Origin of the sequence: Bradyrhizobium sp. UNPF46 (genome assembly GCF_006658625.1) — a bacterium.
Taxonomy (GTDB): domain Bacteria; phylum Pseudomonadota; class Alphaproteobacteria; order Rhizobiales; family Xanthobacteraceae; genus Bradyrhizobium; species Bradyrhizobium nitroreducens.
On sequence record NZ_LFJB01000021.1, the window covers coordinates 113370 to 169738 of the forward strand.

The window sequence follows — 56369 nt, forward strand, 5'->3', positions numbered from 1 at the left end:
GCATCCGCGAGAACGGCAGCCAGCGGCTCGTTGAGGTCGACGCCTGCGAGCGTATCGGTAAGCTCGACGATCAGATACCACGGCGTCGTCAGCTCGAAGGGAATGGTGACGTGCGGCACGGTCGCGGCGATCGCCTCGATCTGCGACCGCGACATGATCTCGAGGCTGCCGAGCCGGTCGCCGATCGCGCCGCGCAGGCGCTGCATGATCTCGAGCGCCTGCTCGACGCCCTGCAATTTCAATAGCGCCAGGGCCGAACTGCGGGGCGGCGCGAACAGTTTCAGCACGGCCGCGGTGACGATGCCGAGCGTGCCCTCCGCGCCGATGAAAAGCTGCTTGAGCGCGTAGCCGGTATTGTCCTTGCGCAGCGCGCGCAGGGCGTTGAAGACGCGCCCGTCGGGCAGCACGACCTCGAGACCGAGCACGAGGTCGCGCGTCGGACCGTAGCGCAACACCGCGGTTCCGCCCGCATTGGTCGAGATATTGCCGCCGATCTGACAGGAGCCCTCGGCGCCCAGACTCAAGGGAAAGTAGCGATCGACGTCCCGGGCCGCGTTCTGTACCTCCGCGAGGATACAGCCGGCCTCCACCGTGATCGTATTGGCGAGGGGGCTGACGTCGCGCACAGCGCGCATCCGATCGAGCCGGATCACCACATTGCCCGCGTGATCGTCCGGCGTCGCCGCCCCGCACATGCCGGTGTTGCCACCCTGCGGCACGATCGTGAGGCGCCTTGCGGCGCAGAACTTCACGACGGCGGCGACCTCGGCTGTCGAGCCCGGCTTCACCACCGCGACCGCGCGGCCGTGATAGCGCCCGCGCCAGTCCACCACGTAGGGCTCCTGGTCGGGCCCGGACGCGATGACGTGCTTGTCGCCGACGATTGCGGCGAGCCCGGCCAGCGCATCCAGGAAAGAGTCGGACATCGGTTCGCCTCGCCTTTCGGGCCCGGCCTAGGCGGAGGCGGCGAACGCCGCGGCATTCGCGAGCAGCACTTTCAGCTGGTCCGGCTGCAAGGACTCCAGCGGCGGCCGCAGACGCTGCCATCCGGCATGCCCAGTGCGATCGGCCGTGAGTGCCTTCAGCGAGGCCATCTGCGGGAACTGCGAGACCAGCTCGCGCGCCTGCACGATGCGCGCCTGCGCCGCCTTCAGCACCGGATCGTCATCGCTGTCGCCGAAATGCTTGAAGACATAGGCCAGACTGCGCGCGACGACGTTGGAGGTCGCGGTGATGCAGCCAGCGCCGCCCTTGCGCAGCAGCGGCAGCATCAACGGATCGGCGCCGCCGAGCACGGCGAACCCGGGGAAGCGCTCCACCATCGCCGTCATGTTGGCGAAGTCGCCGGACGAATCCTTGATTCCGGTGAACGTCGCCGGATAAGCCTTGCGCAATCGTTCGATCAGGGCATGCGAGATCGGCTGCGCCGACATTTGCGGATAGTGATAGAGAACGACTTTCAGGCGCGCATCGCCGATACGCTGCATCACTTCGCTGTAGGAGGCGAAGATGCCGTCATCCGTGACGTTCTTGTAGTAGAACGGCGGCAGCATCACCACGGTCTCGACGCCGAACGAGAGCGCGTGGCGCGTCAGCGCGACGGTCTCGGTGAGTGCGGCAACACCGGTGCCCGGCAGAAGCCGCTGCGGCGAGATGCCTGCGGCCACGACAGCTTCGAGCAGAGCGGTGCGCTCCGCGACGGAAAAGGAGTTGGCCTCCCCCGTGGTGCCCAGCATCGCGATGCCGTCGCAGCCTTCGTCCAGGAGATAGCGGCAATGCTCCACGAAACGCGCGTGATCGGGGGCAAGCACGGCATCGAGCGGCGTCAGCGCGGCGGAGAACACGCCATGAGGGTGGAGTGATGATGTCGACAAAACTTCCTCCGATCGCCAGAACGATATTGTTCGGATTGCGAACATTTGTTATTTGCTGTCGTTGTCGTAAAATCAGCCGCTCCCCGCGTCAAGGGCGATGGCTGTCATGGCGGGGCATTCGAGCATGGCCAAGGTCCAAAAGGCCGCGAAGCGTAAACCTGAATCCGGGCCAAAGAATCCCAAGAACTACGTTGCTTCCGTCGGGAAGGCCTTTGCCGTGCTCCAGAGTTTCAGCAGCGAGGCCTTCGAGCTGAGCCTGAGCGAGATTGCCGCACGGGCCGATCTCGATCGCGGAACGGCGTTCCGCCTGATCCAGACCCTGGTCGAGCTCGGCTATCTCCAGGCGGTGCCGCAGAGCCGGCGGTTCCGCCTCGGGGTTGCCTGTCTCGACCTCGGCTACACCGTGCTGACGCGCGGATCGCTGCGGCCGATGGTCGAGCCGTTGCTGCGCGACCTCGTGCCCGAGGTCGGCGATGCGGCCTCGCTCGGCATCCTCGACGGCGGCGACGTGGTCTATCTCGCGCGCGTCGGCGCCGGCCTCGACCGCCACAAGATGGACCGGAGGCCGGGGACGCGTATTCCCGCCTACAGCGCCGCGCTCGGCCACGTCATGCTGGCGCAGCTGGCGCGGGACGAGCAGATCGCGCGACTGGAATCGCGCCCGCGCGTAAAACTGTCGGAGCGGACGCTGACCGATCTCGACGCCCTGCTCGCCCGGCTCGACCTCGTGAAGAAGAAGGGCTACGCCGTCTCCGACGGAGAGAACGCCTATGGCCTGCGCACGCTGGCAACACCGATCTTCGACGCGCAGGGCGTGGCGATCGGAGGATTGAGCCTCACCATCGATGCGGTGCGCATGGACATGGCCGCCTTCCGCGACCAGGCGCTGCCACGGCTGATGCAGGTGACGGGCCAGGTGCAGGATCTCGCGATCAAGTCGGGATTGACGAGCTGAACGCGGGTCGGCGCGACTAGACCACGATGTGATCGAAGTCGACGGCGATCCGGGTGTTCGGAAATATCCTCGCCGCCTCCCCCAGGATCTCGGCGTCCTCGTAACGTCCGGACATATGGGTCAGCACGAGCTGGCGGACCCCGTTCGCGGCGGCAAAGGAAGCGGCCTCAGCCGCAGTGAGATGGCCGTAATTCCGCGCGGTCGGCGCGTCGCGATCGAGGAAGGTTGCCTCGATCACCAGCAAATCGGCGTCAGCGACGTAATTCGACAGGCCCTCGGTGGTCTCAAGGTCACCGATCACCACGAGCTTCTTGCCGCCGCCCGGCGGCCCCAGCACGTCCTCCGGATCGATCGTTCGATCGCCTTCGATCACGATGGCTCGGCCCGCGGCCAACTCGCCGCGTAGGGGACCGTCGGGAACGCCCAGCGCCGCGAGCCGATCCGGTTGAAGGTGACGGCGTGAGGGGCTTTGGAACACGAATCCAAAACTATCGGTGTCGCGGTGGCGGACCGGGAAGCAATCGACGACGAAGTCGCCGGCATCGATGAAGCGTCCTGCGGCCAAGGCGACGAACTCCACCGAAAGCGGCGCCCTGCCCGCACCCCACAAGCCTGCGAGCATCTGGACGACGGTCTCGAGCGTGGCCGGGCCGCCATGAACGGTCATCACCTCGGCGCCCTGCCGCAAGCGCAGCGTCGAAAACAGGCCGGGGATGCCGAGAACGTGATCGAGATGCGCATGCGTCAGCAGGATGCGGTCGAGCCGCCGGAAGCCGGCGCCGCTTCGCAGCAGCTGGCGCTGCGTGCCCTCGCCGCAATCGACCAGCATGCGCTGGCCCGCGGCCTCCACCAGGAGGGCTGGATGGTTGCGTTCTGCCGAAGGAACGCTTGCCGAGGTCCCGAGAAATGTCAGGGCGAACATGGTCGTCGTTTGTCCAGAGATGGAGCGCTCCTCCGCCCTGACGTCTCTGAGACCCTTACAGCTTCACAACGACCTTGCCGAAGTGGGAGCCGGTCCGGAGATGGGCGAACGCGTGGGGGACCTCGTCGAAGCCGTACACCCGATCGACGATCGGGTGTATTGCCTTGTCGGTCAAGAAGCGATTCATGGCGGTGAAATGCTCGCGAGATCCGACGGTGACACCGACGATGTCGGCGTTCTCCCACTGAAGACGCGCGAGGTCCGGCTTCGGGCCAAACCCCGTCAAGACACCGATCTGGACGATCTTGCCGCCCGAAGCGATCGATCTAAGCGATCGGTCATAGGTGCCGGGTCCGCCGAGTTCGAGGATATGACTTGCGCCTTCGCCTTCCGTCGCCTTCATCAGCGCGGCATCCCAGTCGGGCGTGTCGCGGTAGTTGATGAGGATCGAACCGCCCAGCGCCTTGGCGCGGGCGAGCTTCTCATCCGAGGATGATATCACGATCGCGCGCGCCCCCAGCGCCACGGCGAACTGAAGGCCGAACAGCGCGACACCGCCTGTTCCCTGGACCAGCAGCGTGTCACCTTTGCCCATCCCGCCGCGTGCGATGAGGCCGTGCCAGGCTGTGACGCCGGCACAGGGCAAGGTCGCCGCTTCGACCGCGGACAAGTGCGCCGGCACAGAGACAAGCGCGGATGCCGGCAGCACGACATACTCCGCGAGCATTCCGTCCATGGTGTTGCCACCGAGGGCAGACGGAATATAGCTGGCTTTGAATGGCCCCGCGACCCAATCGCGAAAGAATGACGCGACGACGCGGTCTCCGGGCTGCCATTGCGTGACGCCCGAACCGATGGCGTCGACGACGCCCGCGCCGTCCGACAACGGCACGCGACCATTCAGCCCGCCTTGGCCAACACGGTCGAGGATCATGAGGTCGCGATAATTCAGGCTTGCCGCTTCGACCCGGATACGGACCTCGCCGCCCGCGGGTTCAGGCCTACTGACGTCAGCCAGCACAAGGCCACCGGCACCGGCATCGCCGTTCAAATGGTAAGCTTTCATCGTTGCTCCTCCGCGATGGTGTTCACATGGACGAGCACGACCTGTAAGGTCTGACAGTACTGTCAGGGTCAAGAGGATTCTTCAGTGAAAATTGGTGAGCTCTCCCGCAGGACGGGAGTCAGTGTCCGGATGCTGCGTTACTACGAAGCCGAAGGACTGCTTGCGCCGCAGCGGACAGACTCCGGCTATCGCGATTATGGCCCGGCGGAAGAAGAGACCGTTCGGCGGATCAAAATGCTTGGCGCGGCGGGGATGACGCTCGAAACGATCCAGCAATTGCTGCCGTGCGTGCGGAACAACGATCCGGAATTCACGCCGTGCAACAACCTGCGCAGAATCCTCGCGCAGCAGGTCAGCCTCATCGATGAACGCATCGAGACGCTCAGCCAAAGCCGGACGATTCTGGCAGGCTTCCTGTCGAGTGTGAGCTGAGCGCCAACCGCCTGCTTGGCCTCACCGCCCCCAATGCCACGCGAGCAGCAGCGCGTACAGGCCCATCGAGGCGGCATAGAGCACCGCAAGGAGTGCGTAGCCTGCGACCTGGCGACTGATCACCTTCGGCGTGACCCACCAGTCGAGCGCCTTGAAGGCGGCAGGCACCAGCCACCAGCCGAGCAGCTGGGTGCTGACGAGATTGCCGATGAACAGCGACAGCCAGACGGGCACGCCGTGGCTGTCGATCAGCGGCCTGCTGATGAAAGTGCCCCAGAGATAGACCACGGGATAGAGCACCAGAAGGACGATGAGGTTGCTCTTCCAGATGAACTCCGGACCTTGTTCCGGTGCCTGCGTCTTGCCCGCCGGGAACCAGAAATTGAATCCGTAGCTCGCCCGCTTCACATTCATACCGGCGTTGAAGCGCTCGCCTTCCTCGAGCAGCGCCTGCCGCACGGGCGAGTCAAGCCACGCATTGAGGTTGGCATCGGAGTCGAACGACAGGATGATGATCCATTCGTCGTGCAGGCCCGCAATCGGCCGCTCGATCTTGTGGCGTAAAAATCCCTTGAACTCGGCCTCCGCGGCCTGGATGCGCTGCTGCCATCTCAGGAACGCATCCTCGAGCCCCTCGGGGACCTTGAAGGAGATCACGGCGGAGACCGCGCTGTCGCGCTGGACGCCGCTGTCGGGCAGGATATGGACGTCCTCCGAACCGACGAAATGGCGCTGCACCTCGCCGATCAGCCGCGCCCGCACCTCGCTCTGAAGCCAGGCGCGCGCCGCGGCCGGACTGGCGAAGCGCAGGATCGTCACCCAATCGACATGGGCCGGCGGCTGCGGTGGCACCACCTCCTGCCCCAGGAATCCGGGCCATGCCTTCAGCACCTCGCCGACCTCGCCGTTCCAGCGCGCGAACGCGGCGAAGCCGTCATCCGCGATGCGGCGCTGGATGACGAGGGCGACCGGCTGGCCGGCTGTGTCTAGCGATGCACTCATGAGCCGCCCGTCCGCTCAGCTCTTCTTGTAGAGACGCTTGCCCATCACCCAGGTCTCGTCGACGCAGCGGTCGTCGCCGACCATCATGACGGCGAACAGCATGCTCGCGGCCTCGTCCATCGTGCGCGGACCAGCGCCGTCGGCGATCAGCGACTGGTGCCACGCTTGCGCGATCTGCCCGCCGTTCGGGTCGAGCGCGACGAAATCGGCCTCCTTGCCCGGATCGAAATTGCCGAGCTTGTCGTCGATATAGAGGCCTTCGGCGCCGCCGAGCGTGATCGACCAGAAGCCGCGATAGGGCGAGAGCTTGTTGCGCTCGGCTTCGGCGAGATCCTTGCGGGTGGGATCGATGCTGCCGTCGAGCAGCGTGTTGTTGCACATGCCGACCTTGTAGGCGTCGTCGAGCACGGAGATCATCGAGAAGCGGTTGCCGCCGCCGACGTCGGTGCCGAACGACATCTTGACGCGATGCTCGGGATCGGTGGCGCGGCCGAGGCGGAACAGGCCGCTGCCGAGGAACAGGTTCGAGCACGGGCAGAACACCACCGCCGCGCCCTTCTTGGACATGCGGCGGAACTCGTTGTTCGAGAGATAGACGCCGTGACCGCCGGAGAATTTCGGCCCCACAAGGTCGAACTTCTCGTAGACGCCGAGATAGTCCTGGCAGTCCGGATGCTCGACCAGCACGCCGCTGCATTCGGCCGGGTTTTCGGAGATGTGGGTGTTGACCCAGCAGTCCGGATGCTCGTGCTTGAGGCGCTGGCACGCCTTCAGCAGCTCCGGCGAGGCGCCGAAAGCGAAGCGCGGCGTGATGGCGTAGAGGTTGCGTCCCTTGTTGTGGTACTCGGCGATCAGCCGCTTGCTGTCACGATAGAAATTCTCGGGCGTATCGATGAAATCGGCCGGCGCGTTGCGGTCGATGCCGGTGAGGCCTGCGATGACGCGCATGTTGCGGTGGGCGGCTTCCTCGAACAGCTCTTCGGTCGAGACCGGCGACGAGCTGGTGAAGGCCTGGCAGGTGGTGGTGCCGGAGGCGAGCAACGCGTCGAGAAAACGCTTCACGCCCTCGCGCGCGTAGTTGCGATCCCGGTATTTGAGCTCTTCCGGATAGACCCATTTCTGCAGCCACGGCAGGAGCTGCTCGCCATAGGCACCCAACACGCGGGTCTGCGGCAGGTGGATATGGCCGTCGATGAAGCCCGGGACGATGATACGGTCCTTGATCTCGGTGATGGCGACGCCCGGATGTGCAGCAGCGATCTTCTCATACGGACCGAAGGCCTTGATGACGCCGTCCGTGACGACCATGAGGCCGTCCTGGTGGAAGCGCGCAGCCGCCTGCTCGTTGCCGATATGCTTCCAGGGATCGTCGACGAAATCGAAGAACGTGCCGCGAATACCAACAGTGGTCATGATCCAATTCCTTCCCTAGGTCTGTGTGGCGTGCCGCGCCGAGGGCAGCGAGATCGCAAGCAGCGCGCCCGCGATGGCGCAGAGGCCGAGATAGAGCCATCCGATCGGCGCCTGCGTGGCCTCGGGCAGCACCGCCGCGATCGCCATGGCACCGCTGACCGCGAGATAGCAGAGCGCGCTGATGAGGCCGCCGATCAGGCCGTGGTCGCGCTCGAACAGGCCGAGCGCCATGCCGTACATCATCGGGCACAGCACGCCGCAGCCGCCGAGCACCAGCGCGCCGCCGATCGTGATCGACGCGAGATCGAGACCGAAGATCATGCCGGTTGCAGCCAGAACCGCTGCGCCTGCGAGGAACAGCGCGAAGGCGCCGAAGCCCAGCATGCGGGCCGGCATGAAGCGCGCGAAGTGCGCGCAGCCAAGCTCGCCGGCGAGATTGACGCCGCCAAGGCCGAGCGCGACGAGGCCGTAGATCGCCGCGGAATAACCGAGACCGGTCTGGTAGAAGAACGGCGCGACGACGCCGAACGCCAGCTGTGCGCTTGCTGCCGCGGCAAACACCAGCACGAAGGCGAGGAAGCCCGGGCGGACCAGCGCCCCGCGCAAGATGCCGGCCGTGCGGCGCGGATCGAACGGCGCGCGGCGCTCGGCCGGCAGCGTCTCGGGCAGGAGAAATACGATGATCGTGGCAATGATGGCCGCGGCGATGGCAATGACGACAAAGACCCCGCGCCAGGACGTCAACTCGACGATGAAGCCGCCGGCCGCGGGCGCAAGCACTGGCGCGAGCCCCCAGGCGGCTCCAAGCAGTCCGGAGATCGCCGTGAGCTCACGACCGCGAAAGCAGTCGGCCGCAACGGCATAGGCGACGACGAGGCAGGTGCAGCCGCCGATGCCTTGCAGGAAGCGCAAGCCGAGCAGCAGCGAAGCGCTGGTGGCGAGCGCACAGGCGATGCTCATCGCGATCAGCACGGACAGACCTGCGAGCAGGACGTTGCGGCGGCCGAGCGTGTCGGAGGCGATACCAACAGGCACCAGCGCCAGACTCATGCCGAGCATATAGGCGGTGACCGTGTTCTGCATCGAGGCCGCATCGGTGGAGAGATCCACCACCATCTGCGGCAGGCCGGGCGTGTAGGCGTCGAGCGGAATCTGACTGAACGGGACGACGCACAACAGGATCGGCACGATCCCACCCCTCGCGCGACCGGCGTCCGAAGCAAGTGCAGTCATGACTTTTACGCCCCTCGATTTCCGCGGGCCCCGTCTTTTCGTGCGCGCAATGAGAGGCGCCGATGCGAGTTGCGGATATTGACGCGCGGAACGTGCCAGAACTGTGTGTAGAAACTCTTAGGGGCGAGCGTATCGATCCGTTTCCGGCCGCTGATGCTCAAGCTGCCACCCCTCAAACAAAAAATGCGAAAACAACCCCATGCAAAGTACAAATCATTGAAGAATTTCCCTGCGTGCGGCCGAGCCTGATGCCACGTTTGACACGTCGGGCAAAACAGCGGCACGATTGCACGATCGCCATATCGAGTTGCCTTCGTCCGGATCCATTAACCGATCGGAAGGCACGACTGTCTCGGATCGCGAGATGGAGGTCCCATGCAAAGACCTGCGGACGCTGCTGACTTGGACTACGGCTCGATCAGCGCCCTTCTCGGCGCCCTGCACGCGCGCAAGATGTCGGCGTCGGAGTTGCTCGAACGTACCATCGCACGCATCGAGGCGCTGGATGGCAAGATCAACGCCATCATCGTTCGCGATTTCGATCGCGCCAGAGACGCCGCGCGAGCCGCCGATGCTGCGCTCGGCCGCGGCGAGCGGCTGCCGTTGCTTGGCATCCCCGTCACCATGAAAGAGCCGTTCAACGTCGCCGGCCTGCCGACGACCTGGGGCTTTCCACATTTCAGGGATTTTCGGCCAGCGGAAGACGCGCTCGTCGTCTCGCGGCTGAAAGCGGCGGGCGCCATCATCATCGGCAAGACCAATATCCCGATCGGCCTCAGGGATTTCCAGAGCTACAACGAGATCTATGGCACGACCAGGAATCCATGGGATCTCGACCGGTCGCCCGGCGGCTCCTCGGGCGGATCGGGCGCGGCGCTCGCCGCAGGCTTCGGCCCGCTCTCGATCGGCTCGGATATCGGCGGCTCGATCCGGGTACCCGCGCATTTCTGCGGCGTGTTCGGACACAAGCCGAGCCTCGGCCTGGTGCCCCTGCGGGGATACAGCCTGCCGCCGACGCCGCCTGTTCCCGGCCAGGGCGATCTCGCCGTCCTTGGGCCGATGGCGCGCACCGCCTCGGATCTGGCCCTGTCGCTCGACGTCATCGCCGGCCCCGACGATCTGCGCGACGGGGTCGGCTATCGGCTCGCACTACCCGCCCCTCGCCATGCCGCTCTCGAGGACTTCAGGATCCTCGTGATCGATACGCATCCGCTGATGCCGACAGGTGACGCCGTGCGCTCTGCCATCGGACGATTGGCCGACCGGCTTGGCAGATCCGGCGTCCATGTCGCGCGTGCCAGCGCCTCGCTGCCTGATCTTGCGGACTCCGCGCGGCTCTACATGAGGCTGCTCAACGGCGCGCGAAGCCCGCGCCTGACACCCGCCGCGCTCGCCGAGGCGCAAGGCCTTGCCGCGGCTCTCTCGTCCGAAGACCGCAGCCTGCAGGCCGAACGCGCCCGCGGCTGGGGCATGCTCCATCGTGAATGGCTCGCAGCCGACGCGGCCCGGCTGCAGCTGCAGCAACGCTGGCAGCAGTTCTTCCGCGAGTTCGACGCGGTGATCTATCCCGTCGCCACCGTGCCGGCCTTTCCGCACGACCATTCCGAGCCGTTCGAGGCGCGGCAGCTCGACATCGACGGCAAGCTCTACAATTACTCCGATGCGTGCTTCATCTGGGCCGACCCCGCCTCGACCTGCGGACTGCCGGCGACCGCCGTTCCGATCGAGCGCACACCCACAGGCCTGCCGATCGGCGTCCAGATCATCGGCCCCTATCTGGAGGATCGCACGACTATGACGCTGGCCGGGTTGATCGAACGCGAGTTCGGCGGCTTCGTCCCGCCGCCGTCGCTGTGAGAAAAAGGACGGCGACGCTGAAAGCTGCCGGGATAAACGTGCCGCCGTGCTTCTCGGAACGGTATCAAGCGCGAGAAATGCGAGCGCTAGCACGGATCCTGGACGTTAGTTACGTTATACTTCTTGGCCGCCAGTACCTGATAACACCACCCTTCCATCAGCGCAGGATGGCTCACATTGTAGAGAGTGCAGTCGAGAATATCCTTGGGGTCGTAGAACTTGAAGACCTGCAGTAGTCCTCCCGTCGGCCCATTGGTGTAGCGACTCTTGAATGTACCCAACGTTTTCCCCACATACGCCCACTGCTTGCCCGACTTAATAACGTTGATGATATAGGTTATTCCGTCGTTCTTGCCGCCGGCGTCGAGAATCTTCTGCCAAGCGTCGGTGGCGCTTGTACCCTCCTTGAATCTCTCGTCCATGATACACATGATCGAGCCGGTGATGTTCGCACTGCCATCCATGCCAAGCTCGTATTTGTGGGACTCTCCTTTGGCGAGACCAAGCACATTTATGCTCATCGATCGTCCTCCCGTTATTTAGCCGGAACTGCTTCTCGGCTCTTCAGAAAAATCATCGAACCAAGGGCGCTTCGCTTCAGTCGCCCTCGATGCAGCTAGACGAACTGCTGCAGGCTTCCGACCGTGGTCATCCCGTAGACCCGCAACGAAGGTCCGCCACGGCCGTCGCGTGGCCAGATCATCCACTCGCCGCGAAAACGCTGGCCGCGCGGCGCCTGTGCGCGTGCATCATTGGTCCAGGTTCCGGCAAACCGATCGAGGTTCGTCGACGTCAGGATGACGAAGTATTGCTCGCCGGGCACCAAGACATACGCGCCCGGGAGGGGAATATCGTGGGATGCGAATGGCGTCGTCCCGGGAAGGGACTTCGAGACGACAACTTTCGGCTCCGGAATCCGCACGACTTGAGAGGGCTCCGGCACGTTCGGTCCGGTGGCAAGCTGCACCACCATATCCTGCCCCTTCATCGGAATGATCACACCACGAAGATGGTAAGGAGTGGTCACCTTGAAGGGGATCACGAAGACGGCATGGTCATATCCGCCCGCCGGCTCGGTTCCGATGACGACATCGCTGACGTATTGCGGCGCGCCGTCGTCGACGTTTTGAAACACGTAAATCCGGCGCGATGCAGCGTCGGCATGCCGAGCCAGATAGAGGACGGCATCCTGCAGCGTTCCGGAGCGAAGGTTTCCGTCGTCATCAAGCACCTCGACGGCCGTCGAAAGCCGTGCGGCGATCTGATACGTGCTATCGAGGTCGCTCGCCGTGTCGTCGAGCGCAACGGCCAACTCATCGTAGAATGCAGACACTTTGGCCGATGTCGCCACCAGCGCGGAGTCGCCTTTCTGGGCTTCTTCGAGCCAGACCTGGTGCTGCTTTAGTTCACTTTCGGCCCCCACGAGCTCCCTGAGCCTGGCCTGAAGTGCAGCGGTGTCCGCCGCCAACTTTGCCATATCGCGTTGCAGCCCAGGCAGCTTCGATTGCTCGTCCCTCAAGTTCTGAATGACGCCATTCAGCTCGCCCTGCTTTCCCTCGATGAGATCCTTGATGTTCTGCACCGCCAAATAGACGTTGTAGCCTGGCACCCAAAACCACTTGCTCATCTTGTCCTGGTTGTCTTCCAACTCGTCTTGAAGCTCCCTGATCCGGGACATCAATTCGGTCATTTTCTTCTGGTAGTTTGCCATGTCGACCTGAGCCTGCTCGAGCTTGGCTACGTCGCCGGCAAGGGCAGCCTGCGTGCTATCGATCTGGGACCTCGCGACAGCCTCCGCATCAATGGTCGAGGCGATCGCTTCGGTGACCGCGTGAAGCCGGGCCTGCGCCAGATCCTCTTCGGTCTTGACGACTTCGTGCAGGCCCTTTGCCGCCTCGCTCAGACTGGCGACGTCGGGCTTCAGGGTCGCCAGCAAGGCGAGTGCCTGGTCGTCCTGTCCGGCGTGCGAAAGTGCGACCGCGCGGGCCAAGCCGTCGACCACGTTCTTTGCGCGTTTGGCATAGACATCCGTATCGCCCATGATTGACGTCCCTCCTCTGGATGGCCTCCGACCTCGACGAGAGGAGAGACGATCGATTGCTGGAAAAGCCTTCGGTCGATGATCCGCAGCCCGGCTCGCAGGTTGCGATTTGGATAAGAGGTCGACGTGCCGATCAAATCGTCGAGCCAAGGAGAGCCAATTCGGCTTTCACTTTGTCCGATCGAGCCGTGGAGGCGAGCTTGTCGTTGGCCAATTCCAACTGGACCTTGGCCTTCAGCGGCTCGAGCAGTGCACGCGCTTCGCTGATGCTCGGCGACAGATTGATGTTCGCGATGGAGGCGTCGCGAGCTTTGATCGACCCCTCCTTATATTCGCGACCGAGGTCGGTCAGCGCCGCCCAACGCGCGAGATAGGCGATCGCAGACGGCATGAACATGTCGCTCAGGTAGTATTCGATCCTCGCCTTTGGATCGTCTCCGCTTGCCAACTCGTCGCTGATCTTGGTGTTGATGTCGGAATCGGCCAGACGATCGCACGCCTTCTTCACGTTTTCCCAGAACTGCCTGGTCACGACCAGGGTCGTGGTGATATTGGCAAAGGCCCAAACTGCGATTTGCAACGCCACCTGAGCTGATTCATGGATCTTCTGCTCAGTGTCTGAAGAGGCGAGTTTCGAGCTCAACTCCGCAAGGTGGGAAACGATTTCACGCTTGGACGCCTCCTGCGCCAATTTCTGGTCGAGCAGTCTCATCTTCTCCTGGCGAACCGACTCGCCCGCCTTTGCGGCATCCTCGGACATTTGCCTGGTGGTTTTTCCCGCATCGTCGAGACCTGCGGCAACGCCGGCGGCCGTCGACCCGTCGCTCTTCTTGGCGCCTGTGCCTTTGTCTGCGGCGGTATCGTTGGCGGCTCCGGTGTCGAGGCCACCACCACTGGCCTGCTCGGTGGATGCAGATGTTTCGCCGGACGTTTGCTCCGTGGTCTCCTGGCCCGAGCTGGATTGGCCGGGATCTTCCCGGTTCGGCTGGCGCGACAAGTTTGCGGCCACCGTTCCGAGCGGGTTCTTGGCCGCCGTGTAAGCGCCGAACGCCGATCCGAGGCCCGAGGTCACGCTGCTGACAATGCCCGTGATGAAGGCGCGCTCCTCTTCCTTCTCTTCGCGCGATTTGGCGTCTTCATACAGCGCATTGAGCGTGGCGATGCTGCCGGCCAGTTGTTCGTTCATCGACGTTTGCTTGGACTGTTCAGCCGCCATCTGCGCGCGCTCTGCGCGAATCTTGGCCAGAGCGTCTTGCTCCAACGCAGTGAGTTCGAGGGTGTCGTGCTGATCCTTTTGCACGTCGGTCCCGAGCGCTGCGCTCCGGTCGGCCAGGCCCTGCGCCGTTTGCGCCATGGCCGCGGCTTCCTTGCCCGATCTGGTGAGCCGGTCCATCGCACGCTTTTCCTGCCCCTTGACCAGCCAATGAAATGCTTCGGCGACGTCGTTGCCGATGCGACGCCCCGCAGTTTCGAAACTCGTCATCGCAGTGACACAGTCGGCACAAAGATCAAGAAAGACCTTGCGGCGATCGGAGATCGTCGCCTGCACGTGGGTTCCCGCGACGCCGCAGTAAGCCAGATAAAGAAGCTCCGAAACGCGCGACAGATTGGCGATCATTTCATGAAGGTCGAGATCGGTGAGGATCTCCTGCTTTGCCGCCGAGACCAGCGTCGAGCCCGCGTCGGGAAATTTGTCGATCTGGTATGTTTCGGAAGTCTGATCCGGGGTGGTAATTGTCATCGTCGCGCTGGCGGCGTCCAAAGTGACAGCCGCCTTGCTCGTCGTCGCCACGACTGAAGGCATGATCGACCCGCTGCTGGTTTGATGAATAGGAAAATTGCGAAAAGCTGCTTGGTGCCAATTTCGCCACCTTAGCGATCCACAAACGCAGATTGTGTGATATAGATTGCACAATCAAAACTAAATTCGCTTCAAATCATCAGCATGAAGATCGAGCGGGCTCGTCGTATGGCCCCCTCATCTCTCCTCAATGTTCGGGTCATGAGCGGAAGCCCAGGCGATCGCCGTGGGCGTGCGGACGGTTCGTCAACTGCAAATGCTACTCCGCTTCCCTCGCGTCGCGTCGACCCAGGGACGCACCGGAACTCCGGCATGGGCGCAAGGCCATGATCTCATTGCCGTCTGGGAACAGCAGCCGGTCGCCCTACTCCCGCGCCGACTGCGCCTCGACCGCCTGCACGGCGACATCAGCCACCTGCCGCAGCGCTTCGCGGTCCGCGCCGGAGGATGCCATCACGCCCATGCCGACCGACACCGCCGAGACATAGCGCGCGAGTGCGGCGGGATCTGAGGACGGCTTCAGATCACCTTCCGCCTTGGCGCGAACAAAACGGTCGCGAAGCTGGTCTTCGTTCTGGGCGCGGCGGGCGGCGAGCTCGAAGGGGACGTTCTCCGAACCGGTGCCGCAGGCGATGCCGCCCTGCACCAGCAGGCAGCCGGGCGGATTGGCGGGATCGGTCTGCTTGTCGGCGATGCCCATCAGCATCCGCTCGGCAACCTCGCGAGCGGTTGGGGCCGCGACCACCTCGTCCATCCAGGCGCCGCGCAATTTGGTGTAGCGGTCGAGCGCGGCCTTCAGCAGGCCTTCCTTGTTACCGAAGCAGGCATAGAGACTCGGGGGGTTGATGCCCATGGCCTCGGTCAGCTGGGCGATCGTGGCGCCCTCATAGCCATGGCGCCAAAACACTTCCATCGCCTGGTCCAACGCCGTTTCGGCGTCGAACTCGCGGGGGCGTCCCATGCGCATGTGCCTGTCTCCTCGGATTCGGCGAGCATCATCAACCTAACGCCGCCCCCTATCTATTTGTTCTAACTTTCTTTTTCTTGTGTCTTCCAATTGTCGCGGTATCGACGTACATTTTTCTTTGCGATTGGTACATAAGTATCTTGCGCTGCGGTATCCAGCTCCACATCTGTAGTGAACACTACATATATGGAGCGCGCAAATGCCCCCCTCCCAAGAAACATCTGCTGCCGGCCGTTTCCGCCGCCTTCTCGGCGGCGTCGCCATTGTCGGCGCCCTTGCCGCCGCCGGCTCGGTCGCGACCGGCCGCTACTTCCACGCCGCCCAGGCGACGGCGACGGCCGCCGCGGCTGAACAGGCCGTCCCCGTCACCGTCGCGCTGATCGAACCGAAGCAGACCGCGCTGTGGGACGATTTCTCCGGCCGGCTCGAGGCCATCCATCGCGTTGAGCTCCGGCCGCGCGTCGCCGGTGCGATCCTGGCGACCAAGTTCACCGAAGGCGCTCTGGTAAAGGCCGGGGACGTCCTGTTCAAGATCGACCCGGCGCCTTACGCGGCGGAGGTCGACAAGGCCAAGGCCCAGCTCGAGGCGGCGAAAGCGCGCGTCGTCTTCACCCAAAGCGAGGTCGAGCGCGGCGCGCAGCTCGTCGGCAACGCCGTCGTGACCCGTCGCGATTTCGATCAGCGCGAGAATGCCAATCGCGAAGCGATCGCCAACGTGAAGGCCGCCGAAGCGACGCTCCAGACCGCCCAGCTCAATCTCGACTATACCGAGGTGCGAGCCCCCGTGGACGGCCGCGTCGGCAAGATCGAGGTAACCGTCGGCAATCTCGTCGCCGCCGGCACCGCCTCCCCGGTGCTGACCTCGCTGGTCTCGGTCAATCCGATCTACGCCTCCTTCGATGCGGACGAAGAAGTCGTGCTGCATGCGCTGAACGCGATCGCGGACGCCTCGGGCCAGCGCGGCAATCTCGACCAGATCCCGGTGGAGATGACGACCTCCGGCGGCCTCTCGGCAAAAGGCCACATCCAGCTGATCGACAACCAGGTCAACGGCCAGAGCGGCACCATCCGCGTCCGCGCGGTGTTCCGGAACGAGGACGGGCGCCTGATCCCGGGCCAGTTCGCCCGCGTGCGCATGGGCCAGCCGAAGCAGCAGACCCTCGTGATGATCGACGAGCGCGCGATCGGCACCGACCAGGACAAGAAGTTCGTGATGGCGGTGGGCGATGACAGCCGCGCCGTCTATCGGCCGGTCACGCTCGGCGGCGCCGTGGACGGGTTGCGCATCGTCACCGCGGGTCTGAAGCCCGGCGACCGCATCGTCGTGAACGGTCTGCAGCGCGTGCGACCGGGCGCCCTGCTCAAGACCGAGGTGGCGGCGATGGGCGCGCGAGGACCGCAGCAGGCTTCCAACCACAGCGATCAGGACGTGGTGCAACGCTAGCGTCATTCCGGGGCGCGACGAAGTCGCGAACTACGGTGCGCATTGCGCACCTGAGAATCTCGAAATTACTGAACTCCGAGCATCTCACCTCTGGATTCCGGGCTCCGCGCGATGCGCGCGCCCCGGAATGACGGGTGGGGCTGTCGGAGAAACCACAGAATATTGCCCAGGGGCAAGACTATGAATCTTTCAAAATTCTTCATCGACCGTCCGATCTTCGCCGGCGTCCTCTCCGTCCTGATCTTCCTCGCCGGGCTGATCTCGCTGTTTGCGATGCCGATCTCGGAATACCCGGACGTGGTGCCGCCCTCCGTCGTGGTGCGTGCGACCTATCCCGGCGCGAACCCCAAGGTGATCGCGGAGACGGTGGCGACGCCGATCGAGGAGCAGATCAACGGCGTCGAGAACATGCTCTACATGTCGAGCCAGGCGACCACCGACGGCGCGATGACGCTGACGGTGACGTTCCGCCTCGGCACCGACCCTGACAAGGCCACGCAGCTGGTGCAGAACCGCGTGCAGCAGGCCGAGCCGCGGCTGCCGGCCGTGGTGCGCCAGCTCGGCATCATCACCAAGAAGTCCTCGCCGGACCTCACCATGGTCGTGCATCTGCTGTCGCCGAACGGCCGCTACGACATGACGTATTTGCGCAACTACGCGGTGCTCAACGTCAAGGACCGCCTGGCGCGGATCGACGGCGTCGGCGACGTCCAGCTCTACGGCGCCGGCGACTATTCAATGCGGGTCTGGGTCGATCCGCAGAAGACCGCCGAGCACGGCCTGACCGCGAGCGATATCGTCAGGGCGATCCAGGCGCAGAACGTCGAGGCCGCCGCCGGCGTGGTCGGCTCCTCCCCCAACGTCAAGGGCATCGATCTCCAGCTCTCGGTCAACGCCGAAGGCCGGCTCGCGAACGAGGATCAGTTCGGCGATATCGTGGTCAAGACCGGCACGCGCGGCGAAGTCGTGCGCCTGCGCGATCTCGCGCGCATCGAGCTCGGCGCCTCCGAATACGGCCTGCGCTCGCTGCTCGACAACAAGCAGGCGGTGGCGATCCCGATCTTCCAGGCGCCCGGCTCCAACGCGCTGCAGATCTCCGACAACGTCCGCGCAACCATGGCCGAGATCAAGAAGAACATGCCTGAGGGCGTGTCCTACCAGATCGTCTACGACCCCACCCAGTTCGTGCGCTCGTCGATCGAGGCTGTGATTCATACGCTGCTGGAGGCGATCGCGCTGGTGGTGCTGGTCGTGATCCTGTTCCTGCAGACCTGGCGCGCCTCGATCATCCCCCTGCTCGCGGTGCCAGTGTCGATCGTCGGCACGTTCGCGGTGATGCACGCGTTCGGCTTCTCCATCAACGCGCTCAGCCTGTTCGGCCTTGTGCTCGCGATCGGCATCGTCGTCGACGATGCCATCGTCGTGGTCGAGAACGTCGAGCGCAACATCGAGGCCGGGCTGTCGCCGCGCGATGCCACCTATCAGGCGATGCGCGAGGTGTCGGGGCCGATCATCGCGATCGCCATGGTGCTGATCGCGGTGTTCGTGCCGCTCGCCTTCATCTCCGGCCTCACCGGGCAGTTCTACAAGCAGTTCGCATTGACGATCGCGATCTCGACCGTGATCTCCGCGGTCAACTCGCTGACGCTGTCGCCGGCGCTGTCGGCGCTGCTGCTCAAGGGACACGACGAGCCGAAGGACCGGCTGACGCTGATCATGGAGAAGGGCCTCGGCTGGTTCTTCCGCGGCTTCAACAGGGCCTTCACCCGCTCCTCGGAGAACTACAGCGGCACCGTCACCAAGGTGATCTCCGGCAAGGCTGCCGTGATGGGGCTCTACGTGGTGCTGGTCGGGCTCACCGCCCTGCTGTTCCAGCAGGTGCCAGGTGGATTCGTACCGGGCCAGGACAAGCAGTACCTGGTCGGCTTCTCGCGGCTGCCCGATGGCGCAACGCTCGACCGCACCGAAGAGGTGATCCGCAAGATGAGCGACATCGCGCTGACCCAGCCCGGTGTCGAGAGCTCGGTGGCCTTCCCGGGCCTGTCGATCTCCGGCTTCACCAACTCGTCCAATGCCGGCATCGTGTTCTCGACGCTGAAGCCGTTCGACGAGCGCAAGGGCGCGGAGTTGAGCGGGAACGCCATCGCGGCCGAGCTGAACAAGAAGTATGCCGGCATCCAGGAAGCCTTCATCGCCATGTTCCCGCCGCCGCCGGTCAACGGCCTCGGCACCATCGGCGGCTTCAAGCTGCAGATCGAGGACCGCGCCGGTCTCGGCTATGACGCGCTGAACGAGGCGACGAACGCGTTCATGGCGGCGATGCAGAAGGCGCCGGAGATCGCCGGCGTGTTCTCGAGCTTCCAGGTCAACGTGCCCCAGCTGTTCGCCGACATCGACCGCACCAAGGCGCTTCAGCTCGGCGTGCCCGTGACGGAGGTGTTCAACACGCTCCAGATCTACCTCGGCTCCTACTACGTCAACGACTTCAACAAGTTCGGCCGCACCTATTCGGTCCGGGTCCAGGCCGATGCGCCGTTCCGCGCCCGTGCCGACGACATCAGGCAATTGAAGGTGCGCTCGTCCTCGGGCGACATGGTGCCGTTGTCGGCGCTGCTCAAGATCCGCCAGAGCGCAGGCCCGGAGCGCGCGATCCGCTACAACGGATTCCTGTCGTCCGACATCAACGCGGCGGCGGCGCCCGGCTTCTCGTCGGGCCAGGCGCAGGAGGCCGCGACGCGAATCGCGGCCGAAGTGCTGCCGCCCGGCTTTGCCTTCGAATGGACCGACCTGACCTATCAGGAGTTCATCGCCGGCAATTCCGGCATCTGGGTGTTCCCGCTGGCGATCCTGCTGGTGTTCCTGGTGCTGGCGGCGCTCTATGAGAGCCTGACCTTGCCGCTCTCGATCATCATGATCGTGCCGATGGGCCTCTTGGCTGCGATGTTCGGCGTCTGGATATCCAAGGGCGACAACAACGTCTTCACCCAGATCGGCCTGATCGTTCTCGTCGGACTCTCGGCAAAGAACGCGATCCTGATCGTCGAGTTCGCGCGCGAGCTCGAATTCGCCGGGCGCACGCCGATCCGGGCCGCGATCGAGGCGAGCCGCCTGCGGCTACGCCCGATTTTGATGACCTCGATGGCGTTCATCATGGGCGTGCTGCCGCTGGTGCTTTCGACCGGAGCCGGCTCGGAGATGCGGCGCGCCATGGGCGTCGCCGTGTTCTCAGGCATGATCGGCGTCACCGTGTTCGGCCTGTTCCTGACGCCGGTGTTCTACGTGCTGCTGCGAACCATCACCGGCAACAAGCCGCTGGTGCATCACGGCAGCGACATCAGCGCGGCTCCGGTCCGGAGTGCCGGGCACTAGAGTTGGAGCATGATCTTGTCGGAAAAGCGCTTCACGCTTTTCCGGATCATGCTCTAGATCAGGGAAATCCCCGATACCAGCAACAGAACGAGCACGGTCTTGCGAAAGACCGTCTCGTTGACGCGGTGAAAGGCGATCACGCCCAGCGCGGAGCCGGCGAACAGCGCCGGCAGGCTGACTGCGAGGTCGACGAACACCTTTGACGACAGATCCTGATGCCCGACCAGCAGCACGATCGCGAAGAGCTGCATCACCGCGATGAAGGGCTGCACCAGGCCGCGCTGCTCGCTCTTGGGCATGCCGCGCATGTCGCACCAGATGGTCGGAACGGCGCCCGGCATCGCCGTCAAGCCGCCGACGAGCCCTCCTCCGAACCCGATCAGCGCGACCCAGTGACGGCCGACGGCTTCGCCGGCGGTCACCAGTGTCGGCCGCAGCAGCATGTAGGCGGCATACAGCGCGACGACGATGCCGAAGCCGCGCCGCAGCAGATGCGTGTCCGTCGACTGCAGCAGCGAGATCGCGATGGGGACGCCGATCAATCCGCCGACGATCAGCATCAGGCTGCCTTCCCAGCGGATGTTGCGCCGGAGCGCCCACAGATTGGTCGCCTGCACGCCGATGCTGCAGGCCATCATCAGCGGCACGGCTTCGAGCGGCTGGAACACGCGCAGCAGGATCGCGCCTGCGACGGCCGAAAACGCGAAGCCCGAAAGCCCCGAGACGAAGGCGCCGGCAAACACGGCAACGCTAAGCAGAATCAGAGTCGCGACATCAGGCACGGACCGTCCTCCGGTCAATCGTAGGGAATCTGCGGAACGTCGGCGGCAGCAAGGCCCTCGGGGCAGACCGCTGCCTCGTGCGGGAACGATGCGTGCATCGCGTGGGCGTGGGATCGTTCCAGAATTGCCAGGCCGACCAGTTGAAGAGCGACGAGCGCCGCGGTCAGCGCGATTGCAACGATGTTGAAATTACGCGCGTTCGAAGGCCGGGTGGCCGGCGGCTGTTTCGCGCACATCAGATCCGTGGGCATTTCTCGAAATATCCTCTTCCCTGCTGACCGAGACGATCTCGTTCAAAGGCAATGTTTCGTCCGGCCGGGCCAGCAAATGGTGATAGCGCCGCAATGCGCGCTGCGCCTCGATTCTGCGCTGCTCGTGAAACACGGCGCCGACGCGAGCGACGATGTCGCGGAACTTGTCGACCATGACAAATGACGTCCTTCGCATGACGACCTCCTCTCAACCCGTGCGAGAGATTGGTGGGCTTCACTCCAACCCGCTGTGAGTTGCTTCACAGAGGAACTGATCGGTCGAACAAGAAATCGTGTGACTGGTCACTAGATCAGAACGCAAAAAAACGCGTCATTCGATCGAATGACGCGCGGTCACTTCATCATGATGTGTTCGGCTTGAACCTATCGCGCGCTGCGGCGATGCGGCTCGCCCTCGATGCGCATCAATGCAGCAGCGGATTGGAAAATCCCGCGGCGAGCTTGACCAGATCGGCCTGACGGGAAACGCCGGTCTTGGCGAAGACGCGATGCAGATGCGTCTTCACCGTCGTCTCCGCGATCCCCAATGCCGCCGCGGTCTCCGGCACGCCGCCGACCTCGACGATCGACTGCAGGACCCGCAATTCCGCCGGCGTCAGCTCGAACGCGCGGTCGATCAGGCCGGCGCATGAGCGACTGTCGAGTTCCGCCTTCCAGACGAGCAAGGCACCGACCGCCGATGTGCGCTCCGTCGCGCCGTCGCGCAGCAGCGACGGCAATGCAATCACGTGGGCGACGTAGTGCGATCCGTCATGCGCCGTCAGCGGAATCTTCCGCCCCATCGCCGCCGCCACGGCCACCTCTGCCGGATCACGGAAGATGTTGCGCAAGGCGAGATTCGCCTCCGAGGATCTCGTCACGAGCCGGCCAGCCATGGAACGCAGGACGTCGTCAGCCGCGAGGATCGTCTCCGCGGCCGGATTGCTGTGAACGATGCGGCAGGTCGAATCGAGCAGGATGACGCCGGCATTCAGCTGATCCACGACGTCGGCCAGCGCGGTCGCGCGCTGCTGCTTCCGCTCGATCGCGCGGTTGATCAGCAGCGCCCGGCTCGCGTGCGGAACGAGGGATTGCATGCGCGCGCGTTGCTCGCGGTCGAGCATCTCCCTGCCCGGGATGACGGTCATCAACATCGGGCACGGCGACTTCGACTGCTCCAGCACGACGTTGGCAACGTCGACGCAGCCCTGAGGACGGAGCCATTCCTGGTAAAAGCGGCCGCGGCGGTACTCGTCGAAATTCACGAGGTCCGGAATGTTGCGCACCTCGCCGTACCGCGGAAGCCGGGCGAGCGGATCGTAGCGCGAGTAAGTCTCGGAATAGAGCTGGATGTAGTGCGGATCGACCCCGCAGTAATAGTGGGTTGCGCCCGACTTGCTGACCGTATCCTTCGAGATCAGGCCACAGGCCTGGCTGCCGATGAACGAATTGAGCATGACCACGACATCGCTCCACAACTCAGGGTGGAGCCCTGCATCGTAGATGCTCTCGATCAGCTCGGAATGCTTGGGAACTCGGGACATCCGAAGAGCCATGGTCAGACGCGCAAGCTGCGGAAATGTTCTTCGCCCGGCGGCTAAAATGAGTCTGTCACGGCGACAAAAGGTTCAAATCCAGCACCGATTGACCGATCAATTGACGAACGGATTGGCAAATCCCGCCGCGAGCTTGACGAGATCGACTTGGCGGGAAACGCCGGTCTTGGCGAAGACGCGATGCAGATGCGTCTTCGCCGTAGTTTCCGCGACGCCCAGCGCTGCTGCCGTCTCCGGAATGCCGCCGACCTCGACGATCGACAGCAGCACGCGGAGCTCCGCCGGCGTCAGCTCGAAGGTCCGCGCGATCAATTCGCCATATGATTGTCCGCCGAGCGATACCTTGCGCACAAGCAGCGCGCCGGCGGCATCGACGACGCGCTCGCCGGCGTTGCGCAGCACGGACGATAGCGGCAGCATATGCGCGACGTAGCGCTCCCCCGTACGCGCCAGCAGCGGCATGGCATCGCTGCTTGCACCGGGCGGCGCACCGTCGCGGCCGGCAAACGCGTCGCGTAACGTCCGATTGGCGTCTGCGCTGCTGGTCACGAACTGACCGGCGACGGTCCGGACCACGTCATCCGCCGCGAGCAGGACACGACCGGCCGAATTCGCATGGACCAGCCGGCAAAAGGCATCGAGCAGGAAGATTCCGGCCGTCAAATTGTCGAGCACATCGGCCAGTGCGGTCTCCAGCGTCAATTGAGCAGTCATGGCGCGGTTGATCAGCAGCGCGCGGCTGGCGTGCGGGACGAGGAGCGAGAGCCGATGCTTCATGCCGGGATCAACCATGCGGCGGCCCGACAGCACGGTCATCATCACCGGACAGCTTGGATTCGACATCTCGAGCACGACGTTGGCCGCATCGCTGCAGCCCTGCGGCTGCATCCATTCCTGGTAGAAGCGCCCCTTGCGATATTCTTCGAATTCGACGAGTTCGGGAACGGTCACAACCTTTCCGTGTGGCGGCAGAACCGTGAGCGGATCGAACTTCGAATGCGTGTCGGCATAGAGCTGGATGAAATGCGGGTCCGCCCCGCAATAATAATGGGTCACGCCGGATTTGCTGATCGAATCCTTCGAGAACACGCCGCAAGCCTTGCCGCCGACGAAATCGCGAATACCGGCGACAGCATCATTCCAGCGCCACGGATCGATCCCGGCATCATAGATGGACTCGACGAGGTCGGGCAGATTCTGTGGTCCAGGCATGACTCGAAATGGCACTGAATGATCAATGCGAGCCAGACTAGCACAGCCGCAGCATGCGACATCCTCCGATCGGAGGAGGCGCCGGCCGGGCGGATGGACCCGGCCGGCGCGCGCCGTGTTCGAGCCGCCAGGGCTGATGCCGGCTCAGAACGCGACGCGGACCCCGCCCTTGGCAGAGCCGGTGCGGCTCTGGTCGGACATCATCGCGCCCTCGACCGCACCGAACACGGACACGTTGGGCCCGGTGCGATAGTCGAAGCCGAGGCCGGCCACGGCACCGACGGTGCTGCGGCTGCCCGGCGTCACGAAGGACAGGTTCTGGCCAAGCAGCACCGTGTTGATGGTGGTGTCGCCGGCGCGCTGCAGCGCAATCACGCCGCCATGGATGTTGGCCTTGAGCTCGCCGCCGGCGAGGCTCGTGACGCGAGACAGGTCGACTTCGCCTCGCTCCTCGAAATCCTGCAGCGTGCGGCCGCCGACCGACAGTCCCTGCGCCGAGCCGCTCTCGCTGTAGCCGTCGAAGCGGCCGGCGACATAGCGCAGCCGCGCCGTCGGCGTCAGCACATAGCCATTGCCGATGTTGAGCCTGGAGCCATAGGCCACTTCCGGGCTGAGGTACCAGCCGCTGTAGCTTGCGGTCGCGGTCTCCATGCCACCGGCCGCGGCATTGTTCAGCACCAGGCGGCGCGACCTGTTGTCGGCGTTGCCGCCCTGGATCGTGACATCGAAGAACTGCGAGGCCCATTCGAAGCGGCTGTAGGCGCCGGCGAACACGTAATTGGTATCGACCGACTGTGAATTGAGGTCGACCGAGAGGCCGCCCTGCCCGCCGCCGAGGAAGGCGCCGACCAGCCAGTCCGGCCGCACCTTGCGGTCGACGCCGATCGCCCCGCCCCAGGCCGTCGAGGTCGCCCGAAGCGTGGAGGTCGTCTCGTCCTGGATGCGCTGGCCGCCAAAGCTGTTGGCCCAGACCGTGATCGGCGCCGGATCGGTCCAGACGCTGCGCGGTGCCTTGGTGAAGGGACCGGCCTGCGCCGTCTCAGGCGCGTAGGCCATCGCCATCATGTTGCTGCCGGCGGGGCCTGCGCCGCCGCTCAGGCGGCCCTGCACCAGCGAGGAGACGCCGCCGGTGAAATCCATCAACGTGCGGTCGGTCTGCGCCAGCGCGGTGGGGTCGAGGGTTGCCAGCGTGGCGCCGGCAAAGACCTTCGGGCCAGCGAAGCCCCCGCCTCCGACGTTGGTGTTGATGATGCCATTGAAGTTGACGAAGGTCGGAAGCTGAATGCTCGTCAGCGACGACACCCGGCTGCTCAGCGGAACGAAATTGACGTTGACGACGTCATTGCCGAAGCCGAAATCGACCACGCCATTGATCTTCGAGCCCGGCAGCAGCGTCAGCGTGTCCGCCCTGGTGGAAAGCTTGATCGCGACCCCGCCGGCCCCGGTGATCGTGCCGGAGTTCGTGATGTTTGATCCATCGCTCGACTCGATGCCGATCCTGCCGATAATCGTTCCGGAATTGTTGACAGTCGCCCGGGTCGTCAAGATGCCGGTGCCATTGATGGTCGAGCCCTGAAGCAGACCTGTATTCGTCACATTGGCGATGTTGGCGTTGACGGCGGCACTCCGGCCGACGATCGACCCGGAATTGTTGACGTTGCCGAAGATCGCGTTGATGCCGCGATCCGCTGTGACGGCTCCGGAATTGTCGAGGTTCACCGTGATGCCGCTCATGCCGAAGCCGAGCGTCGTTACGATCTGTCCGGTATTGGTCACGTTGACCGTCGTGGCGAAGATGACGGTCGAGCCGCTGGTGATCGTGCCGCTATTCAGGACGTTCGCCGCACCGTTCCTGGCATTGATGCTGGACTGGGTCCCGCCGATCGTACCACTGTTGCGGACGGTTGCATCTCCAGTGTCCGCAATGATGGCCACGCCCGTACTGCCGTCGGCGCTGATCGTCCCGGCATTGTCGATGACGGCAGACGTACCGGCGAACACCGCATTGTCGTGGGCGGTCACGGCACCACCGGCGAGGTTCGTCAGATTGATATCTCTGGCCCTTATCCCGGCCTCCTGGCCGGCAATCGTGCCGGAATTGTTCACCGTCGCCAGACGGTCGGAGAAAATCGCGGCGCCCGTTATTCGGGTCTGCGTGATCAGGCCTGTCCCGAGGTTGGTGATGGTTGCATTGCCGCTGGTGTCGATTGCCCTGTCCTCGCCTCTGACCGTGCCGGCATTGCTGAGAACGATTGACGTCGGCGTAATGGCGTTGAAGCCCGTAATCGTCGCCCCTTCCAGGTTGGTGATTGTCATGTCGCCGCCGGTAATACCCGCCGCATTCGTTCCGCTAATCGTGCCTGCGTTGGTGAAAACGCTGTTGAAGCCAACCTTGAAGCCAAAGTCGTCTCCGCGGACGGTCACACCCGCGCGGATGTCATAGGAGTTATTGTCATCGTCGCTCGTACCGTAGCCGATACCGCTGCCCTGCTGGGTGTCCGTGTCACTGGCACACACCACCGTCGCATTGCTGACTGGCGCCGTCGGGGTACAGGCGGCCATGACGGGTTCGCTCGTCAACACCGGGACGACCACCGCGGCTGGCACCAAGAGCCGTAGCGATCGCCACAACGAACGCCAATGGGCCACGCCGTCCACGCCCAACCCGATCATTCCCAGTCCCTCGTCAAAGCTATGCCTCGTCCACCTCCTCCGATCGAAGAACGGCGGTTCGCGCGAATTTGGATTCGCAGAGCGTCAGGCTACAGACGAGCACCGCCGCCGACTTGGACTGATGCGACCGGATTTTGTCTCACAACGAACCGAAGCGGCTTCGTGCAGCACTGGTGCGCAGTTGCGACACCTTCCCCAAAGGAGCTACGCCCGGTCCCAGCCGACCTTCTCTGAATTCTCCGCCCAGACCGGCGCGCGGTAGATCTCGTTCCCGCCAGCGTCCCTGACGCGGATAAAGGCGTCGCGATCACGCAGATCGTCGCGCCATACGAACAGGTGCCTTGCCATCTCGTCGGCGACGACGAAGGTCGCGCTGGTCTGCTCGAACACCATGCCGCCGGGATCGATCTTCACGATATTGCCGACCAGGAGGTCGAAAAAGAAACGACGCATTCAATACTCCGGCTACGGATGCCGCACGCAATGCTTGGGTCATGGTTTCGCAATCAGGGATCACGTCGGATCCCCGTCTGCTGATCGAAATCGGCAGATGGCTGGAATTCAGTCGCGCGTGGTCACGCCACCTCGCCGCTCCTGATGTCGCTCGGCGTCGCGTTATAGGTTCGCCGGAAGCAACGATTGAAATACGAGAGATCGCCGAAGCCGACGTCGTAGGCGATCGAGCTCACCGTTCGTTCGGCGTATCCGGGCTCCCTCAGCATGCGATGCGCGCGCTTGACGCGCTGCTCGATCAGGAAGGACGAGAAGGTCTTTCCGTCGGCCTCGAACAGGCGCTGGAGATATCGCGGCGTCACGCCGAGCTCCTGGGCAACCGAGGCCACCGACAGATCCTGCCGCCAGCAATTGTTGGCAATCGAGACTTTCGCTTTCTGGAGCCGAGCCGCCTTGACGCCGCGCCGTCCGGCCAACTCCCGCACCTCGCCGGTCGCACCAAGGACGAGCGCCAGCAGATCGTGCAGATGCCCGACCCCGAGCTGCCGGAGCTCAGGCGTCGCAAACGCCTTCTCCCGCACCAGCGTCACCGCGTAGTCGACCAGCAGCCTGAGCCCGGTGGAACTTTCCGGCATGACGCGCATCACGGCATCATCGACGTCCACGATCATCGGCGCCAGCACCCGTCTCGGTACGCGTAGCGAGAAGCAGCTGCCCAGCAGCAATCGCTCGAACGTCGTGACGTCCTCCGCGCTCGTCAGCACCGCCTCGCCTGCATGGAGCCTCAGATCGTGTCCCCGCTCGGATATCCCGAGAACGCCGGACCTGTTCACGATCAGAGCGAGACTGTCATCGCCATCGGCCACCAGCTGCTTGGTGCGAATGACCCGCGCTCCGCACAGCCCTCCGATCAACAGCTGGGCTTCCGGCAGGACATGAGACGTGAAGCTCGCCGCAGCCGGCTTTCCTTCCCTTGCCTCGACTTCTGCCTTCAGCACCCCGCGACGATAGAAATCGCGAAGCATCGGGATGCGCTCGCCTTCTGGAATTTCATTCGTTGAAACACTGAGAACGGAAAAATCAACCATGCTGCTCACTGCAATCTCTCCAACCGACGAGCAGGCCGGCCGTACGTTGTCGTTTCCTCATACGCGTTCGATGCCGTCGCGGCATGTTCGTGCGGCGTACGCTGCTCATTATTTCCGGAACGCGATATACGAAAGTCTCAAATGGCTCGCGTCCTGCGTTCGGAGGACCTAGGAGTCGGACACATCACAATGGATTGAGAGCGCAGTGCGTAACAGCGAGGCAGGACAAGACGTACTACGTGGCCCTGTCATCACCGCTCGTCCGCCGCGCGAAGGGCACGGCAAAGCCGGCGGCGATCTTCACCAGATCGGCCTGCCTGCCGGCGCCCGTCTTCTCGAACAAGCGACCGAGATGCGTTTTCACGGTGGTTTCGGCGATGCCTAGCTTTGCTGCGATATCGGGAACTCCCCCGATCTCGATGATCGCCATCAGCACGCGCAATTCGGACGGCGTCAGCCTGAAGGCCGCTGCGATCGCGTCGGCTGCGAGCAACGGCAGCATGGAAGCTCTTTGAACGAAGAGCATCGTGGCTGCGATATCCCGTGGCAGACTGCGATCCCGCTTCAGCGGAAAGGCATGAAGCAGATAATGCTGTCCATCAGCCGCCGTCGCAAGCTCGATCTGACGTCGTGCGCCTCCATCGATTTCGCACAGGCTGCGGAATATTTTGTCGGTCTGGGTGTTGCGAGCCACGATCCGGTCGCCGACCATCGCGAGCAGATTGGCATCGGCGAACAGCTGGCGGCACGCCGCGTTGGCATGGACGACCCGGCCGTCTGCGTCGAGCAGGCAGATCGCCGTGTTCAATCCATCGAGAACGTCGGCGAGATCGTCTACCGTATGGGAACGAGCCCGAATCTGCCGGCCCATGATCTGCGATCGCTGGATGTGCGGAGCCAGCAGCCGCATGCGCTCCCGCATCGCGTCGTCGACGGTTCCACGTGAACGATGGCGCAGCACCTGCAGGACCGTGGTGCGGGCGGCTGTCTTCTCCAGCGCGACGGTCGCGAGGTCTATCGCCCCCTGCGGTTCCATCCATTCGCGATAGAAGGTCGTCTCCAGAAAATCCGCATGAGGCATGATGTCGGTCACGCCGATCGTCTGCTCGGGCGCGAGATTGAGATGACGATCGAGCAGCGGATCGAATTCCACATAGCGGTCGCGATAGAGCTGACGGAAGCGGGCATCGGCTCCGAAATGCTGATGAATCTCGATCGAGAGCCGCGCCGAATCCCTGGAGACGATCATCGCGGCACAACCGCCGACGAAATGCGCAACCTGCTCCAGCGCGCCGCTGCGCAACGCGGGGTCGATCGCCGCATCGTAAATCTCGCCGATGAGGGACGAGAACCGATCTGCCTGCTGGGTCGTCATCGGGCGGACGACGCCATCTGCGTGTGGCTCGCGCGAGACGAAGGGCCCGCAGTCGGGGAACCGGCGGAGAAGGCGGGCCGGTCAATCGCCGCCTTCGACAATGAAAAAAAGTTGCAGCCAGATGCTGGAATATCGAACATCGTCCTTGCGTAACGTCAACCGCAGGAGGCGGCTTGGACGGTTTCGCCAAAGACTAGGATAAATGCGAACAGCGCGCCGACTGTGTGCGAAGAGTCACGCGCCTGCTCGCTGCGATCGACTTCATGGCCGCCGTCTTGTCGCCTTCACGGGCGGCGTCGGCAACTTATTTCCGGTTCTCTTCGCAGAACTTCAACGCCGCCAGCGCTTCGCCGGCGCGCGGGATCTGCATCTCGATACTATCGTCGTCATCGTCCTCGAAATCGAGCGTGAGGCGCTTTGCCTTCGACAGGCGGTCCATCAGCGACTGGTCGTACTCGAAGATCCCGCGCACGGTGGTCTTGTCCATGACCTCCCACTTCGCCTTCTTCATGATGTCCGCATCATCGGTGCCGACATCGGCCCGGAGGATCTCGCCGACCTTCTCCCATTCCCAGCCGTCGTAGATCATCACGATGACGATCGCCTTCTCGGAATAGGTGATGACGATGACGTAGTCGCGGTTCTCGTCGTCCTTGTCCTTGTAGCCGCGGCTCGCATTGCAATGCGTATCCTGCGTCCGCTTTTCGATGGTCCAGTCGCCGACCTTGGATTGTTGCGCAAGCGCCGGCCCGGTGCCCATGGCACCCGCAGCCAGCCAAACGGCGAGAAGGAATCGCTTCATGTCGGCCTCCAGCACGTTCCCCGCACAGAGATGACCACCTCTTCGGGACAGCCGCAAGGGCCTCGGACCCGGCAGGCGAACGACGCGCCTAACCTCGGCGCGGCACGATCGCGATCGGGGTGAAGGTGTAGACCTCCTCGCCGTCCTGGTTGACCATGGTCCACTTCACCAGCGCGATGCCCTGCGGCTTCGACTTGGAGGGCGTCAGGCTCATGACCTCCCCGACCAGATGCAGGCGGTCATTGGGCCGCACCGGCATCATCCAGCGCAGCCCGTCGACGCCCGCACCGATCAGCGGATGCGGTCCGAAGGGGCGGGTCTGGATCGCAAGGTTCATGGCGATCGCGGCGGTGTGCCATCCCGAGGCTGCGAGCCCCTTGAACAAGGTCGCCTTGGCCGCCTCATGGTCGAGATGCATCGGCTGCGGATCGAACTCGGCTGCGAAGCGCTTGATGTCGGCTTCGGTCACCACCATTTCGGGCGATTTGAACCGCATTCCGATGCTGAGATCGTCGAACCACTCGACCCGCGCCATGATTTTGCCTCGCAATGTGATGGATCACCTCGCCGCACGGCGCGGCCGAAGACGTTAACCAAAAGCGGGATGTAGCGGCTCTGCAGCGCACAAGCCAGCCCGGGGTTCCATGCGAAACCCCTTTCCTGATGCGACGAAACACGCCTGAAACAGATGGCCGTCTAAGTGGTTGTCAAAATAAATACAGGGACGGCTACCATGCAATTCCTCCTCGACCTGATCTACGAATATTCCTGCTGTCAAAACCTCGTCGCCCAACCGCCACAGGAGGACGAGCTATGATCGAGCTGATCTCCGCCCTGCTCGCCCTCTGCAGCGTCGGCGTTTTCGCGGCGCATGCGCTGGATGCCTACCGCACCACGCACTATTGAGGGTATCGTCGCTGGGGGCAGCTAGAACGGCCGCCGGTAGAAATGCTCCGAATGCGTTGCCGGTGGAAACCGGTTGGCAAGCGCCAATGCCCCCTTCTCGTCCGTCTCGAGCGCGATCTTCTGCGCCAGCATCACGTCGCCCGGAACCAGAAAACCCGACGGGACGAAGCACCACCCCATCGTCGCAATGCCGGCCTCGTCGATCTCGTGGACATTGGCGGCCGTACCGTAGTGGATGCGGTAGGTCTTGCCGGTGTCACACCCGACGACGTCGAAATAGCGGTATTGCTCGAATTGGGCGCGCTGCGCCGGCGATAGCCATTCGGCCAGAAGCCGGCGGCCACGGGCATCAGGCGTGTTCTCGCCGAAGAACCGCCGATAGAGTTCACGCAGCGCATGCAGACGCGCACGCGCCGGCGCGCGGAGCCAAACTGCCGCGATCATGAGCAGCTCAGATCAGCCGCCGACCAGGCGCGGGTAGAACAGCGTTTCCTGCGCGGTCGGGTCGAACGATCTGATGCGGGTGATCTCGCCGGGTCCGTTTCGAAGGGCGGCGGTGAAGCCCGCGCCGGTCAGCTCCCGAAAGCGCCGTTCGGCTCGCGCCAGCGCCTCGGCATTGCCAGGATCAAACTCGTGGCGCGTATCGCCAGTCTGGTCCATCACGATCTGGGTTGCCATGTTGAGTCTCCTCATGCCCAGCCCTGAATCTGATCAAAGCAAACCTCGTGCCGTCGGTTCCCAATGGCAACAACTTTCTCGCGCCGGCGCATCACGCCTTGCTGAACTGATCAGCGCGAGACGGCCGCCCCTCCGCCCTCATCGATCTGCCGGCCCATCAGCGCGATTGCCTTCTGATAGACGCCCGCAGCATTCCAGGCCTCGATGGCGGCGAAATTCGGCTCGCCCGGCTGGTATCCGGCTCCCGCGCGCCAGCCATGGGCCTTGAGGAAATTCGCCGTCGAGTTCAGGGCATTGGCGGCGACTTCGAGATTGCCGGTGCCATAGGCAAGGATGTTCTTGGGCATGAACTGGGTCTGGCCGACCTCCCCGTGCATGGAGCCGCGGGTCGCCCCCGACAGCGTGCCGCGGTCGATCAGCTTCAGGGCGGCGTAGAGCTGGTCGGTGAAGAATTCGGGACGGCGGCAGTCATAGGCAAGGGTTGCGATCGACGACAGCATGTTCTGATTACCGCGCTGGCTGCCGAATCCGGTCTCCATGCCCCAGATCGCGATCAAGGGTCCGGGCGGGACGCCATAGCGCTGCTGGATCGAGGCGAACAAGGCCCCTTGCGACTGCTTGAGCTGCCGCCCCTTGGCGACGATGGTGGTGGCACCGCGCTTGGCGAGGAACTGGTCGAGCGTCAGCGAAAAACTGCGCTGGCCGCGATCGGCGGCGATGGTGGCACTAGCATAATTGGTCTGCATGAGGGCCGAGAGCGCGGTCTGGCCGATGCCCTTGCCCTGCGCCTCCGCACTGAACTCGCGCTTCCAGGCCTCGAAGCCGCCGGGCCCGTTGCCGCAGGTGGCGGCCTCGGCCATGGGCAGAGAGAGCAGCAGCGCGGTCGCGCCAATCACCGCCGTTGCGACTGTCCTGCCGTTGATCATTGCGCGTTCCTTCTGCTGGCGCGCGACCGGCTCGCGCGAGCGCATGATCCTACGTCAACTGCAATCGCTCAAGTCCCGGCGGCTACAATCAATCCAGTCAAAGCCCTTGACACCAGCAGTCACGCCTCATCCGCTTCCAGCAGGAAATCCACCATGATGCTCTGGTGCTGCCGATACATGTCCGTGCCGGTGCCCGTGACACAGCCGATGCTGCGGGCCGCCGCGATGAAGGGCGAGACCTCGGGCCTGGTAATGACGCAGCCGCAATAGGCGGACGGCGCGAGCCGCGCGACATCGACCGGCAGCGGATCGCCTTCTTTCATCCCCGCGGGCGTCGCATTGGCGACAAAATCGAAGCCGGAAGGATCCATGGTGCCGGCCCGCACGGCCGCCTTGCCGAGACCGTTGAGGCGACAGATCAGCGCGTCGCGGCGCTCGGCCAGGCCATCATGAATGGCAAGCTCGCTGACGCCGGCCTCGACCAGCTCGAGTGCAATCGCCGACCCCGCACCGCCTGCGCCGACAAGAAGCGCCTGCATGCCTGCGGGAGCGATCCCCTTCGTCCGTGCCGCACCGACGAAGCCGAGACCATCCACCATGTCGCCATGCCACGAGCCATCGGCGCGCCGCCGCATCAGGTTCACGACACCGAGGAAATGGGCGCGATCGGTCGCGCTCGTGCAGGCCCGGTAGCAGGCGAACTTATGCGGAATGGTCACGACGATGCCGTCGAGATTCTTCAGCCGCGTCGCGACCGATAGGAAATCGGACAAATCCGCCGGCGCGACCTGAACGGGCATGAGAATGCCATCGTGCCCCCGCGCGGCAAAGGCGGCACTGACGCCGGCGGGCGAGCGCACCTGGGCGATGGGATCACCAACGATGACGTAAAGCCGCGTCGCACCTGTTGGGGCCGGGATCATGCCGTTCGAGCCGGAACTGGGGAGCCGTCCCCCACGGTCAGTTCGAGGCCTTCCAGATTGCCTTCCTTCCGCCATTTGTCGAGCAGCCGCAGGAACGCCATTGGCCCGCGCCAATATTGGCTGTTTCTGGCCGCGACCGGATCGAACACGCCCTCGTTGTTGTAGTAGCCGGGCGTGCATTCGGCGAGATAGGTCTGGCGGCCGATCGCGGCCTTGACGACCTCTTCGACCCAGGCGTTCTCGGCGGCAAGCGTCGGCTCCAGCGTCCGGGCGCCACGCTTGCGCGCCTGATCGATGACGTAGGCGATGTGCTGCGATTGCTCGTCGATGATGTGCGGGAAGTTGGCGCTCTGGCCGGCCTGCACCGTGACGATCAGGAAGCAGTTCGGAAAGCCGCGACTGTAGAAGCCGTGCATGGTCTTGACTCCGCCCCGCCAGCGCTCGGACAGGCTCATGCCGTCGCGGCCGTAAACCTCGAAGCCCATGCGGCGGGCGTAGTCCGTGCCGACCTCGAAGCCGCTGGCGTAGATCAGGCAGTCGAGCTCATAGGCCTTGCCCTCCACGACGACGGCGTTCTCCGTGATGCGTTCGACGCCCTGCCCTTTGGTGTCCACGAGATGAACGTTCGGACGATTGAAGGTGTCGAGATATTCGTCGTGAAAGCACGGCCGTTTGCAGAACGCCTTGTACCAGGGCTTGAGCGCGTCCGCAGTCGCCTTGTCTCTGACGACCGCATCGACGCGGGCACGGATCTCCTCCATCTTGCGATAGTCGGCCTGCTCGATGACCTTCAGCGCCTCCTCCATCGAGGTGACCGGCTGTTCCTGGCGGCGCGGCGCCAGCAGGATCTCGCCGAGCAGGCCGGTCCAGCCGTCCTGCACCAGATCCTTCTCGAACGGCTCGCCTGAGATCACGGCGGTGAAATTGTCCATGCGCTCGCGCTGCCAGCCGGGCTCGAGGCTTTGCGCCCACGCCTGGTCCGTGGGGCGGTCGTCGCGCACGCCGATCGCCGAGGGCGTGCGCTGGAAGACGTAGAGCTCCTTCGCGGAGCGGCCAAGATGCGGCACGCACTGCACGGCGGTGGCGCCGGTGCCGATGATGCCGACGCGCTTGTCGGCAAGTCCGGTCAGGCCGCCATCCGCATTGCCGCCGGTGTAGCCGTAGTCCCAACGGCTGGTATGAAAGCTGTGGCCCTTGAACGTTTCGATGCCGGGAATGCCCGGCAGCTTCGGCCGGCTCAGCGGACCTCCGGCGAGAATGACGAAGCGTGCGCGGATCCGGTCGCCCCGATCGGTCTCGACCAGCCAGCGCGCCTCGTCCTCCTGCCATGCCATCCGCGAGATGACGGTCTGAAACAGCGCGCGCTCGTAGAGCTTGAAATGATGGCCGATGCGGCGGGAGTGCTCGTAGATCTCAGGCGCCCGGGCGTATTTGCGCACCGGCATATAGCCGGTCTCCTCCAGCAGCGGCAGATAGATGTAACTCTCGGTATCGCAGGCGGCGCCGGGATAGCGATTCCAGTACCAAGTGCCGCCGAAATCGGCAGCCTTTTCCACGATGCGGAAATCGTCGATGCCGGCCTCGCGCAAGCGCGCGCCACATAACAGACCGCCGAAGCCGCCGCCGACGACGAGCACTTCGGTCTCTTCGCTGAACGGGGCGCGCACAAATCCGGGATCGGCCCAGGGGTCGTCGAGGTAGCGACTGAGGCCGCCTGTGACCTCGACATACTGAGCCTTGCCCTCGGCACGCAAACGGCGGTCGCGCTCGTCGCGATAACGCGCACGGAGAGCCGCAATGTCCACCGTAGGTCCGCCGGCTGCACCGGTCTTGTGTCTTTCCGCTGACATCCATTTCCTCCACGGCGAACGCTGCTTCGCCGGCAGCTCGGATCAGTTAGCCCCGAAAAAGTGACGCATGCAATCGCGTCCCATGCTTTTTGCGTGAACGCCGCGCGACGTTCCGCTAACCTCGCGCGCAAATCACATGCGCCATGCAACGACATGGCAATCCGGAGGAAACCATGCAGGGATTGATGATGGATATGCCGCTCCTGATCAGCGGCCTCATCCAGTACGCCGCGGACTATCACGGCGAAGCCGAGATCGTCGCGCGCGAGATCGAGGGCGACATCCATCGCACCACCTATGCCGAGGCGCATCCGCGCATCAAGCGCATGGCGCTGGCGCTGAAGCGGCTCGGCATGAAGCAAGGCGACCGCGTTGGCACGCTGGCCTGGAACACCCACCGTCATTTCGAGATGTTCTACGCCGCGCCCGGCATGGGCTACGTGCTGCACACCGTCAACCCGCGGCTGTTTCCCGAACAGCTGGTCTACATCATCAACCACGCCGAGGACCGCCTGCTGTTCATCGACCGCGCGACGCTGCCGATCGTCGAGGCGATCGCGCCGCAGCTGAAGACGATCGAGGCCTACGTCGTGATGTCCTCGCGCGAGCGGATGCCGGAGACCAAGCTCGCCAATGTCCATTGCTACGAGGAATTGCTGGGACGAGAGAACGACGCCGGCTTCGCCTGGCCGGAGTTCGACGAAAAATCCGCGTCCACCATCTGCTACACCTCGGGCACGACCGGCAATCCGAAGGGCGTGATCTACTCGCACCGCGCCGCGATCCTGCAGACCATGACCTGCTGCAATTTCGACTTCCTGCCGGGCCATGTCGAAGGCGTACGCGAGGTAATGATGCCGATGGCGCCACTGTTTCACGGCAACGGCTGGAACATGCCGTTCACCGCGCCCTATACCGGCTCCAAGCTGGTGCTGCCCGGCCGCAATTACGAGCCCGACAAGCTCTATGAACTGCTCGAGGGCGAGAAGGTGACGCTGTCCGCGGGCGTGCCGAGCTTCTGGCTGATCCTGCTCGACTGGCTGGGCCGCACCGGCAACAAGTTCTCAACGCTGCGCGCAACATTGTCGTCGGGCTCGGCGCCGCCGCGCGCGATGGTCGAGAAGCTCAAGCGCGACTACAACATCGATTACATCCAGGCCTGGGGCATGACCGAGGCGCTGGGCTGCTCGATGCCGGGCCTGCGGCCGGGCTCGGAGCATCTCAGCGACAAGGAGAAATTCGACCGGCGCCAGGTGTCGGGCCGCGCCTGCTTCGGCACGGCCCTGCGCATCGTCGACGATGCCGGCAATGAGCTGCCGCGCGACGGCAAGACCGTCGGCCATTTGCGCGCGCGCGGCCCCTGGGTCGCGTCCGGCTACATGAAGCTGGACGAAGGCCTCGACCGGGACGGCTGGCTGATTACCGGCGACATGGCCGTGATCGACCCACAAGGCCACGTCACGCTGACCGACCGCTCCAAGGACGTGATCAAGTCCGGCGGTGAATGGATCTCATCGATCCAGCTCGAGGACGTCGCGCTGTCGCATCCCGATGTGCTTCAGGCCGCGGTGGTGGCCATTCACCATGAGAAATGGCAGGAGCGCCCCCTGCTCCTCGTCGTCCGCAAGAAGGGTGCGACCGTCGACGGCAAGACGCTGCTCGAGCACATGCGCCCGAAGATCGCGAGCTGGTGGATGCCGGACGCCGTCGAATTCCTCGACGAATTCCCGATGACCGGAACCGGCAAGGTGCTGAAGTCGGCACTGCGCGACAAGTTCAGGGAGTATCGCCTCGCGTGACGGCGTTCGATCGCGTGCGGACAATTCCGCGCGCGGTCTTCATCTTTTGGTAGATCGAGGAGCGATATAGCGAGGCCTCGCTCACCTTGGATCGAGGACACCATGGCGTTTTCCGGATTGGGTCTGCATCTCGGCAATCTGTCGCGCCTGTCGGATGCGCAGACACGCTCGATCAGCCCCGAGAACTTCACCGGCGAGAAGGGCAAGGGCGGCATGTCCGTCGACGGCCCCGCGGCGCGCCAGGCCCGCGATCTCGGCCAGGGCTGGAAGGTCTCTCCTTACGTCGTCGTCGAACCTGGCGCGACCTTCACGCTCGCCGACATCGCCGGACAGGGCGCGATCCAGCAGATCTGGATGACGCTGGCGCGCGGGCGCCTGCGCCATTCGATCCTGCGCATCTATTGGGACGGCCAGGAACACCCCAGCGTCGAGTGCCCGGCCGGCGATTTCTTCGCCTGCGGCTGGGAAGAGTTCGCGCAGGTGTCCTCGCTCGCGGTCTGCGTCAATCCCGGCCGCGCCTTCAACTGCTACTGGGAGATGCCGTTTCGCAAGCGCGCGCGCTTCACGCTGGAGAACCGCAGCGAAGAGCAGCTCACCGTCTACTACCAGATCAACTACACGCTGACCGACGTGCCCGAGGACTGCGCCTATTTCCATGCGCAGTTCCGCCGCACCAATCCGCTGCCCTACAAGGACGTCTACACCATCCTGGATGGCGTCAAGGGCGCCGGCCACTATGTCGGCACCTACATGGCCTGGGGCGTCAACAACAATGGCTGGTGGGGCGAAGGCGAGATCAAGTTCTTCATCGATGGCGACGGCGAATTCCCCACCATCTGCGGCACCGGCACCGAGGATTATTTCTGCGGCGCCTATAATTTCGATCCTCATGTCGCGCATGGCGGTCAGGGGCAATCGCGCTACCAGGAATTCACCACACCCTACTCCGGCCTGCCGCAGGTGATCCGCCCCGACGGCGTCTACAAGTCGCAACAGCGCTTCGGGCTCTACCGCTGGCACATTCCGGATCCCGTGCGCTTTCGGAGCGATCTGCGCGTGACGATCCAGGCGCTCGGCTGGCTGCAGGGCGTGAAGGAGGCCAGGTACCTTCCCTTGCAGGACGACATCGCGTCCGTCGCGTTCTGGTACCAGACGCTGCCGACCACTCCGTTTCCAGCTCTGCCGGGGCCCGATTATCTCGAAATCGGCTAAACCGCCGATCCTTCAAGGAGACCAGAGATGCTCTACCCGATGTCGCCCAAAGTCGTCGAGCTCAAGCGCAAGCTGGAGAGCTTCATGGATCGGCACATCTATCCGAACGAGGAGCGCTTCTATCGCGAGGCCGAGGAGCTCGGGCCGTGGAAGGTCTATCCGGTCGTCGAGGAGCTGAAGCCGCTGGCGCGCGCGGAAGGCCTGTGGAATCTGTTCCTGCCGGAGTCCAGCCACGGCGCCGGCCTCTCCAACCTCGAATATGCCCCGCTCTGCGAAGTCATGGGCCGCTCGCATCTGGCGCCCGAAGTGTTCAACTGCTCGGCGCCCGACACCGGCAACATGGAGGTGCTGGAGCGCTATGGCACCGAGAAGGACAAGGAGCGCTGGCTGAAGCCGCTGCTCGCCGGCGAGATTCGATCGTGCTTTGCAATGACGGAGCCCGCGGTCGCCTCGTCCGACGCGACCAACATCGAGAGCTCGATCGTGCGCGACGGCGACCATTACGTCATCAACGGGCGCAAATGGTACACGACCAACGCGACGGATCCGCGCTGCAAGATCTGCATCTTCATGGGCAAAACCGATCCCGACAACCCGGACCGCCACAAGCAGCAATCGATGATCCTGGTGCCGATGGACACGCCGGGCATCGAGGTGAAACGTCCCCTGCCCGTGTTCGGCTTCTACGGCGTGCCTGATCGCGCCTCCGAGGTCGTCTTCACCAATGTGCGGGTCCCGAAGGAGAACATGCTGCTCGGCGAAGGCCGCGGCTTCGAGATCGCGCAGGGCCGCCTCGGCCCCGGCCGTATCCACCACTGCATGCGGCTGATCGGCCTCGCCGAACGCACGCTGGAAAAGATGTGCCGCCGGGTGCGCAGCCGCGTCGCCTTCGGCAAGCCGGTCTCCGAGCAGACCGTGACCCAGGAGCGCATCGCGGAAGCCCGCATCATGATCGAGCAGGCCCGGCTGCTGACGCTCAACGCCGCCTATGCCATGGACACGGTCGGCAACAAGGTGGCGAAGGCCGAGATCGCGATGATCAAGGTTGCCGTGCCCAACATGGCCTGCCAGATCATCGACTGGGCGATCCAGGCTCATGGCGGCGGCGGCACCTCGAACGATTTCGGCCTGACCCAGGCCTATGCGACCGCGCGCTTGCTGCGGCTCGCCGACGGCCCGGATGAAGTGCACCGCAACCAGATCGCGCGGTTCGAGCTGAAGAAATATTCGAACGCTTGAACCGTGCGGGCGAGGCAGCCGTGCGGCTCGCCCGCCAGGATCAGAGCGAGTTCTTGATGATCCCAACAAAGTTGCGGCGGCCGTCTCTGATGCACCCGTGGACGTCCAGCCGATAGGTCGTCCGCGTCGCAGCGTTCTTGACGTTACCACCAATCACGTCGGCCTCACCCGTGCGCACAGCGACGACGATGTCGCAGTGACTGCAAAAGCTGTCCGCTTTCCCAGCGCGAATCCGCTTCAATTCGCTCTTGGCTTCGGCAAAGCTCCGCGGCGGCGCCCGACAGCCATCTCCGCTGCGGCTTGCCCAGACGAGATCGCCGGTCACCAGTGATGTCGAGGCTGGATCCTGCAGCGAGAGGCCGGGGAAACGACCGCTGTCGATGTCCGCAGCATAGAGGGAATGATTCTCGTTGTAGGGAAACTTCTTGGCGGCTCCCGCCTCGCGGAAGCAATAGGAAATGAAGGCAGCCGACCAGGCCGGGGAATCTCTCCCGTCCAGATGGCTGCCGACGGCCTTCCAGTATTCACCGACATAAGTCCAGAATGGCGCATCCGCCTCCATTCGGTCGCTCGTGAAGCCGATCAGACGTCCGTCGATTGTCTCGGCGGGGCCGCCCCAACGCGTCCACTCCCGCCGGGCGATCTCGACCAGGGATTCCGCAATCGTCATGATCCGGCTCCTCAGACGAATTCGCCCATGGAGCGGGACCACCGCTTCTTCTTGAGGTTTGTGCGCCTCGTAGCGAGCGCCGTCTTCAAATTCGCGCAACGCCCCGGCTCGTTGTCACTCCCCACCTCCAGCAACGCGTCGAACGGTTTGCCGTCCAGCAGGGCCTTCTGCATGTCCGCGAAGGCAGCCCGGCCCTGATGACGAATGTCCATGACGACGCAGCAGATATCGGCCGTCATACCATCGAGGCCGAGACGCTTGTCCGCTTCGCGGACGAGTGCGCGCGCCGTCGTCACCATGTGCTGGACTTGCAACAGCCGCGCCCCCGGCACGCTCGTCGTCCAATGAATGAACTTTGCGGCGCCGATCACCTCTGAATCCTCAACCTCGTCCAGGGTTGGATTGAGGTACAGTTGCAATGCCTCGGTCGAGTTTGCCGTTTCCATCGGAAGGGTCTTGTTCTCTTCGACCTTGACGATGCGCCCATTCAGCACTTCGAGGTTCGGGAAGTAGTCCAGCGCCTCGGGGCGTTGCAGCATATCCCTGAACCAGCGAATGAAATCCCCGTCCGGCACGTGCGCAGCGAACTGACCGAACCCGAACGTGAACCGCGCCCGGTCATAGGTGTTCAGAGACAGAAAGCTCTGCCCCTCGCAGATGGCCGTCGGCTCGATGAAATCGGACCAGAACGGGTAGACGTCATGATAGTCCTTCGCGAGGTAAAGCCACTTCTTGGCTTCGGCTGAGCCAAAATAGTTGCCGTCGTTCGAGAGGCCAAATCGCTCAACGCCGGTCTTCTTGTTGCGGTATCTGACCTTCTGTCCGATCGCAAAGGGTTCACCATTGTCCGGACGTGCGGAAAAGTGTGCGCCGTCGCGCACGACATCAAAATGAACAGCCACAAATGTCTCCTGAAAAAACAACTTGTAAGTGATTAAATACTAACAACGCAATCAAAGGAGCCGCAAGACCAAAGTGACACTGCAAAGCAACGCAGCAAGCAGCCGCGTTGCATCGCGAAATGAAGCAGCGAAACCGTATCCCGGGTGAAGCGCAGTCTCGCGGAGGCCACGCTACCGCTTAGTTTCAGGCACTGATCGACGGCCGAGCCCATTGCGGTGGGGCCGCGTCAATGGCGACCTTGCGCCCTCGGCTCAATTCGCCACGTACACATCCGGATCCGCGCTCGAACTCGGCTTCTTGAAGGCATTCCGCAGGGCGGCCGACATCGGGACGTTGTAGTTGAGGCCGTTCGGCGGCGTCGGCGATTGCAGCCATTTCTTGTAGAGCACCTCGATCTCCGGGCTCGCATAGAGCTCCGCGGTCGCGCGATCGGCGAGCGCCTTGAACGGGGCATCCTCGCGGCGCAGCATGATGCCGTAAGGCTCCGGCTTCGAGAACGCCTCCTCGCTGATCATGAAGGCTTGCGGCTCCTTGGAGCGCGCGATCGCGACCGCGAGCTGCACGTCGTCGAGCGCGTAGGCCTGGGCGCGGTCGGTTTCCAGGAGCAGGAAAGCCTCGGCCTGGTCCTTCGCCGGCATGATGTTGATGCCGAGATTGCGGTCCGTATTGACCTTGGCGAGTTGCGTCAGGTTGACCGAGCCGGCCACGGCCGTGACCGCCTTGCCCCTGAGGTCGTCGATGGTGTTGATCTTCGCGGCCTTCTTGGCGGCGAACCGCGTTGCGCTGAGGAAGTGCGTATTGGTGAAGGCGACCTGCTTCTGGCGGTCGGCGTTGTTCGTGGTCGCCGAGCAGTGCAGATCGAGCGTGCCGTTGACCATCAAGGGAATCCGGTTCGACGAGGTCACGGCAAGCGTGTCGACGGCGATGTCGGGCATATTGAGTTGCTTCTTCACGGCATCGACGATTTTGAGGCAGATGTCCATGGCAAAGCCGGCCGGCTTCTGGTTGCCGTCGAGATAGCTGAACGGGACGGACGCTTCCTGATAGCCGAGCGTGATCTTCTTGGTCTCCTTGATTTTCTGGAGCGTGCCGGTGAGATCTTCAGCCGAAGCTGTGCCCGCAAGGCATGTGACGGCCAGAAAAAGGGTAGGAAGACGCATCGGGAGCTCCTTGAATAGGTGTCGGCCGTGCCAGCGCACAGCCGCGCGTGTGATAGCCCAGAGCAGCACCGATCGCCAGACGAGGTTCCGCTGATCAGCTATCGCGGTTTTGTATCGGCCAGACCAAGGCGACGCCGCTTCCCGCCTTAGTCGCAGGTGAGCTGTTGCTCGAACCAGCCGGCGACCCGTTCCGACAGGGCCGGCCACATCCGCTTGAGACCGTCGAGCTTGCCGACATTGGCGCGGTACATCGCCCGCAATTCCTGCTCGATGGCCGGCAGGTCAACGCCGGTACACGCCCCGTCGCCGACGATCGTCCTGCCTGAAACGACGACCTGCTTGACCAGCGAAGCGTTGCCGCGCGCAAACAGCAGCGTCATGGGATCGACAGGCATGATCCGGTCGCGATCGAGCCGATCGAGGTCGATCACGACATAGTCGGCCGGGTTGCCGGCGACGAGCTCCCCGCTCCCGGGCGCCCCGGTGGCACGGCGCCCATTGCGGATGGCCAGGGAGAACAGCTCGGCCGGTGTCCATGTTGCCTTGAATCCCAGGCCGCCATGGGCCATCTGCACCAGCCGCATCTCGCGCAGGATGTCGTCGTCCTCGTCCAGCGCCAGCCCGTCGACGCCGACCGCGATGGCGCAGCCGCATTTGTGTGCGGCGGCGATCGGGGCGAGGCCCGAGCGCAGATGCATGTTCGAGCTGAAATTGGTGACGATGCGCGCACCCGACGCAGCGATCATCTCCAGCTCGTCCGGGCGGGCGTGGATGCAGTGCGCCAGTGTCAGCCGCTCCGAAAGGAAACCAACGTCGCGAAGCCAGCGCACCATGTCCGGAAAGTTCTGGTCAGCCCAGGCGCGTTGATACACGGTCTCCAGCAGATGCATGTGGATGCGCCGGCCCGCCCGCGCCGAATTCTCGGCAACCGCCTCCAGCAGCGGCTTCGAGCACCATTGCACGCCGGCGGGCCCGAGCTGCACGTCGATCATCGGGCCGGCGATGGCGGCGGCAATGGCGTCGGTCAGCTCGATATAGGCCTTGGGCGACATTGGCGCGCGGATGAAGAGATCTTCGATGGCCTTGCGATCGTGGGCGGGAAGTCCCGAGAGCGCCGGCTCGGCATCGCCATAAACGATCGGGTTCTGGTCGCGCACCGCGAGCGCAAAGGCCATGCGGATGCCGACGGCGGACGCCGCTCTTGCGATCGCCTTGGCTTCGTCGAGCAACGGCATCGTCCCGCTCGGGCGGGTGTAGTGCACCATCATGGCCGCGCAGCCGGCCTTGGCCGAGCGGGCCAGCGCGGAGGCGGCGGTCAGGTAGGGATCGACCGGTGTGCCGAGCGCGGTGCGCAGGATCCAGCTTTCCAGGGGCATGCCGACCGCGCCAAAGGACGATGCCGTGGCGCGGGCATGATCGTGGGCGTTGACGAAGGCCGGAATGACGAAGGAGCGCGTGCCGCTGCCGGCCTCCGCTCCTTCCGAGATGTCGGCGATGACACCGGCCTCGTGCCGCAGCACGACATTGTCGCGGATGCCCAGATCAGGGCCACGGAACAGGCTGGTCGCCGAAACCTCCGTGGCCATGACGGTCTCTCCGGGCTCAGTTGGCCGTATACACCAGCTCCCGCTCGGCACGCGGCGGCAGGAACTCCCGCGAGAACACCTCGGCCGTAGCCGGCGCGCGGGCGAGCTGATAGCCTTCGACGATGATGCCGATGGCGCGCGTCATGCGATCGTCCTTGATGTCGCCGACACCGATCTCCTTCATCTCCGGCGAGACGATCAGCTTGTCGAAGGAATATTGCAGCCGGCGCTTCTCGACCGCGACGTCGATCAGATTGTCGTAATTCAGCGCAGCCTTCATGCCGGCGTTCTGGTCCTTGGCCACCGCGATCGCGCCCTTGTTGATGGCACGCACGAGACCCGCGACCGCTTTCGGGTTCGACGCGATCAACTTCTTGGAGACCATTACGCCGTTGGAATAGAGGTCGAGACCGTACTCACCGAACGAGAACCATTTGAAGTCCTTGTCGGGGTCCTGCCGGTTCAGCACCAGGTTGAAATAGCTGGTGATGTTGAAGACGAGCGCGCCGTCGATATCGCCCTTGATCAGCATCGGCTCCTGGAGATTCGGTGCCATGTTGGAGATCTTGATCTTCTCGCCGTCGAGGCCGTTCTTGCGCGTGAACACCGGCAGCAGGCGGGTCGTCGGCGTGCCCTGCGCGCCGCCGAGGGTGTGGCCCTCGAAATCCTTGATGGTGTTGATGCCGCTGGTTTTCTTGGCGACGATCGCGAATGGCGGCTGGTTCCACATCATGTAGACCATGACGGGCGCCTCCTGCGGCTTGGTCGAGGCGTTCTGGATGATGGCGTTGACGTCGCCGAAGCCGGCGTCGTAGGCCCCGGACATGATGCGCGTCACGGTGGCACCCGAGCCCTCGCCCTGGTCGATGACGACGTTGAGGCCCTCCTCTTTGAACAAGCCATGATCCTTGGCGTAGAAGAAGGCGGCATCGCTGCCTTGGGTCTTCCAGCCCAGCGTGAACTTGATCGTGGTCTCCTGGGCAATCGCGGCCCCCGTGGACAGGGCCAATCCCAGCAGCGCGGCAGTTACTTTTCTCAACATCGAGACCTCCTCAAGCTTCGTTGCGTGACGGTTCAGAAAATCAGGTGGCAATCACGTCGTTCTTGCGCGTGGCCCAGCCGGTGACGCGGCTCTCGATCAGCGAAAACACAACGTAGAGCGCGACACCGAGGCCCGCGAGCACGAACAGGCCCGCGAACACCAGCGGCACGTTGAAATTGGAGGACGCGGTCATCATGACGTTGCCGATGCCGCGGTTGGAAGCGACCGTCTCCGACAGCACCGCGCCGACGAAAGCGTAGGAGATCGCGACTTTCAGCGAAGCGAAGAAGAACGGCATCGTCCGGGGCAAGCCGACATTCCAGAGGATGTCGAACTTGCTGGCGCCGAGCGCCTTCAGCACGTCCTCGAGCTCGGGCTCGGTGGTCGCAAGGCCCGTCGCGATATTCACGACGATCGGAAAGAAGCAGATCGACAGCGCCGTCAGCACCGCAGGCACCGTGCCGGATCCGAACCACAGCACGAAGATCGGCACCACCGCGACCTTGGGAATCGAGGAGAAGCCAATCAGCAGCGGATAGCAGGTGTCGTAGGCCGTCTTCGACACGCCGATGATCGCGCCGAGGGCAACGCCGAGCGCGACGCCAAGGACGAAGCCGAACATCGTGGTCGCGAGTGTCTGCACGATGTGAGGCCACAGCACCGGGAAGCGCTGAACCAGCGTCACGAACACTTGCGACGGCCGCGGCAGCACGAGGTCCGACATGCCCGTCATCAGGCAGAACAATTCCCAGGCGACGAAGAACAGCACGATCAGTCCGGCCGACCACGCCTTCTGCCTGATATCGATCCCGAACATCAGCCTGCCCCCTGTTCGCTAGCGCTGCGCGCATCTTCGATGAAGGCGCGCAGCTTCTGGTTCAGCGCGACGAAATCCGGCTCGAAGGTCATGGCGACGGTGCGCGGCCGGGCGAAATCGACGCGGCTGTCGTCGAGGATGCGGCCGGGGCGTGAGCTCATCACGCAGATGCGGCTGGCGAGGAAGCCGGCCTCGCGCAGGTCGTGCGTGACCAGCAGCACCGTCGGCTTGTGCGTCATCCAGAGGTTCTGGAGGATCGCCCACAGCTCCTCGCGGGTGAACTGGTCGAGCGCGCCGAACGGCTCGTCCAGCAGCAGCATGCGCGGCTCGTGGATCAGCGCGCGGCAGAGATTGGCGCGCTGGAGCATGCCGCCGGAGAGCTGCCAGGGATAGCGGCTGCCAAATCCCTTGAGGCCGACCTGCTCCAGCAGCGCATTGGCCTTGTCGCGGAATTCGGTCTTGCGGAGCCTGCGGAAGCTGGAGCGGAACGGCTCGACGATCTTGAGCGGCAGCATGATGTTCCGCTCGATCGTCATCCACGGCAGCATGGTCGGGTTCTGAAACGCCATGCCGACCCGCATCGCCCGCGCCGCGACCTCGCGCCCGCCGACGATGACGACGCCGCTGGTCGGCTGCACCAGGCCGCTGACCAGACGCAAAATGGTCGATTTGCCGCATCCGGACGGGCCGACCAGTGCGACAAACTCGCCGTCGCCGATCTTCAGCGTGGTCTTCGACAGAGCCGGCACGGCGCGGTCGCCGCGCCCGAAGGTCACGGAGGCCTCGGACAGCTCGATCGCGGTTGCGGCAACGCCTTCGGGAACAGGCCGGCCGTCGAATTGGGCGTTGGGTTGCATGCGCATCACAGCCAAAGTGCATGCAAGCTGGATGCCAGCCGGCCAGCCCCTTAGAATCAATGATTTGGCGGAACGCACCGCCAAACGGCCGGACTCGATTTGGGCAATCCAGCCCCCAAACTGCATGCAATTGGGGCGCCGGATCGCCGCAAGGCTGTGCTAGAGAGAAGCTTCGACCTCCTCAAGGATTCGCCGATGGCGGCGCGCAGCACCAGCAAGACTTCTGAATCGTCGGACAAGGTCAGTGTGATCTGCCGCGCGCTGCGACGTGCGATCATCGAGCAGGCGCTGGAGCCCGGCGCGAAACTGCCCGAAGATGCCCTCGGCGAGCGCTTCGGCGTCAGCCGCACCATTGCGCGCCACGCGCTGGGGCAACTCGCCGCCGAGGGTCTCGTCGAGCTGCGTCGCAACCGCATCGCGGTGGTGGCGACCCCGAGCTGGCAGGAGGCGCGCGACGCCTTCGACATCCGCATCGAGCTCGAACGCCTCGTCGTCCGCCAGCTCGCGGGCAAGCTGACCAAGGCGCAGATCGCGGAGCTGAATGCCCATGTCGACGCCGAGGACGGCGCACGCGGCGGCGCGGATGCGGTCTCGATCCGCCTGGCCACCGAATTCCACATCCTGCTCGCGCAGATGACGAACAGCCCGATTCTGGTGCGCTATGTCAGCGAGGTCGCCTATCGCTGCTGCCTGACGCTGTCGCTGTACAGCCGGCCGCATTCGACCGAATGCGCCATCAACGAGCACCGCGCCATCATTTCTGCGCTGGCCAAGGGCGACGAGGCCAAGGTGATGGACTTGATGCACCATCACCTGGATTCCGTGGCCAATCGCGCGCTGGTCGCCCCCACGCCGCAGCGCGGCCGCGACCTGCTCGACATTCTCGCGCCTTATGCCGACGAGGTGACGAGCGACCGCGTCGTCAAATTGCCGAAAGTGGCGCGGAGAGGTTAGGCCTCGATCCCGCGCTGCACGAGGATACGCTCGGCGCTGTCGTTCCAGACGTCCATCTTCACGATCTGCCCGCCCTTGACGACGAAGCGATCGACATAGCGATTGCCTTCGAACGGCGTGCCGTCGATCCACTCGCCATAGAGCGTGCCGACGCTGTAGACGACGGTCTCGTCTGCGCCGGGGCAGACGTCGAACCGGTCCATCTTCTTCTTCACCCAGCGATAGCGCCTGGCATTGAAGCCGGTCGGGCCGCGCGGATGATCGAACTCTCGCCCGCCAGTGAACGTGATCACCGTGCCGGGCTTCATATAGGCCGCGGCGGCATCGGGATCGGGTATCATCGAGGCCGTCAGATAGGCCTCCACGATCTCGGCGTCGGTCATCGGGCGGTCGGCTTTTGCGGGAGCGGACATGGTGGAGCCTCCAAAGGTGCCGGCATTCTACAATTCGACCCAAAAAGTGCATGCATATTTTTTGGACAATCTGGCCACACAACTGCACACAATCTGGAGCTGCCCGCGCTCACCGTTTCCGCTAAGGCTATCACAGCTGAATTCGATGCCATGACCGCGCAGACCGCCTTCGACCTGATTTTCCGCAACGCGCTGTTGCGATCATCCGCCGCACCCGTCGATATCGGGGTGAAGGGCGGACGGATCGCCGCGATGGAGCCGCGGCTTGCCTGCGAGGGTGTCGAGGTCGACCTCGGCGGGCACCTTGCCCTGCCCGGCTTCGTCGACACCCACATCCACCTCGACAAGGCCTGCCTGCTCGGCCGCTGCGGGCACAATCACGGCAGCGTCTCGGAAGCGATCCGCGCCGTGGCCGGGATGAAGAAGGATTTCACGGTCGAGGATGTCTACGCACGCGGCGCCAGGGTGCTCGAACGCGCCATCCTGAACGGTACGACGCGGATGCGCACCCATGTCGAGATCGACCCGCGCATCGGCCTGCGCGGCTTCGAAGCGGTCAAGTCGCTCAAGCGCGACCATGCCTGGGCGATCGACCTGTCGCTCTGCGTCTTTCCGCAGGAAGGCCTGACCAACGACCCCGGCAGCGACGAACTGCTGGTGCAGGCGCTGCGCGACGGCGGCGAGGCCGTCGGCGGCTGTCCCTACATGGACGCGGATCCGAACGCCCATCTCGCGCGCATCTTCGATCTCGCGCAAGAATACGACGTCGATGTCGATCTCCATCTCGACTTCGATCTCGATCCCTCCTGGTGGCATCTCGACGAGGTCTGCCGGCAGACCGAGCGGCGCAATTACGGCGGGCGCGTTGCGATCGGCCATGCGACAAAGCTCTCGGCCTTGCCGCCGCAGCGGATGCAGGCCGCCACCGCGCAACTGGCCCGATCAGGCATCGCCGTCACCGTGCTGCCCGCGACCGATCTCTATCTGATGGGACGCGAGGCCACCCACAACGCGCCGCGCGGGCTGACGCTCGCCCACAAGCTCGTGGGCGACGGCGTCGTGTGTTCGGTCGCGACCAACAACGTGCTCAACCCCTTCACGCCGTTTGGCGACGCCTCGCTGCTGCGGATGGCGAACTTCTACGCCAATGTCGCTCACGCCGCGGTGAGCGATTTCGACACCTGCCTCGATCTCGTCACCGAGCTGCCGGCGCGGCTGATGAATCTCGAAGATTACGGCCTCAAGGTCGGCAACCCCGCCGATCTCGTCGTGCTCGATACGCAAGACAGCCGCTTCGCCATCGCCGAGCTGCCTGACATCGTGATGGGCTTCAAGAGCGGCCGGCAGACCTTCGAGCGGCAACGGCCCACCCTGTTCCGCCCACAGAGCTGAGCGGCCCTCGCTGCGTCTTGGCCTTGCGCGCAGCGTACGCAATACTCACCGCAATTGATCGACGGAGGAACCAAACGGCGTTCGACAAAGCCTTCCTCAACGCGCGCTCTGACGGCGGCGGCCGCCACCATACCGCCGTCAAGGTCGGCCGAATCGCCGAGATCACTTCGGCCGAGCGAATGCGGCCGATGTTCCCGACGGTGGTCGCAGTGCCGCAGGGCCGCGCTGTGTACAAGGCAGGTATGCTCGTCGCTTCTGACGGCAAGATCGTCGGAAAACGTCGCTGAGCGCAGGAGGTTTCCAACCGTTTTCCGGCCGAGTCTCCGCTGAATCCGAGTCCGGTAAAATCCCGGACCGTAACCCAACGCGTTGCGGGAAAGGTCCTGCTAACCCTACTAGGACATGCGCACTGACCGTCTGCGTTCTCTGGGGAAGTTATGGATATGTTCAGCGCATTCAACAGCATCGACTATCGATCGATCCGGGCCAGCACACCTGCCGAAACCGCCGTCAAGCGATTGAACGGCATCGGCGAAGTTCTATCTGGCCTCGATATCTCGGCGATCCACACGCAGGACGACAAGACCCGTGCGCTCTGGACGCTGGATACCGCGGACAAGTGCATCCGCATGATTGTCACCGAGTTCCGCACCGCGCCTGCCAGGGAGCAGGTCGTCCGCAAGGCCAAGAGCCTGGTCGATCTGATCGAGCTCGCCCGGGACGAAATCTCCAACTATCGCGACGACGGCAGGGTCCTAAGCTGAACGTTCGCGTTCGGCGTCAACGTTTGATTCTTGCCAACATCCGGTCTGCCTCGGTACGCCAATCCGCGCTGCGGGCAAACTCCTTGGTGCCCCTGATGCCGAACAGCCCTTCATCGGCCAGATCGGCCACCCAGGCCTGACGCTCGGCCGTGCCCTGCGCGGACCACGGCGTCAGCCCCGCCTCACGCACGGTCTCGGCGACCTCACGCACCTCCTCGGCACGGCGGCGACCATGCTCGATCACGCGCTGGAAGAAATAGGCGCCCTGCTTTTCCCAATTGATGGCAGGAAACGTCTCCGCGAGTGACGCCAGCACCGCATCCTCGACGCCATAGGCGCGCGCGGTCGTGAAGCTTTCGATGACCATGGCCTCCAGACCTTTGATCATGATGCTGCGGCACATCTTCACCGCCGATGACACCCCAAGCCCGTCGCTCGCGACCTTCGCGGCAAAGCCGATCGCATTCAGCAGCGGCTCCAGCTCCCTCGCGCCGGGACCACCGAGCAACAGGGGCACCTTGATGCGATAAGGCGGCACCGAGGTCATCACCGCGCCCTCGACATAGCGACCAGCGGCGCCGTCGATCAGCGCGGCAGCCCGCTGCTTGGCGCCGGGAGATGCCGAATTGAAATCGAGGAACCAGGTGCCCTGGTTGATCGCTGCGGAACAGGCCTTTGCGACCGGAACAGCCTGGCTTGCGGTGACGGCCGAGATGATGAAATCGGATTTCGCGGTCAGCTCGGCATGAGACGCCGCGAGCACGACACCAAATTTGGCCGCATGCTCTTTCAGCGGTGCGCCCTGCTCGCCCCCGAGCTTGACGTCATAGGCCGCGACCTTGATGTCCTGTTGCCGCAGATCCTCGGCCAGAATCCGGCCGACCTCGCCATAACCGACCAGCCCGATCTGCCACCGCTTCGGATCCGCCATCAGTTCAATCCTCCTGTCGTCTCGTCGAATAGCTCGTCGATGGCATAGCGCCGCGGGATCAGCGCCTGCTGGAAGGCGTAGTCGACGATCAGCTCGAGCGGCTTTCTGTTGGCCTCGATTCCGAACGGAACGAAGTCGGGATGTCCCGCAGGTCCCATCTGGCCCTTGTTGCGCTTGAGCAGATCATAGATACCCTCGACCACGTCGGGGCGCGATTTCGCGAGCCTTTCGGTCACGACCACGAGATGGTTGACCGGGACGACACCACGCCGCGCGTACCACTTTGCGGCCTCTGCGGCCGGATCGGGGAATAGCGGCTTCAGGTTCGGATCATTGGAGGTCTCGCCGAGGACCGCATCGAGCTCGACGTCGAGCAGCATCTGCAACACCTTCTTGTCCTTCGGCGCGCGCTCGGTGGTGTCGACATATTCGGCGACATGCGGATCCTCGAAGGTCACCCAGCGGATCTTGTCGAGATTGACGCCGTAGTCGTTGGCGAGGATGCCCCGGATCCAGGCGCCCGTCGTCGTCGTGAACGAGCGAATGCCGACGCGCTTGCCTTCGAGATCGGACGGTCCGAGCGTTCCTCTCGCGGGATTGTACAGCGCATAGGAATGCTGGAAGCGGCCCATCATGGTCGCCGGCAGCAGCACCAGCGGCTTGCCGTGCGCCTTTGCCATCAGATAGGTAACGATCGCCATCTCGCAGACGTCGAAGGCTTGCTCGCGCACCATCGGCTTGAACGCCGCGTTGGTCGGCGTGTATTCGACGAAATCGAGATCGAACAGATCGGAGCGGAGCGCGCCGCTCTTCACCGCCTGAACGTGGGGGTGATTGCCGAGCACGGCCTTCAGCTTGAGACGATCCATCCGCCCGCTCCGCTTCGCCCTCAGACGTCCTCGGGATTGTCGACGTAGACGAGACCGGCCTTCGCCAACGGCTCGCGCATGCTGTACATGTCGAGGCCGAGCTCGCCCGAGGCGAGGCGCCTACGTTTGCCGCCCTCGTCCGCGTTGCGCTTCTTCGCCTTCTCGGCTACTTCGGCCGCATAGCGCTTCGGCACCACGACGACGCCATCGTCATCGGCCACGACGATATCGCCGGGATCGACGTTGACGCCGGCGCAGACCACGGGGATGTTGACCGAGCCGAGCGTCGCCTTCACGGTGCCCTTGGCCGAGACCGCGCGCGACCACACCGGAAAATTCATCTCGTACAGCGCTTTGACGTCGCGGCAGCCCGCGTCGATGATCAGCCCCTGCACGCCACGGGCCTGGAGCGAGGTCGCGAGCAGCTCGCCGAACATGCCGTCGGTATTGTCGGTGGTGCAGCCGACCACGAGGATGTCGCCCTTCCTGCACTGCTCGACGGCGACGTGGATCATCCAGTTGTCGCCGGGTTGCGCCAGCACGGTGACGGCGGGACCGGCGATCGATGCGCCTGCCCAGACGGGTCGCAGATAAGGCTTCATCAGGCCAAGCCGGCCATAGGCTTCGTGCACGGTCGAGACGCCGTACTCCGCCATGCCGGCGGGATCGGCACGCTTGATGTTGCGAACGACGACGGGCTTCATGCCAGCTCCTCCGCAACCGTCGGGAATAGGCGCTGATAGGCCTCGCCATAAGTCATGGGCACGCCGGTGTTGCGGCTGCCCTGGATGCCGCGGTTGAGGGCGACGCGCTCGTAATAGCCCCAGAGATGTTTTTGCGCGGCGAGGATCTGGAACGCCTCGTACTTCTCCTTCCAGACCTCGTCGATCTTGAGGATCGTGTCCGGCTTGTAATTGCACTGCTCCGGCTGGTGCGGCTCGAACAGGAACACAGGCGGCGCCGAATATTTGTACTGCGCGCCGGGCTTGTGACCCATCGCCTGCGCGACGACCCGCGTCTCCTGCGCGAAATGCGCCGCGTTCGGATGGTCGAAATTATAGGGATCTTCCAGCGCGTGGGTCAGCACGAAGCTCGGATTGAGCTCGCGGTAGATGTCGACCATGCGGTCGAAATGCGCTTCCGTCAGCTTGAGCGGATAGTCGCCGCAATCAAAGAACTCGATCTCCGCCCCGAGCAGCTTCGCTGCCCGCTCCGCCTCGTCCTTGCGCCCGGCCTTGACCGATTCCAGCGTCGCGCCCTTCTCCTTCCAGGCGAACTGGCTTTCGCCACGCTCGCCGAAGGATAGGCAGACGATCTTCACGCGATAGCCCTTCTTCGCATGCAGCGCGATGGCGCCGCCGGCGCGCCAGACGAAATCGCCGGGATGGGCGGTGACCACGAGACCTGTTTTCATGGGACGAACTCCCCTCTTCGTTCGTAAGCATCTTAGGCCGCCCGCCTCATGCAGGCAGCAAATTCATCAGGCGACTGCGGCCGCAGGTTCCTCGCCGTCGAGCACGCGCTTCAACCGCTCGGCGTCGAGCGCGCCTTCCCATTTGGCAATGGCGATGGTCGCGACCGCGTTCCCGATCAGATTGGTTGGCGTCAGCCCCTGCGACATCAGGCGGTGGATGCCCAGTACCAGCGCCACGCTCGTCATCGGAATCGTGCCGGTGGCGGACAGCGTCGCCGCCAGCACGACGAAGGCGGCGCCGGCGATTCCCGCCGCGCCCTTGGACGTCACCAGCAGGATCAGCAGCAGCTCGATCTGCTCGGCGAGCCCGAACGGCGTGTTGGTCGCCTGCGCCAGGAACACCGAGGCCGCAGCGAGGTAGAGGCAGGTGCCGTCGAGGTTGAAGGAATAGCCGGTCGGGATCACGAGCCCGACCACGCTCTTCTCGCAGCCGGCTCTCTCCAGCTTGGTCAGCATGCGCGGCAGCACCGTCTCGGACGACGTCGTGGCGATGCAGATCAGCAACTCTTCCCAGATGTAGCGGATCAGCTTGAGCAGCGAGAAGCCGCACAGCCGGGCCACCGGTCCGAGCGCGACGACAATGAAGGTCACGCAGGTCAGATAGAAACCGCCGAGCAGCTTGCCGAGCGAGGCCAGTGATCCCACGCCGAACTTGCCGACCGTAAAGGCAATGGCGCCGAACGCCCCGATCGGCGCCGCCCACATCACGAAGCCGACCACCGCGAACACCATCTTGGCTGCGATGTCGATCAGGTGGACCAGCGGCGCGCCGCGCTCGCCGAGTTGCACCAATGCAAAGCCGCACAGCACGGAAATGAACAGCACCTGGAGGATGTTGCCTTCCGCAAAGGCGCCGACGAACGTCGCCGGCACGATGTTCATCAGGAACGGCACGAAGCCGATGACGCTGGTCTGCTTGACGTAAGGCTCGATCGCGCCGGCATTGATGCTGGCGGGATCGATGTTCATGCCGGCGCCGGGCTTAAGGAGATTGACAGCAATAAGACCGATGATCAGCGCGATCGTGGTCATGATCTCGAAATAGACGATCGCCTTCACCGCGACACGTCCCACCCGCGCCATGTCGGCCATGTGGGCGATGCCGTGCACGACGGTGCAGAAGATGATCGGCGCGATCAGCATCCGGATCGCCTTGATGAAGGCGTCCCCGAGCGGCTGCATCTTGGCGCCGGCCTCGGGGCTGACACTCCCAAGCGCGATGCCCGCCACCATTGCGATGAGCACCTGGATCCAGAGCTCCTTCCACCAGACCCGCCCGCGCGGCTTGTCGATCGCGAGCGCCGTCACCGGTCGAACTCGAACAGACGAGCCGGATTGTCGACGAGGATCTTCTGCTGAAGCTCCGGCTCCGGCGCAAACAGCGGAATGAGATCGACGAGGTCGCCGTCATTCGGCATGACTTTAACGTTGGGATGCGGCCAGTCCGTGCCCCAAATGATGCGATCGGGCGCGGTCTCGACGATCTTTCGCGCGAACGGCACCGCATCCGTGAACGGCGGACCGGCCGAGGACACGCGCTCGGAACCGCAGATCTTCACCCAGCACTTCTCGTCGCGCTGCATCAGCTCGATCAGGATCCGGAACGGCAACTGGTCGAGCCCCTCGGACGCCTTCACCCGGCCCATGTGGTCGATGGTGTAGCTGAGCGGCAGCCTGGTCAGCATGTCGGCATATTCGGGCAGATCGATCGCGTCGAAATGCAGGTCGATGTGCCAGCCGAGCGGCGTGACCATCGCGACGATGCGGTCGAAGACGCGCTTGTCGGGCACGCCGCCGAGATGGCGGACGAAATTGAAGCGGCAGCCGCGAAAGCCGCCCTCGTGCAGCACGGCAAGCCCGCGCTCGGTGATGGTGTCGTCGATATTGGCGACCGCACGATAGGCGCCGTTACTCTGCGCGATCGCATCGAGCGCTACCGTATTGTCGGTGCCGTGCACGCTGGCATTGACAATAACCGCGCGCTCGACGCCGAGCTTGGCATGCAGCGCCTTGAAATCCTCTAGAGGCGCGTCCGGCGGCGTATAGGAGCGATCCGCTGCATAGGGATATTTCGAGCCGGGCCCGAAGATGTGGCAATGCGCATCGCAAGACAGCTTCGGCAGCCTGAACTTTGGCGTGCGCGTGTTGGGATCGGGCGGCGGAATGGTCGGAGTGTACATCGTCTTCATCAGGTGAACTTGAACAGGCGCGCGGGATTGTCGACCAGCAGCTTGTGCTGGACCTTGGTATCGGGTGCGAAGAGCGGGATCAGGTCGACGATCTCGCCATCATTCGGCATAACCTTGACGTTGGGATGCGGCCAGTCGGTGCCCCAGAGCACGCGATCGGGCGCATTGTCGATCAGCGCCTTCGCGAACGGCACGGCGTCATGGAACGGTTTGCCGGTGCTGGACGCGCGCTCCAGGCCCGTGATCT

At 64.0% G+C, this 56369-nt stretch carries 55 protein-coding genes (2 of these 55 cut by a window edge); 13 read left to right on the forward strand and 42 right to left on the reverse strand.

Translation table 11 applies throughout. The features are described from left to right. Both UNPF46_RS10135 and UNPF46_RS10140 read right to left on the reverse strand, forming a co-directional pair. A protein-coding gene (locus UNPF46_RS10135) for an FAD-binding oxidoreductase (RefSeq protein ID WP_142249916.1) crosses the window boundary here: on the reverse strand, positions 1 to 926 show its 5' portion. 514 nt of this gene lie to the left of the window's left edge; the window shows 926 of its 1440 coding nt (coding positions 1-926); the start codon lies at positions 924 to 926; the stop codon falls past the left edge of the window. Between the two features lie 27 nt (positions 927 to 953). Then, positions 954 to 1874, reverse strand: a complete 921-nt coding sequence (locus UNPF46_RS10140) for a dihydrodipicolinate synthase family protein (protein WP_174719235.1) — start codon at positions 1872 to 1874, stop codon at positions 954 to 956. 124 nt (positions 1875 to 1998) lie between these two features. Here UNPF46_RS10140 and UNPF46_RS10145 point away from each other — a divergent pair, with 124 nt between their 5' ends. Beyond that, a complete protein-coding gene (locus UNPF46_RS10145; protein ID WP_142249917.1) occupies positions 1999 to 2829 on the forward strand; it encodes an IclR family transcriptional regulator in 831 nt (276 codons plus the stop codon). Between the two features lie 16 nt (positions 2830 to 2845). Here UNPF46_RS10145 and UNPF46_RS10150 read toward each other — a convergent pair whose 3' ends face one another. After that, a complete protein-coding gene (locus tag UNPF46_RS10150) occupies positions 2846 to 3751 on the reverse strand; it encodes a ribonuclease Z (RefSeq protein WP_142249918.1) in 906 nt (301 codons plus the stop codon). A 55-nt stretch (positions 3752 to 3806) separates the two neighbouring features. Beyond that, entirely contained in the window at positions 3807 to 4817 is a 1011-nt protein-coding gene (locus UNPF46_RS10155; RefSeq protein ID WP_142249989.1) for a zinc-dependent alcohol dehydrogenase family protein, read from the reverse strand. Positions 4818 to 4901: 84 nt separating this feature from the next. On the opposite strand from UNPF46_RS10155, the gene UNPF46_RS10160 reads away from it, so the two are divergent. Beyond that, positions 4902 to 5249 (forward strand): MerR family transcriptional regulator, encoded by a 348-nt coding sequence (locus tag UNPF46_RS10160; protein WP_100180512.1) that lies wholly within the window; start codon positions 4902 to 4904, stop codon positions 5247 to 5249. 21 nt (positions 5250 to 5270) lie between these two features. Here UNPF46_RS10160 and UNPF46_RS10165 read toward each other — a convergent pair whose 3' ends face one another. From UNPF46_RS10165 to UNPF46_RS10175, 3 genes are read right to left on the reverse strand one after another with little or no spacing between them, the layout of a single operon-like run. After that, a complete protein-coding gene (locus tag UNPF46_RS10165) occupies positions 5271 to 6251 on the reverse strand; it encodes an antibiotic biosynthesis monooxygenase (RefSeq protein WP_142249919.1) in 981 nt (326 codons plus the stop codon). 15 nt (positions 6252 to 6266) lie between these two features. Continuing rightward, a complete protein-coding gene (gene guaD / locus UNPF46_RS10170) occupies positions 6267 to 7664 on the reverse strand; it encodes a guanine deaminase (RefSeq protein ID WP_142249920.1) in 1398 nt (465 codons plus the stop codon). A 15-nt stretch (positions 7665 to 7679) separates the two neighbouring features. Next, positions 7680 to 8897 carry a multidrug effflux MFS transporter gene (locus tag UNPF46_RS10175; RefSeq protein WP_142249921.1) on the reverse strand — a complete coding sequence of 406 codons (1218 nt, stop codon included), beginning with the start codon at positions 8895 to 8897 and terminating at the stop codon, positions 7680 to 7682. 375 nt (positions 8898 to 9272) lie between these two features. On the opposite strand from UNPF46_RS10175, the gene UNPF46_RS10180 reads away from it, so the two are divergent. Beyond that, positions 9273 to 10754, forward strand: coding sequence for an amidase (locus UNPF46_RS10180; protein WP_142249922.1), 1482 nt, complete (start codon positions 9273 to 9275; stop codon positions 10752 to 10754). Between the two features lie 86 nt (positions 10755 to 10840). On the opposite strand, the gene UNPF46_RS10185 is transcribed toward UNPF46_RS10180, so the two are convergent. From UNPF46_RS10185 to UNPF46_RS10200, 4 genes are all read right to left on the reverse strand, one after another. Further along, positions 10841 to 11275 (reverse strand): hypothetical protein, encoded by a 435-nt coding sequence (locus UNPF46_RS10185; RefSeq protein WP_100180507.1) that lies wholly within the window; start codon positions 11273 to 11275, stop codon positions 10841 to 10843. 95 nt (positions 11276 to 11370) lie between these two features. After that, entirely contained in the window at positions 11371 to 12795 is a 1425-nt protein-coding gene (locus UNPF46_RS10190; RefSeq protein ID WP_142249923.1) for a coiled-coil domain-containing protein, read from the reverse strand. 133 nt (positions 12796 to 12928) lie between these two features. After that, positions 12929 to 14599: a hypothetical protein gene (locus UNPF46_RS10195; protein WP_142249924.1), complete on the reverse strand. Its 1671-nt coding sequence runs from the start codon at positions 14597 to 14599 to the stop codon at positions 12929 to 12931. 361 nt (positions 14600 to 14960) lie between these two features. Further along, the gene (locus UNPF46_RS10200; RefSeq protein ID WP_142249925.1) at positions 14961 to 15563 is read right to left on the reverse strand and encodes a TetR/AcrR family transcriptional regulator; all 603 of its coding nucleotides are present in this window, start codon (positions 15561 to 15563) and stop codon (positions 14961 to 14963) included. A 199-nt stretch (positions 15564 to 15762) separates the two neighbouring features. On the opposite strand from UNPF46_RS10200, the gene UNPF46_RS10205 reads away from it, so the two are divergent. Further along, positions 15763 to 17007: an efflux RND transporter periplasmic adaptor subunit gene (locus UNPF46_RS10205; RefSeq protein WP_142249926.1), complete on the forward strand. Its 1245-nt coding sequence runs from the start codon at positions 15763 to 15765 to the stop codon at positions 17005 to 17007. 180 nt (positions 17008 to 17187) lie between these two features. Beyond that, positions 17188 to 20376: an efflux RND transporter permease subunit gene (locus UNPF46_RS10210; protein ID WP_100180502.1), complete on the forward strand. Its 3189-nt coding sequence runs from the start codon at positions 17188 to 17190 to the stop codon at positions 20374 to 20376. A gap of 53 nt (positions 20377 to 20429) precedes the next feature. Here the strand turns inward: UNPF46_RS10210 and UNPF46_RS10215 are convergent, their stop codons facing one another. From UNPF46_RS10215 to UNPF46_RS10255, 9 genes are all read right to left on the reverse strand, one after another. Then, positions 20430 to 21158, reverse strand: coding sequence for a sulfite exporter TauE/SafE family protein (locus tag UNPF46_RS10215; protein ID WP_100180501.1), 729 nt, complete (start codon positions 21156 to 21158; stop codon positions 20430 to 20432). A 14-nt stretch (positions 21159 to 21172) separates the two neighbouring features. Then, positions 21173 to 21409, reverse strand: coding sequence for a hypothetical protein (locus UNPF46_RS10220; RefSeq protein ID WP_142249927.1), 237 nt, complete (start codon positions 21407 to 21409; stop codon positions 21173 to 21175). After that, positions 21348 to 21584, reverse strand: a complete 237-nt coding sequence (locus tag UNPF46_RS10225; RefSeq protein ID WP_246668627.1) for a hypothetical protein — start codon at positions 21582 to 21584, stop codon at positions 21348 to 21350. Before UNPF46_RS10225 ends, UNPF46_RS10220 begins: the two co-directional genes overlap by 62 nt. Positions 21585 to 21834: 250 nt before the next feature. Beyond that, positions 21835 to 22953, reverse strand: a complete 1119-nt coding sequence (locus tag UNPF46_RS10230; protein WP_142249929.1) for a helix-turn-helix transcriptional regulator — start codon at positions 22951 to 22953, stop codon at positions 21835 to 21837. 108 nt (positions 22954 to 23061) lie between these two features. Then, entirely contained in the window at positions 23062 to 24177 is a 1116-nt protein-coding gene (locus UNPF46_RS10235) for a helix-turn-helix transcriptional regulator (protein ID WP_100180498.1), read from the reverse strand. Positions 24178 to 24321: 144 nt separating this feature from the next. Further along, positions 24322 to 26739 (reverse strand): autotransporter family protein, encoded by a 2418-nt coding sequence (locus UNPF46_RS10240; protein WP_181769876.1) that lies wholly within the window; start codon positions 26737 to 26739, stop codon positions 24322 to 24324. Positions 26740 to 27054: 315 nt separating this feature from the next. Further along, on the reverse strand, positions 27055 to 27303 hold the full coding sequence (locus UNPF46_RS10245; protein WP_097661078.1) for a DUF6894 family protein: 249 nt from the start codon (positions 27301 to 27303) through the stop codon (positions 27055 to 27057). A gap of 122 nt (positions 27304 to 27425) precedes the next feature. Continuing rightward, the gene (locus tag UNPF46_RS10250; RefSeq protein WP_181769880.1) at positions 27426 to 28391 is read right to left on the reverse strand and encodes a helix-turn-helix transcriptional regulator; all 966 of its coding nucleotides are present in this window, start codon (positions 28389 to 28391) and stop codon (positions 27426 to 27428) included. Between the two features lie 235 nt (positions 28392 to 28626). Further along, positions 28627 to 29544: a helix-turn-helix transcriptional regulator gene (locus UNPF46_RS10255; RefSeq protein WP_246668628.1), complete on the reverse strand. Its 918-nt coding sequence runs from the start codon at positions 29542 to 29544 to the stop codon at positions 28627 to 28629. Here UNPF46_RS10255 and UNPF46_RS38220 point away from each other — a divergent pair. Beyond that, positions 29515 to 29919 (forward strand): hypothetical protein, encoded by a 405-nt coding sequence (locus UNPF46_RS38220; RefSeq protein ID WP_246668629.1) that lies wholly within the window; start codon positions 29515 to 29517, stop codon positions 29917 to 29919. The genes UNPF46_RS10255 and UNPF46_RS38220 overlap by 30 nt on opposite strands. A 151-nt stretch (positions 29920 to 30070) precedes the next feature. Here the strand turns inward: UNPF46_RS38220 and UNPF46_RS10260 are convergent, their stop codons facing one another. The 7 genes from UNPF46_RS10260 to UNPF46_RS10290 form a co-directional block, all read right to left on the reverse strand. Further along, complete coding sequence (locus tag UNPF46_RS10260) at positions 30071 to 30568, reverse strand: hypothetical protein (RefSeq protein WP_100181534.1); 498 nt, start codon at positions 30566 to 30568, stop codon at positions 30071 to 30073. A gap of 88 nt (positions 30569 to 30656) precedes the next feature. After that, on the reverse strand, positions 30657 to 31103 hold the full coding sequence (locus UNPF46_RS10265; RefSeq protein WP_142249933.1) for a MaoC family dehydratase: 447 nt from the start codon (positions 31101 to 31103) through the stop codon (positions 30657 to 30659). 392 nt (positions 31104 to 31495) lie between these two features. Continuing rightward, positions 31496 to 31918, reverse strand: coding sequence for a hypothetical protein (locus UNPF46_RS10270; protein ID WP_100180492.1), 423 nt, complete (start codon positions 31916 to 31918; stop codon positions 31496 to 31498). Positions 31919 to 31930: 12 nt separating this feature from the next. After that, positions 31931 to 32152, reverse strand: a complete 222-nt coding sequence (locus UNPF46_RS10275; RefSeq protein ID WP_142249934.1) for a hypothetical protein — start codon at positions 32150 to 32152, stop codon at positions 31931 to 31933. A 110-nt stretch (positions 32153 to 32262) separates the two neighbouring features. Next, the gene (locus UNPF46_RS10280; RefSeq protein WP_100181533.1) at positions 32263 to 33078 is read right to left on the reverse strand and encodes a lytic murein transglycosylase; all 816 of its coding nucleotides are present in this window, start codon (positions 33076 to 33078) and stop codon (positions 32263 to 32265) included. A gap of 119 nt (positions 33079 to 33197) precedes the next feature. Further along, positions 33198 to 34001: a shikimate dehydrogenase family protein gene (locus UNPF46_RS10285; protein WP_142249935.1), complete on the reverse strand. Its 804-nt coding sequence runs from the start codon at positions 33999 to 34001 to the stop codon at positions 33198 to 33200. Continuing rightward, positions 33998 to 35851, reverse strand: coding sequence for a flavin-containing monooxygenase (locus UNPF46_RS10290; protein WP_142249936.1), 1854 nt, complete (start codon positions 35849 to 35851; stop codon positions 33998 to 34000). Before UNPF46_RS10290 ends, UNPF46_RS10285 begins: the two co-directional genes overlap by 4 nt. Positions 35852 to 36024: 173 nt before the next feature. Here UNPF46_RS10290 and UNPF46_RS10295 point away from each other — a divergent pair, with 173 nt between their 5' ends. The 3 genes from UNPF46_RS10295 (at position 36025) to UNPF46_RS10305 (ending at position 40101) form a co-directional block, all read left to right on the forward strand. Continuing rightward, entirely contained in the window at positions 36025 to 37650 is a 1626-nt protein-coding gene (locus UNPF46_RS10295) for a long-chain fatty acid--CoA ligase (protein WP_142249937.1), read from the forward strand. Positions 37651 to 37752: 102 nt separating this feature from the next. Beyond that, complete coding sequence (locus UNPF46_RS10300) at positions 37753 to 38862, forward strand: glycoside hydrolase family 172 protein (RefSeq protein WP_142249938.1); 1110 nt, start codon at positions 37753 to 37755, stop codon at positions 38860 to 38862. A gap of 27 nt (positions 38863 to 38889) precedes the next feature. Beyond that, positions 38890 to 40101, forward strand: a complete 1212-nt coding sequence (locus UNPF46_RS10305; RefSeq protein WP_100180487.1) for an acyl-CoA dehydrogenase family protein — start codon at positions 38890 to 38892, stop codon at positions 40099 to 40101. Between the two features lie 40 nt (positions 40102 to 40141). Here the strand turns inward: UNPF46_RS10305 and UNPF46_RS10310 are convergent, their stop codons facing one another. From UNPF46_RS10310 to UNPF46_RS10340, 7 genes are all read right to left on the reverse strand, one after another. Then, on the reverse strand, positions 40142 to 40870 hold the full coding sequence (locus UNPF46_RS10310) for a DUF2272 domain-containing protein (protein WP_142249939.1): 729 nt from the start codon (positions 40868 to 40870) through the stop codon (positions 40142 to 40144). Beyond that, positions 40783 to 41673 (reverse strand): hypothetical protein, encoded by an 891-nt coding sequence (locus UNPF46_RS10315; RefSeq protein ID WP_142249940.1) that lies wholly within the window; start codon positions 41671 to 41673, stop codon positions 40783 to 40785. Before UNPF46_RS10315 ends, UNPF46_RS10310 begins: the two co-directional genes overlap by 88 nt. A gap of 252 nt (positions 41674 to 41925) precedes the next feature. Beyond that, positions 41926 to 42834: an amino acid ABC transporter substrate-binding protein gene (locus tag UNPF46_RS10320; RefSeq protein ID WP_142249941.1), complete on the reverse strand. Its 909-nt coding sequence runs from the start codon at positions 42832 to 42834 to the stop codon at positions 41926 to 41928. 146 nt (positions 42835 to 42980) lie between these two features. Further along, positions 42981 to 44420, reverse strand: coding sequence for an amidohydrolase family protein (locus UNPF46_RS10325; RefSeq protein WP_142249942.1), 1440 nt, complete (start codon positions 44418 to 44420; stop codon positions 42981 to 42983). Between the two features lie 16 nt (positions 44421 to 44436). Beyond that, a complete protein-coding gene (locus tag UNPF46_RS10330; protein ID WP_100180482.1) occupies positions 44437 to 45462 on the reverse strand; it encodes an ABC transporter substrate-binding protein in 1026 nt (341 codons plus the stop codon). Between the two features lie 40 nt (positions 45463 to 45502). Next, positions 45503 to 46279 (reverse strand): ABC transporter permease, encoded by a 777-nt coding sequence (locus tag UNPF46_RS10335; RefSeq protein WP_142249943.1) that lies wholly within the window; start codon positions 46277 to 46279, stop codon positions 45503 to 45505. Beyond that, the gene (locus UNPF46_RS10340; RefSeq protein ID WP_245448497.1) at positions 46279 to 47136 is read right to left on the reverse strand and encodes an ABC transporter ATP-binding protein; all 858 of its coding nucleotides are present in this window, start codon (positions 47134 to 47136) and stop codon (positions 46279 to 46281) included. Before UNPF46_RS10340 ends, UNPF46_RS10335 begins: the two co-directional genes overlap by 1 nt. Positions 47137 to 47331: 195 nt before the next feature. On the opposite strand from UNPF46_RS10340, the gene UNPF46_RS10345 reads away from it, so the two are divergent. Beyond that, positions 47332 to 48090 (forward strand): GntR family transcriptional regulator, encoded by a 759-nt coding sequence (locus tag UNPF46_RS10345; protein ID WP_100180479.1) that lies wholly within the window; start codon positions 47332 to 47334, stop codon positions 48088 to 48090. Here UNPF46_RS10345 and UNPF46_RS10350 read toward each other — a convergent pair. Beyond that, on the reverse strand, positions 48087 to 48503 hold the full coding sequence (locus UNPF46_RS10350; protein WP_100180478.1) for a nuclear transport factor 2-like protein: 417 nt from the start codon (positions 48501 to 48503) through the stop codon (positions 48087 to 48089). The two genes, UNPF46_RS10345 and UNPF46_RS10350, sit on opposite strands and share 4 nt — an antisense overlap. 150 nt (positions 48504 to 48653) lie before the next feature. On the opposite strand from UNPF46_RS10350, the gene UNPF46_RS10355 reads away from it, so the two are divergent. The 3 genes from UNPF46_RS10355 to UNPF46_RS10365 all read left to right on the forward strand — a co-directional run bounded on the left by UNPF46_RS10355 (position 48654) and on the right by UNPF46_RS10365 (position 50659). Further along, on the forward strand, positions 48654 to 49895 hold the full coding sequence (locus tag UNPF46_RS10355; protein ID WP_142249944.1) for an amidohydrolase family protein: 1242 nt from the start codon (positions 48654 to 48656) through the stop codon (positions 49893 to 49895). Positions 49896 to 49918: 23 nt separating this feature from the next. Then, positions 49919 to 50182 (forward strand): hypothetical protein, encoded by a 264-nt coding sequence (locus UNPF46_RS10360; RefSeq protein WP_142249945.1) that lies wholly within the window; start codon positions 49919 to 49921, stop codon positions 50180 to 50182. Between the two features lie 156 nt (positions 50183 to 50338). Continuing rightward, positions 50339 to 50659 (forward strand): hypothetical protein, encoded by a 321-nt coding sequence (locus tag UNPF46_RS10365; RefSeq protein ID WP_100181532.1) that lies wholly within the window; start codon positions 50339 to 50341, stop codon positions 50657 to 50659. Between the two features lie 16 nt (positions 50660 to 50675). Here the strand turns inward: UNPF46_RS10365 and UNPF46_RS10370 are convergent, their stop codons facing one another. The 7 genes from UNPF46_RS10370 to UNPF46_RS10400 all read right to left on the reverse strand — a co-directional run. After that, positions 50676 to 51593 (reverse strand): DUF1932 domain-containing protein, encoded by a 918-nt coding sequence (locus UNPF46_RS10370; protein ID WP_181769881.1) that lies wholly within the window; start codon positions 51591 to 51593, stop codon positions 50676 to 50678. Further along, positions 51590 to 52459, reverse strand: a complete 870-nt coding sequence (locus UNPF46_RS10375; RefSeq protein ID WP_142249947.1) for a substrate-binding domain-containing protein — start codon at positions 52457 to 52459, stop codon at positions 51590 to 51592. The genes UNPF46_RS10370 and UNPF46_RS10375 overlap by 4 nt, the downstream gene beginning before the upstream one ends. Before the next feature lie 20 nt (positions 52460 to 52479). Next, positions 52480 to 53163 carry a 4-carboxy-4-hydroxy-2-oxoadipate aldolase/oxaloacetate decarboxylase gene (locus tag UNPF46_RS10380; RefSeq protein WP_142249948.1) on the reverse strand — a complete coding sequence of 228 codons (684 nt, stop codon included), beginning with the start codon at positions 53161 to 53163 and terminating at the stop codon, positions 52480 to 52482. Continuing rightward, positions 53160 to 53873 (reverse strand): PIG-L deacetylase family protein, encoded by a 714-nt coding sequence (locus UNPF46_RS10385; protein ID WP_142249949.1) that lies wholly within the window; start codon positions 53871 to 53873, stop codon positions 53160 to 53162. The genes UNPF46_RS10380 and UNPF46_RS10385 overlap by 4 nt, the downstream gene beginning before the upstream one ends. Before the next feature lie 66 nt (positions 53874 to 53939). Further along, entirely contained in the window at positions 53940 to 55241 is a 1302-nt protein-coding gene (gene dctA, locus UNPF46_RS10390) for a C4-dicarboxylate transporter DctA (protein WP_142249950.1), read from the reverse strand. Continuing rightward, on the reverse strand, positions 55238 to 56122 hold the full coding sequence (locus UNPF46_RS10395) for an amidohydrolase family protein (RefSeq protein ID WP_142249951.1): 885 nt from the start codon (positions 56120 to 56122) through the stop codon (positions 55238 to 55240). Before UNPF46_RS10395 ends, dctA begins: the two co-directional genes overlap by 4 nt. Then, positions 56122 to 56369, reverse strand: partial view of an amidohydrolase family protein gene (locus tag UNPF46_RS10400; RefSeq protein WP_142249952.1) — the final stretch only. 706 nt of this gene lie beyond the right edge of the window; the window shows 248 of its 954 coding nt (coding positions 707-954); its start codon lies beyond the right edge, outside the window; the stop codon is at positions 56122 to 56124. The genes UNPF46_RS10395 and UNPF46_RS10400 overlap by 1 nt, the downstream gene beginning before the upstream one ends.

Bases quoted from the DNA above. Each gene is read 5' to 3' on its own strand.
- UNPF46_RS10145 (WP_142249917.1), top strand. From the start codon at position 1,999: ATGGCCAAGGTCCAAAAGGCCGCGAAGCGTAAACCTGAATCCGGGCCA.
- UNPF46_RS10150 (WP_142249918.1), bottom strand. From the start codon at position 3,751: ATGTTCGCCCTGACATTTCTCGGGACCTCGGCAAGCGTTCCTTCGGCA.
- UNPF46_RS10155 (WP_142249989.1), bottom strand. From the start codon at position 4,817: ATGAAAGCTTACCATTTGAACGGCGATGCCGGTGCCGGTGGCCTTGTG.
- UNPF46_RS10165 (WP_142249919.1), bottom strand. From the start codon at position 6,251: ATGAGTGCATCGCTAGACACAGCCGGCCAGCCGGTCGCCCTCGTCATC.
- guaD (WP_142249920.1), bottom strand. From the start codon at position 7,664: ATGACCACTGTTGGTATTCGCGGCACGTTCTTCGATTTCGTCGACGAT.
- UNPF46_RS10175 (WP_142249921.1), bottom strand. From the start codon at position 8,897: ATGACTGCACTTGCTTCGGACGCCGGTCGCGCGAGGGGTGGGATCGTG.
- UNPF46_RS10180 (WP_142249922.1), top strand. From the start codon at position 9,273: ATGCAAAGACCTGCGGACGCTGCTGACTTGGACTACGGCTCGATCAGC.
- UNPF46_RS10185 (WP_100180507.1), bottom strand. From the start codon at position 11,275: ATGAGCATAAATGTGCTTGGTCTCGCCAAAGGAGAGTCCCACAAATAC.
- UNPF46_RS10190 (WP_142249923.1), bottom strand. From the start codon at position 12,795: ATGGGCGATACGGATGTCTATGCCAAACGCGCAAAGAACGTGGTCGAC.
- UNPF46_RS10195 (WP_142249924.1), bottom strand. From the start codon at position 14,599: ATGCCTTCAGTCGTGGCGACGACGAGCAAGGCGGCTGTCACTTTGGAC.
- UNPF46_RS10200 (WP_142249925.1), bottom strand. From the start codon at position 15,563: ATGCGCATGGGACGCCCCCGCGAGTTCGACGCCGAAACGGCGTTGGAC.
- UNPF46_RS10205 (WP_142249926.1), top strand. From the start codon at position 15,763: ATGCCCCCCTCCCAAGAAACATCTGCTGCCGGCCGTTTCCGCCGCCTT.
- UNPF46_RS10210 (WP_100180502.1), top strand. From the start codon at position 17,188: ATGAATCTTTCAAAATTCTTCATCGACCGTCCGATCTTCGCCGGCGTC.
- UNPF46_RS10220 (WP_142249927.1), bottom strand. From the start codon at position 21,409: ATGCCCACGGATCTGATGTGCGCGAAACAGCCGCCGGCCACCCGGCCT.
- UNPF46_RS10225 (WP_246668627.1), bottom strand. From the start codon at position 21,584: ATGGTCGACAAGTTCCGCGACATCGTCGCTCGCGTCGGCGCCGTGTTT.
- UNPF46_RS10230 (WP_142249929.1), bottom strand. From the start codon at position 22,953: ATGTCCCGAGTTCCCAAGCATTCCGAGCTGATCGAGAGCATCTACGAT.
- UNPF46_RS10235 (WP_100180498.1), bottom strand. From the start codon at position 24,177: ATGCCTGGACCACAGAATCTGCCCGACCTCGTCGAGTCCATCTATGAT.
- UNPF46_RS10240 (WP_181769876.1), bottom strand. From the start codon at position 26,739: ATGGCCGCCTGTACCCCGACGGCGCCAGTCAGCAATGCGACGGTGGTG.
- UNPF46_RS10245 (WP_097661078.1), bottom strand. From the start codon at position 27,303: ATGCGTCGTTTCTTTTTCGACCTCCTGGTCGGCAATATCGTGAAGATC.
- UNPF46_RS10250 (WP_181769880.1), bottom strand. From the start codon at position 28,391: ATGGTTGATTTTTCCGTTCTCAGTGTTTCAACGAATGAAATTCCAGAA.
- UNPF46_RS38220 (WP_246668629.1), top strand. From the start codon at position 29,515: ATGACGATCGAGCAGCGGATCGAATTCCACATAGCGGTCGCGATAGAG.
- UNPF46_RS10260 (WP_100181534.1), bottom strand. From the start codon at position 30,568: ATGAAGCGATTCCTTCTCGCCGTTTGGCTGGCTGCGGGTGCCATGGGC.
- UNPF46_RS10265 (WP_142249933.1), bottom strand. From the start codon at position 31,103: ATGGCGCGGGTCGAGTGGTTCGACGATCTCAGCATCGGAATGCGGTTC.
- UNPF46_RS10270 (WP_100180492.1), bottom strand. From the start codon at position 31,918: ATGATCGCGGCAGTTTGGCTCCGCGCGCCGGCGCGTGCGCGTCTGCAT.
- UNPF46_RS10275 (WP_142249934.1), bottom strand. From the start codon at position 32,152: ATGGCAACCCAGATCGTGATGGACCAGACTGGCGATACGCGCCACGAG.
- UNPF46_RS10280 (WP_100181533.1), bottom strand. From the start codon at position 33,078: ATGATCAACGGCAGGACAGTCGCAACGGCGGTGATTGGCGCGACCGCG.
- UNPF46_RS10285 (WP_142249935.1), bottom strand. From the start codon at position 34,001: ATGATCCCGGCCCCAACAGGTGCGACGCGGCTTTACGTCATCGTTGGT.
- UNPF46_RS10290 (WP_142249936.1), bottom strand. From the start codon at position 35,851: ATGTCAGCGGAAAGACACAAGACCGGTGCAGCCGGCGGACCTACGGTG.
- UNPF46_RS10295 (WP_142249937.1), top strand. From the start codon at position 36,025: ATGCAGGGATTGATGATGGATATGCCGCTCCTGATCAGCGGCCTCATC.
- UNPF46_RS10300 (WP_142249938.1), top strand. From the start codon at position 37,753: ATGGCGTTTTCCGGATTGGGTCTGCATCTCGGCAATCTGTCGCGCCTG.
- UNPF46_RS10305 (WP_100180487.1), top strand. From the start codon at position 38,890: ATGCTCTACCCGATGTCGCCCAAAGTCGTCGAGCTCAAGCGCAAGCTG.
- UNPF46_RS10320 (WP_142249941.1), bottom strand. From the start codon at position 42,834: ATGCGTCTTCCTACCCTTTTTCTGGCCGTCACATGCCTTGCGGGCACA.
- UNPF46_RS10325 (WP_142249942.1), bottom strand. From the start codon at position 44,420: ATGGCCACGGAGGTTTCGGCGACCAGCCTGTTCCGTGGCCCTGATCTG.
- UNPF46_RS10330 (WP_100180482.1), bottom strand. From the start codon at position 45,462: ATGTTGAGAAAAGTAACTGCCGCGCTGCTGGGATTGGCCCTGTCCACG.
- UNPF46_RS10335 (WP_142249943.1), bottom strand. From the start codon at position 46,279: ATGTTCGGGATCGATATCAGGCAGAAGGCGTGGTCGGCCGGACTGATC.
- UNPF46_RS10340 (WP_245448497.1), bottom strand. From the start codon at position 47,136: ATGCAACCCAACGCCCAATTCGACGGCCGGCCTGTTCCCGAAGGCGTT.
- UNPF46_RS10345 (WP_100180479.1), top strand. From the start codon at position 47,332: ATGGCGGCGCGCAGCACCAGCAAGACTTCTGAATCGTCGGACAAGGTC.
- UNPF46_RS10350 (WP_100180478.1), bottom strand. From the start codon at position 48,503: ATGTCCGCTCCCGCAAAAGCCGACCGCCCGATGACCGACGCCGAGATC.
- UNPF46_RS10355 (WP_142249944.1), top strand. From the start codon at position 48,654: ATGACCGCGCAGACCGCCTTCGACCTGATTTTCCGCAACGCGCTGTTG.
- UNPF46_RS10365 (WP_100181532.1), top strand. From the start codon at position 50,339: ATGTTCAGCGCATTCAACAGCATCGACTATCGATCGATCCGGGCCAGC.
- UNPF46_RS10375 (WP_142249947.1), bottom strand. From the start codon at position 52,459: ATGGATCGTCTCAAGCTGAAGGCCGTGCTCGGCAATCACCCCCACGTT.
- UNPF46_RS10380 (WP_142249948.1), bottom strand. From the start codon at position 53,163: ATGAAGCCCGTCGTCGTTCGCAACATCAAGCGTGCCGATCCCGCCGGC.
- UNPF46_RS10385 (WP_142249949.1), bottom strand. From the start codon at position 53,873: ATGAAAACAGGTCTCGTGGTCACCGCCCATCCCGGCGATTTCGTCTGG.
- UNPF46_RS10395 (WP_142249951.1), bottom strand. From the start codon at position 56,122: ATGAAGACGATGTACACTCCGACCATTCCGCCGCCCGATCCCAACACG.